Source organism: Leucobacter sp. 1207-22, from assembly GCF_052850455.1.
This window is the reverse complement of the sequence record NZ_VXCR01000008.1, coordinates 1-45,249: the sequence shown is the minus strand read 5'-3', so window position 1 is coordinate 45,249 and position 45,249 is coordinate 1. Positions and strand designations below refer to the sequence as shown.

Genomic DNA, 45,249 nt, shown 5'->3' with positions numbered 1-45,249 from the left:
ACATTGTGTGGGGTGTGCTCGCGTGTGTGGGTGTTAGGGGTTCCGTTGCGGGGGCCCCTTTTTTTGTACCCAAAACGCTTCAGGGATACCGTGCTCGGGATGGCTTCGGCTCATCGTCCAGGCCCTTCGAAAATATTTTGAAGATCATTTAATTAACACTTGTTCACGTATCTTTCGTGTGAAAGAATAAGACGAACATTGTGTGACCTGTGGGGACAGGCACACGAATCTCAGGAGTAGACATCTCTGCTTCGTATACGCGAGGCCGCGACTAGTTCGCGGTCTTTTTTCGTTTCTAGGGGGGAACGACGATGTCTGAGTACATCAAGCCGCGCATTCGTGCGCGCTTTTTCGTGCCATTGATAGCAAGCTTGCTTGCGACGCTGCTCGTATTTACGGGCTTTAATACGCCAGCATTTGCAGCGGAGGAATCAGCTGCTGCTGGTGCCACCGGCAAGGGATCGCTGACGCTCGTTGGCTTCTCGAGCACTTCCGGTTCCCATGACGGTGCACCCATCTTCGTTGAGGGTGCCACCTACAAGTTCTCGGTCGGCTATGACGAGGTTGATCCGGGCCAGGTCATGACCTTTGCCCCGCCCGCAGGTCTCTCGATCTCAAAGTCCTCGCTGGTCGTTCCGGCTGGCAACGAGGCAGTCAAGTCACTTGAGCTCCTTGATGACGGCAGCGTGCGCATCACGTTTGTTGACGAGATCGATCCCGAGTTCGCACAGGGAGTACTCGAGTTCGAATTCACCGTTGATGAGCGCCTCGACTCCGAGTTCAAAGATGTGAGCTGGATGCTCGATGGTAACCCGTCGGACCCGGTACGTATTGTCTTCCTCGAGGAAGACGACAACCCCGGCTTCGTTGCAGAAGGTCGCGACAAGCGAGCTGCGAATGGTAGCTGGAACCCACATGTCACGATCAGCTTTGCCGCAGACGACAAGAACCGTGAGCACGGCAAGGTCAGTGTCGGCAAAGACGCGTTGAACGACACGATGACTTACACCTACACGGTGAATAGCGTTGACGGTGGCGAAATCACGTTCACCGACACCCTCGACGACGCAAACTTCATGTTTGACGGAAAGCTCACTGTGGCTTCTGAAGTGCGTGACGAAAAGGGCCTCAACGCCAAGAAAACTGATGCCGTCAACGCAAAGACGATTTCCGGTCAGTCATTTACCCACACGTTCACCGCAGAAAAGAACTCGACTTACACTTTCTCCTACCAGGTGAAGATTGCTGGTGAAGCCGCACGTCTCGCTCTTGAGAAGAAGCTCCAAGCTGCTTACGACGAGGGTATTGACGGTGTTGACGGTGGCGCTTTTGCGTTCCCCGTGAAGAACACAGTCACCGAGGGCTCGAAGGAAACTGCATCTGCAACAGTTCAGGTACAGGGCTACCTGGACGGTATGGAGCGCCCCGGCTACGGCGAGGCTTTCCGAAAGACCGTTGACGTCGACAAGAAGAAGTTTGACGAGATTCTTGCTGCCGGCAGTGCCCTCCCTTCATCGATCCCGGTCACCTACACGATGACTGCAGATCTCACGAAGTTTGCTTCATTTGCGGGCACCGCAGTTTCACTTCAGCGGAACGTTGTGATGACTGACGAGCTCCCGGCTGAAGCAGAGTGGCTTGCAGCGGACCCTGAGTTCCTGACGCTCACGGTTGATGGCCAGGCCGCAAAGCTCACCCCTGTCGATCGCGCAACAGTGACGAACGAAGAGTTCAAGGCAGACAAGTACGCACTGCACTACATCCTTGATGGTCGCACCCTGATGGTGAACTTCGGCCAGGACGTCACCAAGAGCTACGCGCTCAAGGTGAAGGCACAGCTCAACGAGCTCACCGACCAGAAGTCGAGTGGATCGCTCTACGACGATACGTACACGATCCGCAACTGGGCTATGTACGAGCACAGCGTCCGCAAGGGGGATCAACCTCACTGGACCAACGCCGACACGAACATCACTGTTGACATCGACACCAGCGGTGGCGTGACTGACGACAAGATGTTCAAGAAGTCGACCAACGCGACTGAGATCAAGGCGAAGCCTGGTCACTCAATCAAGGTGAACTACGGCTTCGAGATTGGCAAGGACTTCAAGTCCACTGGCAAGGACCTCCCAATTGCGACGCAGTCGCGAATCGTTGACAAGATTGATCACTCGGTGTTTAACGTCACTGATGCAACGCTTCCTGCAATCAAGGAATCGATCAATGGCGTGTACGGTAGCGTCAAGCTGACTGGCGAGCACTTCGATCTCTCGATCGATGCCGATGGTAATCTCATCATCGCTCCCAACGCGGCATTTGCAACGGCAGTCAAGGATACGTACGCAGATACGACCTACCAGGACAAGTGGAGTGTCCACCTCGATCTCGTTACCCATGTCTTCGATGGCAAGGAAACGAAGTTCCTCAGTAACTCTGCAGATTACCTCGGCGAAGGCCAGGAGATCACCTTCAAGTCGAGCTGGGACGTGCAGAGCACCTCGTACGGTGATGAACTCTCATTGCGCAAGCAGGTGTTCAACGCTGAAACTGGCAACTACTCAAGCAATGTTCGTGCAGCGCTTGACGCTGACGGCAAGCTCGTCAACAACGAGTACATTTACCGAGTGACGCTGAACGCGCACGGCAAGTACAACAAGGTCTTCAAGGAGATTGTTGACACCCTGCCTGCAGGCGTTGAGTTTGTCGAGTTCTTGAACACGGATCACCAGGTTGCTGGCACTCCGACCTCGGTCAATCTGATTGACTCTGATCTCACTGCAAGCTACGAAGATGGCAAGGTGACGATCAAGACCGGTCCGATCAGCCAGAAGCAGACTCCGACGCTGCTCTTCAAGGTTAAGGTCAACGACTTCACTCCGAATGTCGCGATCAAGAACAAGATGGCTGGTTCGACCGCGACAATCACGCCGACGAACGGTTACCCGCTGAGCCTGTTCAAGCAGGACAGCGTCGACCCGGACAACGTGTTGAACGACGATGACGCACGCTTCTCGCTGCTTGCAGCAGATAAGAAGACGGTTGTGTTTGGCGACCTCCGTCTCGTTGACGGCGTGATCGAGTCCGCAGATGGCACTTCGGTGGTCGTCGATGCAATTGGCACGTACTGGCTCCGTGAGGATGTCGCCCCCAAGGGTTACATCTTGGCGAAGGACCTCGTTGAGGTGACTGTCGATGCTCAGGGCACTTCTGAAGCAGCAACGCTCTGGAACAAGCCCGCACTGCAGCTCGACCTGAAGAAGGTCGATGCGGATGACGCGTCGAAGACCATCTCTGACGATTACGCACGGTTCTCACTGTTCGGTGCGGATCCGAAGGACAGCTCGAAGAAGGTTCAGCTCTTCACCGACCTCAAGCTTGTTGATGGCAACATCGTCCAGGCAGACGGTTCACCCGCGACGGTAGACGCAGTCGGCACGTACTGGCTGCGCGAGGATGTTGCGCCAAAGGGGTACATCCTTGAGCGTCAGCTGCACGAGTTCGTTGTAGATGACATCTCGGTGTCACCGGTAGTCGAGTTTGCGAACAAGGCTGGCAAGACCTACGCCATTGGCGACTTTGTTTGGATTGACGCAAACAAGGACGGCAAGCAGGACGGCCCCGAGTCAGATCACCCTGAAGAGGTACTGCCGGGTGTCCGCGTAGATCTCTACCAGGACGGCGAGATCATCGCATCGACGGTGACCAACGAGAACGGTCTGTACATCTTCGACCAGCTCCCCGCTGGCGAGTATGAAGTGAAGTTCACGCTCACCGATGCTCAGAAGAAGACTTACGGGTTCACGAAGGAACGTGCAGCGGGTTCGACCCACGAGAACGATTCAAACGCGAATACCAAGACTGGTTTCTCGGGCAAGATCGTGCTTGATGACTCGAACACGTACCTGACCAAGGACTACCTCTTTGGCGATGTGCTCGCGAGCGAGGGTATCGACCCGACGTGGGATGCTGGCGTTATCGTCCTCGACGATGACAACACCTCAAAGCCGACCGATCCCGAGCCTTCGAAGCCGACCGATCCAGCTCACCCGGGCAACCCGATCGTGAACGCTCTCCCCAACACTGGCGGCACTTCGCCGTTGCTGTTCGCGGGTATTGCGGGTCTGCTGATCGCTGCGGGTGGCGCGCTGGCGTTCTGGCGCCGTCGCTCAGCGAAGTCCGCGATCTAGTTCATCGCTGAGACCAGTGACTGACTGATCTCGAGTTGCCGAGGGGCTCATGCGCACAGCATGGGTCCCTCGGCTTTTTCGCGCTATGACGCGGCTGATTGGTGAGCAGGGCGCGGATCCGCAGCCAAATGTCGGAGGGATATGAAACGATGAAAGCAATGAGCATCGAGAAAACTTGGGCAAAACATCCCGAAGTACGGGCACGGCGGCGACGTCGGCTCAAGATTGGTCTGGGTATCGGCGGTGGCGTGGTCGCGCTGCTGGTGGTGCTTGGCGTGATCTTTTGGCCTGCGCTGCAGGCGCGGTACGCTCCAGCTCCTCCTGCGGCGGCAACGCCAGCACCCAAACCGGTTCCGAAGCCTGAACCAAAGCCTGAGCCTGTACCTGAACCTGCGCCCAAGCCGACCTACGATGTTGACTCGCCGAGCTCCATCACGGTCGTGGTCAACAAACAGCGACCGATGAATCCGATTGACTGGGCACCCGATGACTTGGTGGTGCCAGAAGGCATTCCTTCTGTGTGGGGTCACCCGATCCGGGCCGAGGCTGCAACTGCGCTGCGAAGCATGTATGACGCATCGGTGGCAGCAGGTGTGCCGATCAAGATTACGAGCGGGTACCGCGACTATGAGCTGCAGAAAGAGATCTACGACGGTCTCGTCGCTGAGGGCGGCGTCGAATTTGCCGACCGAGATACCGCTCGTCCCGGTTTCTCTGAGCATCAGACCGGTCTCGTTGTAGACCTCGAGGGTGATGAAGGGTGTGCGCTTTCCGAGTGCTTCCGAGACACGGCAACCGGGGCGTGGCTTCGGGAGAACTCCTGGCAGTACGGCTACATCCTTCGATACAACGATGGTGAGCAGCCGACAGTTGGGTACACGTTTGAGCCATGGCACTTCCGCTACGTGGGCGTTGACGTCGCGACGGCGATGCACGAGCAGGGCGTAAAGAACCTTGAAGACTTCGTAGGCCTGCCTGCGGCTCCGACCAATCTCGACTAACGCTCGCTGCTGCTATGCAGAATGCCCCGCCTCTCACACTGTGAGGAGCGGGGCATTCTGCATAGCAGCGGGGTTACGAGACCGCGACGCCAAAGAGTAGGCCGATGAGGTAAGTCGCAAGCATCGTGGCGGATCCCATGAGCACATTGCGCAAGATCGCCGGACCTCGCGGTGCATCGCCGAGCTTGGCGCTGATCCACCCCGTCAAGAAGAGGCCGACGACGACGGCGACGGCAGTGGTGATGACCGGGTTGCCGAAGGGCAGCAACACCATGATGAGCGGAATCAGTCCGCCGACCGTAAAAGCGATAAATGAGGAGAACGCTGCGGCCCAGGGGCTGGTGAGTTCCTTGGGGTCAATGCCGAGTTCGACTTCTGCGTGCGCCGCAAGTGCGTCGTGCGCAGTGAGCTCTTCTGCGACCTGGCGTGCGAGCGCGGCGGAGAGCCCACGGCGACGGTACAGTCCAGTCAATTCGGCAAGCTCTGCGGCGGGCTGCTCTTTAAGTTCCTGCTTTTCACGCTCGATGAGCGCCTTCTCAGTGTCACGCTGCGTGCTGACTGAGACATACTCGCCGCCTGCCATTGAGAACGCACCAGCGACGAGAGCGGCCACGCCCGCGGTCATGATGGCTGCGGTGTTCCCCGGGGATGCCGCGGCCACGCCGATGACAACACCTGCGACGGAGACGATGCCATCGTTTCCGCCGAGCACACCAGCACGCAACCAGTTCAGTCGCTGCCCGATGCCTTCTTCTTTGTGCCGCTCATGCAAATGGTTGATGGCGGATTCGATGCTCTGCTCGTCGCTCATAGTGTCATCATCGTCCGAAACAAGCCGATGCACAAGCAAGGCAAGGCTGTCATTACCTCGATGTGATGGGCCCCGCATCCCTTGTCGCACAAGGTCACACCGTGCAGATTGATGCGTACGATCTGGCAGAATTGGTAGGTGGTAGTGAGCGCGATGCCGGCAGCGGCTTGGGTGACGTTGTTAGTGACGTTTGCAGCTGCGGTGGTCGTTCCTGGCCCCGATACCTTCCTCGTGCTTAAGCTCGGAGTGCGGAGCAGAACGGCCGCCCTCTGGGGCGCTGCCGGGATCATGACCGGAAATGCGGTCTGGACGACAGCGTCGGTCGCAGGGCTTGCGGCGATCGTGGTTGCCTTGCCTGGTCTGCTGCCGATTTTGCAACTCGTTGGTGCAGCTGTACTCGGCTGGATGGGTGTGCAGGGTGGGCGATCCGCGATCCGCGCCCTGCGCGAACGTCGTGACCGTACCGAGGTGCGTGATGTGGCGAGTGCGGATCAGTCGCAAGTCAGCGAATCTGCCACTGGCTGGTCGGCAAGGCGCCCGATGTGGCAGGGGTTTGTGACAAACATGTCGAACCCGAAGGCGCTGCTGTTCTTCACCGCCCTCTTTTCGCAGATACTGCCGGCGGAAGCGACGCTGTTTGACCGCACGCTTGTTGTGGTTGCGCTCACGGTTGTCGGACTGGCTTGGTTCGTCGCATTTGCGTTGCTCACATCATCGCGTGCGTTTCAGCGGTGGTTTGGACGCGCTACTCCGGTGATTGATTTGTGTGCGAGTGTCGTGTTCCTGCTTGTCGCGGTCGTAGTGGTTCTGGAGCTTGTGTTCGCTCTGCTGTAACGACCACACTTCTTGGCCTTGTATAACTGCCATCGTGAGAATCGCGAGAAGGGATCTTTGGTTGATGATCCCAAGCGGTCTTCTTCTTGAGCTGCGCGTGCATCGAGGATATAGCCGAACTCGCCGCGGTCATGAAACTGACGGGGAATGACAAGAATCTGCGCTGTCTTGGCGCCCGAGTTTGCCCAACCTTTGAGTCACCTCGTACCCGCGTCGAAGACAGGCGTGCAACGCGCTTTGAGGTGACATGTCGCGACTGGGGAGCACTTCCAGTCAGTTCGTTTGCGCCCCTTAGACGAGCCAAAATCCATGTTTAGCCTGACTTTGTCTGATGAGACAAAGGGGTACTCGGTGGCTTTACAGGGCGCTGGCTTTCGAAGGCAAACTGTGGTGTTTGCGGCTGTAGGTCTTGCCCTGATTCTTTTCTTGTTCTTGCCAATGCCGTTGACCGTGGTCGAGTCGGGGGCGTGCATGGACGGGCATCGGACTTTCTGTGAGCAAGTGCGGAGGCTCGAATGGGTTCCGCTGCACACGCTCGTTGTTCATTAAGAGAGATTGGCAATTCAAGAGAGTAGCTAGGCTCAACGCATTTCTTCTGGCCGGGGTATTGACCCTCGCTGGTACGCCCGCGTTCGCGTCGCTCGGCAACATCAGCAACGCGGGCTCGCGCGAGCCTAAGGCCAGGAAGTCCGATGTACCAAAGTCTCCCGCCACATCGCAAAATTGGCCTACCTGGTTTTGTAAAACAAAGTCCACCGGGTGAACCAGTGTCACGCTGGTGGCATGACTGAACACAAGAATCTTTCTGCAAAACTCGACGTCGCCACCTCGCTCAAGGGTGGTGTCATCATGGACGTTGTCGACGCCGAACAGGCTCGTATCGCTGCGGCCGCCGGCGCTGTTGCCGTGATGGCACTCGAACGCGTTCCTGCTGATATCCGCGCTGAGGGTGGCGTAGCTCGTATGAGCGATCCCGACCTCATCGCTGGCATCCAGGAGGCCGTCGATATTCCCGTCATGGCCAAGGCACGCATCGGCCACTTTGTTGAGGCTCAGGTGCTCGAGTCACTCGGCATCGACTTCATTGACGAGTCGGAGGTGCTTTCGCCCGCTGACTACGTGAACCACATCGACAAGCGCGGATTCGCGGCTCCCTTCGTCTGTGGCGCCACGAACCTGGGCGAGGCGCTTCGTCGCGTCACAGAAGGTGCTGCCATGATCCGCTCAAAGGGCGAGGCCGGGACCGGCGATGTTTCTGAGGCGACAAAGCACATTCGGACGATCAAGGCGGAAATCGCGGCACTGACCCGTCTGCAGGAAGACGAACTGTACGTCGTAGCGAAAGAGCTGCAGGCGCCGTACGAACTCGTCACCGAGGTAGCACGCACCGGCAAGCTGCCTGTGACGCTCTTCACTGCTGGCGGCGTCGCAACCCCTGCTGATGCTGCAATGATGATGCAGCTCGGCGCTGATGGTGTCTTCGTTGGGTCTGGCATCTTCAAGTCGGGCAACCCTGAGAAGCGCGCTGCGGCAATTGTTCGCGCGGTGGCGAATTACAACAATCCCGATGTGATCGCTGAGGTGTCGCGAGGTCTCGGCGAAGCCATGGTGGGTATCAACGTGGCGGATCTCCCGGCGCCACACCGTCTCGCTGAGCGCGGCTGGTAATTCTCTCGGCAGCTTGATCCGCCGATCAACTTACGAAGGTGTCGCACGAGTGTGCGGCACCTTCGCTGTTTCTGGACAAACATCTGCGCAAGAATCTTGCCGGTTTTGGGGGAATGCACCATGGCGAAAGTGCTTTGGAAACAGATAAGCAACAATTACAGATCAATCACGTTGAAAGTGACCAAAGACTCGGTAATGTTTCACCCGATACCGGCGATGCGGTTCTGACGCGAATTGTCAGCCCGACAGCGCCAATACTTGAATACGTTTGTAATAACGGAGGAATCGATGAAGATTCGTTTTGTAATTCCCGCCCTTGCTGCTGCGGCAGCGCTCGCTCTGACCGGTTGTGTGAACAACGCAGAGAAGGAGTCCGAAGGCACATCTGAAAAGGCAGGCCTCGAGATCCAGGCAGATGCTGCGGCAGTTGCGCTCCTTCCGGCTGACGTGAAGGAATCAGGCGTGCTCACGATCGGCACTGACGCCGAATACCCGCCCAACGAGTACAAGGATGCGAACGGCAAGCCCATCGGTTGGGGCGTCGAGCTCGCAGAGGCCGTCGCAGCAAAGCTCGGTCTGACCCCTGAATGGGAGATACTTCCCTTCGATAGCATCCTTCCTCGACTGGAGGAAGGCACCCTGAACATGGGGTCATCGTCCTTCACTGACAACGTCGAACGTCAGAAGGCAGTTGACTTCGTTGACTTCCTCGATGCGGGTAGCCAGTGGGCTGCTCAGCCCGGCAGCGACATCAACCCTGACGATGCATGTGGCCTGACCGTAGCCGTGCAGACCGGTACCGTTCAGCACACCGACGAGATGCCAGCACGCAATGAAGCATGCAAGGCTGCAGGTAAGCCTGAGATCACCGTGCTTCCTGCCGCTGCGCAGTCTGAGGTCACCAACGCGGTAGTCAATGGCAAGGCTGACGCCTTCTCGGCTGACTCGCCCGTCACCGGTGCGGCTGTTGCAAAGCTCTCGGGTGAACTTGAGCTCGTTGGCGACATCTTCGACGGTGCACCGTACGGCTTCGCAACTCAGAAGGGGAGCGACATGACCGCTGCGGTCAACGCGGCGCTGCAGTCACTCATCGATGACGGCTCGTACATGAAGATCCTCAGCGCAGCAGGCGTTGAAGCCGGTGCACTCGATGCCGCCGTTATTAATGGCGGCAAGGAGTAATCGGAACCCTTCGGGTACAGGAAAAGCTCAAAGCTATGTCTGAAACTCAGACTCACGCGGTGTCGAAGCCGATTGAAGCAGTTCGGCTTCGACACCCGGGCAGAATGGTCTTTGCGGTCGTTCTCCTCGCCTGCGTTGCGTTGTTCATCTATGACGCCGCGTTCAATCGTCCGGTGTATTCGTGGGACATCGTAGGTCAGTACCTCTTTGACCAGCGAGTGATCTCGGCGATCGGCTATACGCTACAACTCACGATCTACTCGATGATCATCGCAATCGTGCTGGGTATCACCCTCGCGGTCATGCGGTTGTCGGAGAACCCCGTCGTTCGTGCGGTCGCCTGGGTGTACTTGTGGATCTTCCGCGGTACTCCGGTGTACGTACAGCTCACCTTCTGGGGCCTGATCGCAACGATCTACAAGACGATCGATATTGGAATTCCCTTTACCGATCCGTGGATCTCGCTGGACACGAAGGACCTACTGAGCTTCTTCACGCTTGCCGTGATTGGTCTCGCGCTGAACGAGGCAGCCTACATGGCTGAGATTGTTCGTTCTGGCCTGCTTGCCGTGGAAAAGGGACAAGAAGAAGCTGCTGTTGCACTCGGCCTCGGCTGGTGGCACACAATGACCCGAGTGGTGTTGCCGCAGGCGATGCGTGTCATCATTCCTCCAACGGGCAACGAAGTGATCTCAATGCTGAAGACGACCTCGCTGGTTACAGCGGTGCCGTTCACGCTTGAGCTCTACACGCGAACGCGTGACATCGCTGCCGTCACATACAAGCCGGTACCGATGCTCATCGTCGGCTCGATCTGGTACCTCGTGATTACGTCTGTGCTCATGGTGGGGCAGTACTACCTTGAGAAGCACTTTGCGAAGGGCCTGGGGCAGCGTCCCGATGTGATGAAGCCGTCCCTCGCGACAGGTGTGCTTGAAGTGATGGGCGAGGCTCCTGAAGCGGCGCAGCGCGGAGTTGCAGAACAGCAACCACGCAGAGCCGCACGCGGAGGCACAGAAGAAGGAAACGGGGCAGCTCAGTGACCACGATGAACGATACCCCCATGGTGCGTGCCGAGGCCGTCTCAAAGTCATACGGCTCGAACCTTGTCTTGAAGTCGATCTCACTTGAGGTGAAGCGCGGTGAGGTCTTGTGCCTCGTCGGGCCGTCTGGCTCAGGAAAATCAACCTTCTTGCGCTGCATCAACCACCTGGAAACCGTGACCGCCGGTCGACTCGAAGTCGACGGTGAGGTGGTTGGCTACCGGGAAAAGGGCGACAAGCTCTATGAGATGCACCCGCGTGAGGCTGCGAAGCAGCGGCGTGACATCGGAATGGTGTTTCAGCGATTCAACCTGTTTCCGCATCTCACGGCGCTCGAGAACGTGATGCTCGCACCCGGTCTGCTTCGTAAGGGCGGATCGAAAGCGCAGCTCAAAGCTCGAGCGATGGAGCTGCTCGCGCGTGTGGGACTCGCTGAACGCTACGACTACTACCCGGCGCACCTGTCGGGTGGCCAGCAGCAGCGTGTGGCAATTGCACGTGCGCTCGCGATGGAGCCGAAGCTCATGCTGTTCGACGAGCCAACCTCGGCGCTTGACCCAGAACTCGTCGGCGAAGTGCTTGACGTCATGAAGGGTCTTGCTGAGAGCGGCATGACGATGGTCGTGGTCACGCACGAGATGGGCTTCGCCCGCGAGGTTGCAGACACCCTCGTCTTCATGGACGGCGGCGTCGTGGTTGAGTCTGGTGACCCAACTGAGGTGCTCACTAACCCGCAGCGCGAGCGTACGAAGGCCTTCCTCTCGAAGGTGCTGTAAGCCCGCGCCAGCGCCGCACGCTAACCGCGTGCGCCAACCCAGGGCGCCCCAACCCAGGGCGCACAACCGGGCATCCCAACCCCGCGAGATGGACACTTTCCGCCGAAACACCTTGTTTCATGCGCATGAAAGACCGTGTTTCGAGAGAAACACCCCATCTCGCGGGGTTGGCTGTTTTCTCGGGGTTGGCTGCTTTCGCGCGGAGCAGCGCGGGCTCTGGCAACTAGTCTTGATAGCGAAGCGAACGCCAGCGCAACACAGAAAGTAGGCCAGCATGTTTGTTGTCACCACCAACGAGGTTCCCGGGTACCGCGTCACCCAGGTCATGGGCGAGGTCATGGGCCTCACGGTACGCTCGGCGAACTTCGGTCAGAATTTCACGGCGGGCTTCCGCTCGCTGGGTGGCGGCGAGATGCCCGAGTACACCAAGGTGATCTACGAATCGCGCTGGGAGGTCATGAACCGCATGTGGGCAGAAGCCCAGGGCCGCGGCGCCAATGCCGTCATCGCCATGCGCTTCGACTCAGGCTCCATCGGCAACTTCACCGAGTTCTGCGCATACGGAACCGCGGTCGTCATCGAGCCGATCCCGGGATACCACGGCGGCACGCAGCAGCCAGGACAGCCGGCGGCACCCCAGGCTTAAGCTCCCAGGTCTAATCTCTCAGACCTAAGCTCCCAGGCGTAGGCTCGCGGGTCTCGGCTGAGAACCCAAGCCCAGCGTCACCGCAAACGAGGAGGGGCGCGGATCCAAAACCGGATCCGCGCCCCTCCTAGTGCGTGCGTACTTAGGCGTTGACGCCCAGGTCGCGCTTAATCTTGGTGGTTGAGACACCCTCGGTACGGTCGAGGTAGATGACCTCGCAGTAGTCCTTGAGGATCTCGAAGCGCGGGTCGCCTTCCCAGTCGCCACCCATGACAACTGCGTCGATCTCGTACTTCTTGACGTCGTTGATCTTCTGATCCCAATCGGTCTCAGGGATCACGAGGTCGACGTAGCGAACAGCTTCGAGCATGTTCTTGCGGGTCTCGAAGTCGTGGTAGGTCTTCTTGCCCTTGCCTGCGTTGAACTCTTCGGTCGACGCGGCAACGACGAGGTAGTCGCCGAGCTGACGAGCGCGGCGGAGCAAGCGGATGTGCCCCCAGTGCAAGAGGTCAAACGTGCCGTAGGTAAGAATTCGCTTCACAATATCTATCCTATGCGTGGCCGCTGAGTGACGGCAGAGTAAGCAGCGGAAGAATCCTGAAACTAGCTGATGAAGAACATCAGCACGCCAGCGATGGCAGAAGCTGCTGCAATGACGAGCGCGATCGAAATGAGCACGCGGTGCACCGTGTAGAACTTGGTCGGGCGGCCTGCTTCGTCGCGGGCGCGCGGATCGGCGGCAACGCGCTTCCAGAACTGTGGCCACACAACAAAGTTGTAGACGGCGTTTACGAGCAACAGAATTCCAGCGAGAATCGACACGTTGCCAGCGTATCCCGAGTTGCTGGGGGCGCGCTCGGGGGAGAGGCAGGTGGCCGCCTACGAATGCTGAGCGTCGCGCCGTCGAGAAGGGCCCTTTCTTGCATGAACCCCGCTTTCTTGCGCATGAAAGTGCCTGTTGTGTCGGAAAGGGGCTGTTTCGTGGGTTTGAGGGGGCCGCCTCAGGCAACGATGTGAAGTGGCGCGCAGTGCGCCTCACAAGCCGGGGAGCTCTCGAGCCGAAGCCCGCATGCCCCCAGAGTGCGCAGGGTGGGGCAAGGGAAGAATCCGCGCCCCGTAAGCGGCATATAGCCAGCAGTACACTTGGCGCATGAGTGACGCGCGAATTCTTGTCCGCAAGTGGGTCAAGCCCGAAGACCTCAATCAGCATGGCAGCCTGTTCGGCGGACGCCTGCTGCACTGGGTCGATGAAGAAGCCGCGATCATTGCGACGATGCAACTGGGCACGATCAATGTAGTCACCCGCTACGTTTCCGAGATCGCGTTCGTATCGACGGCGGCCCGCGGCGACCTGCTCGTGCTGGAGTACACGGTGAAAGCGTTCGGTCGTACCTCGCTCACTCTCAGCTGCCGGGTTGAGAACGCGGTCACTGGCCAGGAAGTATTGACGCTCGAGCGCATCGTGTTCGTCGCAGTCGATGCCGAGGGCAAGAGCTGGCCGCACGGTCAGACCGAGCCGACGGTTGCGACGGAGCGGCTCCGCCACAGCTGAGCGGCGGCATCGCTAGGCAGCGGCCGCCGAAAAACGGCGACCGGGGTCGGGCGAGAGCGCGGATCCGCGCCCACCGACCGACCCCGGTCGCAGCGTGAATGTGGCCTATGCGCCTGGCTGTGCCGGCTTCATGTCGTAGGTGTCGAAGGCGACGCGCGACGCGAGGCTGTCGTAGAGACGCTTGGCGGTTGCGTTGTCTTCCGAGGTGATCCACCGCACGAGGGCTGCGCCTTCGCGACGGGCGATCCGCGCCAACTCATCGAGGATCTGCGTTGCCGCGCCCTTGCCGCGCGCGGCGGGCGAGGTGAACAGGTCATCGAGAAACAGCGCCGTCACGCCATCAATCGGGCGTGCGAAGGTGCGGTAGTGACCGAGACCGACGAGTTCACCGTCGAGTTCGGCGACGAGTCCGCGAACTTCGTGTTCCGGATCTTCCAGCCAGCCCCACACCGTTTCGTAGACCTCGGGGTTGTGCTCCTTCTTGTAGAAGTCGCGGTAGCCGCGGTACAGCGCGGCCCAGCCGGCCTGGTCAGCCGCAGTGACCGGGCGAACAATAAGCTTCGATGCGTCTGTGGTCGTCATCGCGCTCACGCCAGCCGCTCGATCTCGACGAAGACGACGGTGGTGTCGGCGCTGCGGTTCTCAATGCGGTGCTCTGCGCCAGCTGCGCGCGTGTAGCTCTGACCTGAGACGAGGTTGGCGACGATCTCGGTACCGTCTGAGTTGAGCACGTGCATGGTGCCGGTCATCATCGGGACGACGACGTAATCGTAGTTGTGGGGGTGCATGGGGATCGCGCCGCCTGGCTCGATCACCCACTCGGTCGCGCGAAGCACCTCGGTTTCGAGCTGAACGGTGCCGGTTGAGCCTGATTGTTGCGTCATTGAACAGTCCTTCTGCGTTGAAAGTTTTGGGCTGTCGCCAGCGTATCCCGCCGGTCACGCGCGGGCGATAGGCGTTTTGGACGATTTTCGTGGTGATTTTGTCCATTTCGTCGCGCAGATTGCGTGACTGTGTGTGCGTTACCAATTTGTTCGCGATGGTTCTGCCACAAAATCGCTGAACTGGTACAGAATGGAAACAACTGCGAGCCCCATCCGCGAGGCCCGCACCGCAATCAAGAGGAGAAACCCTTGACTCAGAACCAGATTCCGTTTGCTGCGAAGGCAACCGACGCGACCCGCATCATGTTCGGCGTCGGCGGTCTGGTCGCGGCTGTGCTTGGTGTGCTTATCCTGATCTTCCCGGGTAAGTCGGCAAGCTTCACTGTTTCCGTCGTCGCTGCGATCGTCGCAGCCTACGCATTTGTTGCCGGCGTCGTGTACCTCGGTGGCGCGATCTTCAGCCGCACGCAGACTGGCTGGGCACGTACCGGCCACGTTCTGCTCGGCCTGCTCTACATCATCGGTGGCATCGTTATGGCGGTGAACCTCAACACCACCGGCGCAGTGCTCGCGCTCTTCCTGTCGATCACGGTCGGCGTGCTGTGGCTCATGGAAGGCATCGTCGCACTCACCATGCTGAGCAAGATCGAGGGCAAGAAGGTCTGGACGATCATCTACTCGATCATCAGCATCCTCGCTGGCCTCACCCTCATCATGTCGCCGCTGCTCGGTGCGATCACCCTCTGGTGGCTCATCGGCATCTCGATGCTCGTGCTCGGCATCATGCAGATCATCCGCGCCTTCACGATCAAGACTCCTGCTGACGCGCTGCAGGAGATCGTGCGCTAATCACGCGTCACAACGGCGAACGGGCCGGGCAAGGGAACATTCCCTGCCCGGCCCGTTCGCGTTGGTGCGTGGGGCGCGGATCGCCTACTTCATCGCCTCAAGCGATTCGGCCGTGATCTCCTCGTCGCTGTGCGCAAGGGTGATGTACTTGCGCAGCAGCACGAGCGATGCCGAAGACTTGTCGAACTCTGCTGCGACGAAGCGATCAGAGTGGATGAGGCCGAGCGCATCGCGCGCCGGGAGCACGGCGCCTTTGACTTCGCTGCGCTTGTGCTCTGGCGTGAGCGCGCGGAGCTCGGCGAGCGACGTGAAGAGCGGGAGAACGAGCTGGCCGCGCGTTGAGCGGATCGTGCGCACGCGAGGTCCGCGGCGCTTGCCACCGGTGCCACTCACGTCGGCGACGAGGTAGCCCTCACGGAACGAGTTCAGTAGCGCTGCAAGATGCACGTAGTCGGGGGCGGCGTGGAACGCGGTGAGTGCCTCACGGGCAGCGGTGTTCTCGTAGTCCTTATGCACCTCGGCCGGGATCTCGGGCTCCGCGGGAGCTGCGTCGGCCTCAGCGTCGGCCTCAGCGTCGGTGTCAGCGTTGGCCTCGGCCTCGGCGTCGGTTCCGGCTGAGTCGGCAGACATCGCCTCGGGTGTGGTCGACTGCTCCTCGACGGGGGTGTCGCCCTCGGGGTGAACGTCGGGCTGATCCTGGGGCTGATCCTGTGCTGCCATGCGTCTAGCCTACGCGCCTGGTGCTTCGACTACGCTCGGCGCGGTGGCGAGCTAGCGCGTTGAATCGTCTGCTTCATCGAGTCCGCGCGCAGCGAGTGCCTCGCCGGTGCGCTCCGCCTGTGCGACCGCGCGCAGGACGAACGGCACGAGCCGCGCGCGGGGGCTCCGTTCCAAGCCTCGTGCTTTGGCTGCGTCGCCAGTTTCACGTGCAACCTCGAGCATGGACGGAATCGCGCGCATCGCAAGCGAAAACGTCAGTGCGACGCGGTCGGGACGCACGCCAAAGATCCGCAGCGGGCCAAGTGCCCAGGTGAGCGTCTCGAGCATGTCGGCGGCGGCGGTGCTCGCTGTGAGGGCGCTCGCCGCAAGAATGAGGGCAAAGAGTCCGCCGACGACATCGAAGGCGTGCTGCCAGTCGCTCTGCCAGAGCTGGAACGCGAACAGCAACACCGCCACGATCGCGAACCCGCGTGCAACGCGCAGGAGTCCGCGACCGCGCAGGCCAGCAAGCAGTGCGAGGATGACGCCGAGTGCGAGAGCGATTGCCGTGGGGACGACACCCGAGGTCGCGATGACCGCGACGGAGAACCCTAAGAGCCCGAGTAGCTTTGCGCCGGGACGTAGGCGATGAAGGGGGCCATCGCCGGGAATATACGCCCCGAGTACCGCTGAGCTCACCCGGCCAACTCCTGGTAGCGCGTGATCGCTTCGGCAGGGGGACCGTCGAAGGCGATCCGCCCCTCGTGCACGACAAGCGTGCGCTCTGCGCGGGCAGCGAGCTCGAGATTGTGCGTGACGATGCAGGTCTGCTGGGGGAGCGTGCAGAGCAGATCGCCGATCATGCGAGTGTTGCGGAGGTCTAGGAGGGTGGTCGGCTCGTCCGCAACCAAGATGCCAGGGTTGGTTGAGAGGACCGACGCGAGTGCGACAAGCTGGCGTTGGCCGCCAGAGAGCTGGTGGACGCTGCGGTCTGCGAGATCCGCGAGCCCGAAACGGTCGAGAACGTCGTGCGCCGCAGCGAGGCGATCCGCCTTCTGCGGGTGCTCCCGACGCAGGGACAGCGCGATGTCTTCGATCACGGTTGGCATGATGAGCTGGGCTGCCGGATCAGTGAACGAGAAACCGACTGCGCTCCTGACCGCGGATCCCTTGCGTGCAGTATCAAGCCAGTCATCGCCTGATTGGTTGAGTACGAGAACGCGCCCGGTATCTGGAACGACCAGGCCGTTCATCATGCGCGCGAGCGTCGATTTGCCCGAGCCATTCAGGCCAATGATCGAGATGAGCGATTCTGAAAGCCGCAGGTTGACGGGTTCGAGGATGACTCCTGACCCGTCAGGCCTGCGGACTTCAGCGTTCTCGAAAACAATCACCGAATTAGGCTACCGGCTGGGGTTCAGGGGTCGTCGCGCCCGCGTTCTTCGCTTTGCGGCGGATCGGCAGGATCTGCGGGAACGCGCGGTGCACAGCGGTCGCGACGATCGCGACGAGGATGTTCTTGATCACATCGCCAGGCCAGAACACGAGGTCAGCCAAGAACGCCTGCTGGAGGGTGAGGTCGAGCACCTTCGACATGCCAAGGATGCCGAGTGGGTGAATGAACACAAAGCTGCTCGCGAGGCCCGCAATGAAAATGAGGGGAAGGCTCGCGGCAATCTTCGTGCGGGGGAGACGCTCGACAATGAAACCAGCAAGGAACGCGGTGAACGGGAACGCCACGAGGTAGCCAACTGAGGGACCGACGAAGACTGCGGGGCCAGCCGATCCGCCGGAGAAGACCGGGATGCCGATCGTGCCGAGTGCGAGGTACAGCAGAACGGCGAGGAAGCCGCGGCGTGCGCCAAGCACCGCACCCGCGAGGATGACGCCGAAGGTCTGCAGGGTGATGGGTACCGGGCCAACGTTCAACGCCGGAAGCAGTGCGCACGCGGCGATCACAGCGGCAAACGTCGCAATGAGCGCGATATCGGTGCCTGGCTTGCGGCGTCGTGCTGCCGCGCGCTTGGTCGGCTTGCTGGTGTCGTTATTGGCGGGTCCCTGCTCCGACTGTGGCAGTTCGGGGATCTGAGTGGCCTCTGCAGGCGTCATGGTCATTCCTTCGGTCTTGCAATGGTGATCGTAGGGGCGCTCGCCGTCACGATCAACCTGAACAGTGTTCTGGTGAACAGTGTTCAGGTTAGCCATAAGATGGTGCCATGCGCAACAGCCGTGCCGACGTCGTAGCCGCTGCGCTGCGCGTACTCGACGAGCACGGCCTCGAGAATTGCTCGATGCGCCGGGTCGCGTCTGAGATCGGGGTGCAGGTCAGCGCGCTCTATCACCACGTGCCAAATAAGCAGTCGCTGCTTGCCCTCATGGCAGACGAAATCGTCGCGGGAGTGCTGCATTCGGCGGCTGTGCGTGCGGCGGCGGAGAGCGATCCGCTCACCAAGGCGCGAGCCATCTGCCTTGCCCTGCGCGATGCTCTGCTGGCCGTGCGAGACGGTGCTGATGTCGTTGCGACCGCGAGCGCGTTCCACACCGGAACCATCGCCATCGAACAGCGCCTCGCCGAACTCGTTGGCCCCGACGGTGCGCGCACCCTGCTGCTCTTCTCGTTCGGGCACGCGCAGTCGACCCAGACCTATCTGCAGGCCGCGGAGTTTGGTGCGCTGATTGCTGGCGGTGCTGGTGTTGGTGCGGAAAGCGCCAGCGGTTCTGCTGTGCACGATGCCGACCCGGCTGGGTCCGATGGGCGCGGATCGGACCAGGGATCAGGCCGCGGATCCGTCGCCGAATCCTTCGCCCGCGGCATCGACATCATCCTCACCGGCATCGGCGCGGAGCGCTCTTAAGGGAAACTCGACCCTCGGGTAGATTTGCATTTGCGGTGCATCCGCTATGCTTCAAGCTCACTCTCGGTGCTTCGACAATTGGCGAAGCAACTTCGCGGCGGAGCGCATATGCAAAATAAGACCCGCGGTGTACGTCACCCGGTTACACGTGTTGTCCCAATGCTGCTCTGCGCAGCGGTACTCACCGGATGCGCGGCCCTGGACTCACGCGCTGCTCAGCCGCCCCAGAGCCAGACCACGACGAAGTCTGCTCCTGTCGAGAGCGTCGACTCGGCAGAATCTCAAGCTCTAGCCGAGTCGGATGCGTGCTCAACGCTGCCCAGAGTCGAGGTGAGTCGTGAAGCGGTCGAGGGCTATACGGTGGCCGAGCAATTCTTAACCAGCGAGGCCTATGGGGACCCCGTGGAGGGTTCGCCTGATGCCGAGTTCTCGCGGGAGGAAGAACTCTTCGGAGAGGATGGCGAGCTGTATGCGAAGATCACAGTTTCGACGCGCTTCTTTGGCCTTCCCGTAGACACTGGGACCCGAGAGTTCGCAACGAGCAATCCCGGTCTCAACGCTGCAGGTGCCCCAGCAACGTATGTGATTTCAGAAGGCGACGCTTTTGAAGCGATTGCCAAACGGTTCTGCCTACCGACGACCTATCTCAGTGAGTTGAACTGGAACCGGTCGTATTTCTCGCCCGGCGACGAGGTGCTGTTGCTGCCCGAGGCCTGATGACTGAGGCCTGAAGTCTGAAGCCTGAGGTTTGAGGCAGAATGCTCAGCGCCACCCTTGCCTTTGTCTAGAAATCGGCCGTCGTCAGCACGAATAATGCAAAAATCGTGCTGACGACGGCCGATTTGCAGACGTAGGCAAATCCCCGCCGCGATCTGCCCCGAAACCAGCCAGCTTCCGGGCCAAACATGCCACAGGCAAGGGCGGGCGTAAGGCCGCCCGAGGCAGCCCCAAACAGGATGGCAAGGCCACACAAAGCCTTAGGTGGAACGCCATCCAAATCTGCTCAGCGCAGCTCAAAATGCGCGAACGCGGCCAAAGCCAAAGCCAAGGCCAGGGCCCAAGCTCTCGCCCGAGCCCAAGCTCTCGCCCGAGCCCAAGCTCTCGCCCGAGCCCAAGCCCAAGCCCAACCCAGGCCTAGAACAGCGCGTTCACATCTTCCTGGCCGCGCATCGCCTCGTAGTCGAGCACGACGCAGCGAATGCCGCGATCCTCGGCGAGCGTGCGCGCCTGCGGCTTGATCTCCTGCGCAGCGAAGACGCCCTGCACGGGGCGAAGGTTCGGGTCGCGGTTCATGAGTTCGAGGTAGCGGGTGAGCTGTTCGACGCCGTCGATCTCGCCACGGCGCTTGATCTCAACGGCGACTGAAGCGCCATCGGCGTCGCGCGCGAGGATGTCGACCGGGCCGATCGCGGTCATGTACTCGCGGCGCACGAGGGTGTGGCCGTCGCCGAGCAGATCGATCTGGCTTGCGAGCAGTTCCTGCAGGTGTGCCTCGACGCCGTTCTTGATGAGGCCAGGATCCACGCCCAGGTCATGCGACGAGTCGTGAATCATCTCGTAGATGGAGACGATGAGCTTGTCTGCGGTCTTCTTGTGGGTGACCTGCCACTGCTCGACGACGCCGACCTCGCGTACGCCCTCGTCGAGTTCGAGGGTCTGCATTGAGCAGGGAGGGCTCATCCAGTTGAGTGGTTTGTAGGATCCGCCGTCTGAATGGACGAGGATACTGCCGTCACCCTTCAGCATCAGCACGCGCTTGGCGCGGGGGAGATGCGCGGACAGTCGTCCCGCATAGTCAACAGAACAATCAGCTACCACGATTCGCACCGAGCCAGTGTAACTGGTTATGCGCCGAGAACCATCCACCGATCGCTGCGTGCGCGCAAACCGAGCGTGGTTGCGCGGGCGAGCATGAGTACGACCATGAAGGCCGCGGTGATTCCGACAAGGGCCGCGGATCCCGCAGGCAAGAACACGGTCGCCGCCCACAGGAACGGCAGGTAGAAGGCGAGGTTCGCGAGACTCGTCCATGCGAGGTAGCGGGCGTCACCTGCTCCCATCAGCACCCCGTCGAGCACGAACACGAAACCGCTGAGCGGTAGCGCGACTGCGAGCGTGATGAGCGACGGTGGCAGGAGCTCGCGCACGGCGGGGTCGCTCGTGAAGAGTCCGCCGAGTACGGGGCTCACCGCGATGAGCAGCAGGCCAATGGCCACGCCACAGATCACTCCCCAGAAGAGTGTGCGTTTCACGATGAGTCGGGCTCGATCCGCGTTCCGTGAGCCGAGTGCGTCACCCACCATCGCCTGGGCAGCGATCGCGAGTGCGTCGAGGGCGAAGGCCGCTGTGGAGAAGATGGTGAACACAATTTGGTAGGCCGCGGTGGCCTCGGTGCCGTGCTGGGTCGCCGCGAATACGGTCGCGAGCAGCGCCGCACGCAAACCGAGCGTGCGGATGAACAGCCAGCCGCCACTGCGGCCAGCGTGGCCCAAGCCATCTCGTTTGGGTAGGAAGCCCGCGCCGTGCGTCCGTGCGTGATGTGAAATGACCGCCAAATAGCAGAGCACCATGCCCCACTGCGCGACGACCGTGCCCCACGCGCTGCCCGCGACGCCCAGGCCGAGTCCGTAAATGAACCACCAGTTGAGGAGTGCGTTCACGGCGAATCCGACGGTTGCGACGGCGAGGGGGGTCTTGGTGTCTTGGAGCCCGCGCAACAGGCCAGACGCGGCGAAGACGACGAGCATCGCGGGGATGCCCAAGCACGAGACCGAGAGGTAGATGCGCGCGTGCTCAGCGGTCTCGCCCGAGACGCCGAAGAGCGAGACCAGCTGGGGTGACATGATCCACATCGCGGCGCCGACGACCGCCCCGAGTGCGAACGCGAGCCAGAGTCCGTCGATTCCGGCCTGGACCGCGCCCTGCAGATCGCCCGCCCCGCGTCGCCTCGCGACGATCGGCGTCGTGGAGTAGGCGAGGAAGATCATGAGGCCAACCGCGGTCTGCAGAATCGCAGCTGCGACCGCGAGACCGGCGAGCGGAGATGCGCCGAGGTGTCCCACGAGCGCCGAATCCACGATGAGAAACAGTGGCTCCGCAATCAGCGCGCCAAGCGCCGGAATCGCAAGGTGCGCGATGCCGCGATCAATCGTGCGGCGGGACGGCAGGGGCGGAGGCGGTGTCTGAGACACAGCAGATGCGGACATGCTTTTAGGGTAGTCGCGAAGCGCGATCCGCCGCCCAATTGCGTCGCAGGGGGTGCGGATCGAGCCCAAACGCGCGACTATGGAAGGGAACCGAATCCAATCAGCGAGGATGTGGAGGAAAACACCATGAGTACCGATGAGAAGCGCGAGCATGCGGCACACGAGGGTCACAGCGAAGATCACGACTCCGACCCCGCACATACCCCCGGCGCTGGTTGGGGCGAAGAAGGCGGAGCATCGCATCTGGGGCCTGCGACAAACGTTCCGGCGCTCGATCCTGATGCATTTACCGATGACGAGGACGCCGACGCGTAGTTTCTGAGGCTGGGCCCACCCTCGGCGCAACGCTGTGGGTGGGCCCAGTGCTGAGCGCGCGCTGTGACGCGCTTGCGCCCTCGGCGATCATCCACCGCAATGTCGGTAGTGCTCTGTAGTCTGAATCGCATGAGCAACGCAGCAAACGGCCCCCTCGTATCCGGCATCGATCTCGCCGAGCTCGATGCTGCCGTCCGACCGCAGGACGACCTGTTCCGCCACGTCAACGGCAAGTGGATGGACCGCACCGAGATTCCAGCAGACAAGGCGCGATACGGCTCGTTCGCCGTGCTTGCCGAGAACGCTGAAGAAGCGGTGCGAGAGATCATCACTGGCACACCCGCACCTGCACCGGGTACGCCCGCAGCCACCGAGGCAGACAAGGTCGCAGCCCTCTACGCAAGTTTCATGGACACCGAGCGCATTGACGCGCTTGGGGCAGAGCCAATTCGTGCAGACATCGAGCGTGCGCTCGCCGTCGCATCGGTTGACGAACTCATCGAGGTCACCGCTCAGCTCGAGCGCGCTGGCGTCGGTGGTTTCTACGGCATGTTCATCGACAACGATCCTGGTGACCCCTCGCGCTACATCACCTTCGTGATGCAGGGCGGTATTGGTCTGCCTGACGAGTCGTACTTCCGCGAGGAGCAGTTCGCTGAGATCCGCGAGCAGTACCGCGCGCACATCTCGCGCATGCTCGGCCTTGCTGGTGTTGCAGACGCCGACCGCCTGGGCGGTCTTGCCTACGAGCTTGAGGCTCGCATTGCTGCATCGCACTGGGACAAGGTTGCGAGCCGCGACATCCAGAAGATGTACAACCTGCGTGATTTCGCTGGCCTGCAGGAGCTGACCCCCGGTCTCGACTGGACCGCGTACCTTGCTGCGATGGGCGCACCCGAAGCAGCATTTGCTGAGGTCGTTGCCGCGCAGCCTGAGGCCATCGCTGGTCTTGCTGAATTGCTCGCTGGCGCGCGCGACAACGCTGACGAGCTTGAGGCATGGCGAGCTTGGCTGGTCTGGCAGATTGTGCGCGGATCAGCGGCCCTCCTGTCGCAGGAGATCTCGCGTGCGAACTTCGATTTCTATGGCACCGCGCTCACCGGTGCTCCTGAGCAGCGCGAGCGCTGGCGCCGTGGCGTCTCGTTCGTCGAGGGTGCGATGGGCGAGGCTGTCGGCCGCATCTACGTCGAGCGTCACTTTGACGAGCGTGCGAAGGCTGCGATGGACGAGCTTGTGGCGCACCTCATCGAGGCTTACCGCGACTCGATCACTGATCTCGCGTGGATGAGCCCCGCAACTCGCGAGCGTGCACTCGAGAAGCTCGATAAGTTCACCCCGAAGATCGGTTACCCCGTGAAGTGGCGTGACTACTCGGCGCTGGTGGTCGATTCGGGTGACCTCATCGGCAACTCGCGGCATATCTCTGAGCAGGAGTTCGTGCGCGAGCTTGGCAAGATCGGCAAGCCGATTGACCGCGACGAGTGGTTCATGACCCCGCAGACGGTCAACGCTTACTACAACCCGGGCTTCAACGAGATCGTGTTCCCTGCTGCGATTCTGCAGCCCCCGTTCTTTGACGTCACGTGGGATGCGGCGACGAACTTCGGTGCAATTGGTGCAGTGATCGGCCATGAGATCGGTCACGGCTTCGACGACCAGGGTTCGCGCTACGACGGTGACGGCAAGCTCACCGATTGGTGGACCGAAGACGACCGTGCGGCCTTCGAAAAGCTCACCGGCGCACTTATCGGTCAGTACAACGAGCTTTCGCCCGAGGGCGCTGACGGCCAGAAGGTCAACGGCGAGCTCACCATTGGTGAAAACATTGGCGACCTTTCGGGGCTTGAGATCGCGTGGAAGGCGTACCTGCGCTCGCTCGGCGGCGCAGAGTCACCGGTCATTGACGGACTCACCGGCGCTGAGCGCTTCTTCCTCTCGTGGTCGACCGCTTGGCAGCAGAAGTCACGCCCCGAAGAGACTGTGCGCCTGCTGACGATTGATCCGCATTCGCCGAACGAGTTCCGCTGCAACCAGATTGTCGCGAACCTTGAGGCGTTCCACGAGGCATACTCGACGAAGCCAGGCGACAAGCTGTGGCTTGATCCCGAAGAGCGCGTCAGCATCTGGTAATTCTTCGTCTGGTCTCGTTCGCTCACAGAACGAGTGAGGCGGCAGGCGTGGCAGTGACCCGGGCACTTGATTGTGCCCGGGCCACTGGTGTTTGGTTCTCGTCTGGCCGAACTTCCGAAGCATCTGCCGGTCGTGAACTTCTTGTAATTACAAGAAGTTCACGACTAGTTCGCGTTCGAGCCGACGTACGCGATGAGCGCAGCGCGTACAAACTCCGCGCCTTTCGTGCCGCCGTAGTTGGCGGCGAAGCGGTCATCGGCGACGTACATCTCGGCGAGGCCGAGCACGTACCCGCGAAGGTCGCCTTCAGGGTCAGCCGCCGGGGTACCTGGCACGCTGCGGAGCCATGCAACGTGACGGGCCGCCAACGCCTGGCCGGATTGGCCGGTGGGATCTTCATCACGTTCGGCTGCTGCCGTCCAGTCGCGTGAGAGTTCAGCGACTGCGGCTTTCCATTCGTGCTGGTCGCGCTTCGAGAGTGACCGCCACCACGCATCGCTTTGCTGATAGGCGGCAGCGCCCCAGCGCTGCTCGACCTCCTCCCTATGGGCGGTGTGATCAAAGCCTTCGAAAATGTTTTCTGCCATGAGATTCAACTCCTGAATGTCTGGTTTTCGTGAAGAAGACTCCTGCTGTTGTGCGTTCGCCGCCGTTCGACGGAGAGCTGCGATCGTGCGTTGCACTGAACCAATCTGCGCTGCGACTCGTTCGTGCTCACGTTCGAGCAGTGCGAGGTGAGACGTGAGAATGTCTATCTCTGCCAGGCGGTGATCCTGAGCTGGCTCTGAGGCTGCACTCGTTTTTGCGGTGTCAGCACTCTGCGACTCCTGCGCTGCGAGCACCTCGGCAATGGCTTCGAGTCCGAGCCCAAGCTCCTTGAGGAGCAGGATCCGCTGCAATCGCAACAACGCACTGTCGTCGTAGAAGCGGTACCCGTTTGCACCGATGCGACTCGGTGCGAGCAAACCAATAGCGTCATAGTGCCGCAGCGTGCGCGAAGTGGTTCCGGCCGCGCGTGCGATCTGCTGGATGGAGTGCTCCATGGTGTTGCCTGACTCTTTCGCTGTCTTCTGGTGAACGGTTGCTCACCACAGTTCACGTTAAAACTTGACGTAACGTCAAGGTCAAGTCTGAATTCAGGGAGTTTTCTGATGCGCAGCTCGCTGGCGCCTTTGCTTGGTCTTGAAAAAGCTCCTTCCTCTGAAAGAAAACAGGTGAAATCGTCCTAACGACGGCCGATCTCCAGACGAAGGGAGGGCGAGCGGGGCAAAAAATCAGCGGAGAGGTTGAGCGTGAGGACGGCCGCGGTTGAAGTTCACCACGCGGCCAAGGAAACCAGTGGGCAACTGCAATGTGGGCAAGGTTGGGGTGCTGGCCCAACCGCGGCAGCCTGATCAAGGTGGAGCCCGGCTGGAGCTGCACGGACTTGGTGCTGACGCGGGTGGCCTCCGGCCACCCTTGCCTGTGGCTAGTTGCCTCGTGCCGTCAGTATGGTTTCGGCCTTCAATAGAGGGGTTCTCAGCACAAGGCGCATACTGAGGGCCGAATGCATATTGGCGAGAAGTAACAGCTGGGGCGTAGGGGTCGGGAGAGCGAGCGGGCCAAAACGCAGCACAGAGCGGTTGCCCCGACACAAACCCGCACCATTGCACACTCGCGCACCCCGCAGGCTGGGCAATCCATGCGTGCGCGAGCGGTCAGAACCCGGCAAGATGGTGTGATCGCCGTGTGAGTGGATCCGCGGCAGCGAGGAGATAACGATGTCGGCGTTGATCGTGGGCTATGCCCGTACCCCGTTTACGAAGTTCACAGGTCAGCTCGCGGCGCAGCCTGCCACGGCACTTGGCGCACACGCGACCGCGGCTGCGCTTGAGCGCGCGGGTATCGCTCCAGACCAGGTGGATCAGCTTGTTGCGGGCCAGGTGCTTCAGGCCGGAGCTGGTCAGAACCCAGCACGCCAGACCGCAATCGCGGCGGGCATCCCGATGAACGTCCCAGCCATCACGATCAACGCAGTCTGCCTGTCGGGAACCGAGGCTGTGTCGCAGGCGGTCCGCCTCATCAAGGCAGGCGAAGCTGACATCGTTGTGGCGGTTGGGCAGGAGTCGATGTCGCTCGCACCCCACACCATCGCACTGCGCGCGGGTGTGAAGTTCGGCCCAGGCACCCTCGTCGACACCGCCGAGCATGACGGCCTCACTGACGCATTCAGCAAGACTGCGATGGGTGCGCTGACCGAGTCGGGTAACGCGGATCGCGACCTCAAGCGTGACGAGCAGGACGCTATCGCCGCCCGTTCGCACCAGCTCGCAGCGGCATCAGAAGGCTTCCTTGCTGGCGAGATCGCACCCTTCACGGTGAAGTCACGTCGCGGAGACCAGGTTGTCACAACCGACGACGGCATTCGCGCGACCACCACGACCGAATCGCTCGCTGGCCTGCGCCCGGCGTTCGCAGCAGACGGCACGATCACTGCGGGCAACGCGTCACAGATCACCGATGGCGCAGCCGCGCTCGTGATCGTGAGTGAGGCGGCGGCTGAGCGCCTCGCGCTAACTCCGATCGCTCGCGTCGAGGCGACCGCGTTCGTCGCTGGACCCGACACGCACTTGCATTCGCAGCCTGCGCAGGCGATCCGCGCCGCGCTTGCGAAGACCGATGCGACCGCGACCGATCTTGCAGCGGTTGAGATCAATGAGGCATTCGCTGCGGTGTCGGTGCAGTCGGTGCGCGATCTTGGCATCGACGCCGACATCGTCAACCGTCACGGTGGAGCGATCGCACTTGGCCATCCGATCGGCGCGTCAGGGGCGCGGATCGTTGGAACGCTTGCACGTCAGCTCGCCGAACTTGGCTCCGGTTCGCTGGGTGCCGCGGGTATCTGCGGCGGTGGCGGCCAGGGCAGCGCGGTTATTCTGCGCGCGGTCTAGGCGCACAAGCGCGAGCGAGAACACAAACGCAAACACTGCAAAGGGGGCGGGCATCTGGAATCCCAGACGCCCGCCCCCTTTGTGCGCCTAGAACCCTACGCCCGCAACTCGCTCGCGCGCCCGAACACCATTCGCTCACGCATGAGCGAGACGCCAGCCGCGGTCTGCGTGAGAGTTGCGACGAGCACAACGACGAGCGGGAGCCACCAATTGCCACCCACCTGGTAGAGCCAGCCGAAGAGCACCGGTGCGATGCCCGCGATGAGGTAGCCGAGCGACTGTGACATGCCTGATGTGGCCGCCGCGACATTGGCGGTTCCTGAGCGCTGCACGACCATGGTGAGGGCGACGCTGAGTGATGATCCTGTCATGAATCCGCTCACCGCGAGCAGTGGAACGAACACGCTGGGTGCCCCGATGAACCCGAGCGCGCAGAGCGCCATGATGAAGGGCAGCAAGGGCGGGTAGATCTTCCGCATCTTTCCGCGCCAGATGAACGGTGTGACGAACGAGCCGATCATTCCGCTCATGTGGTAGACCATGATGTGCGCGCCTGCGGCGATCGCTGTCGTCCCGCGCGACATATCGACTGATACGAGCCAGGTCGCCCAGGTATAGAACGTGGCCGACTGGCATCCCATGTAGATCGCGATGGTCCACGCGACTCGGTCGGTCCAGACGCGCAGTCCAAGCTTTGACTCTGGGGCGGCGGATCGGGCGGCAGCTGCGTCGGCGGATCCGGGATCCGAGCCCGCCCCAACGTCTGCGCGTGCACGCTCGCTCTTGGTGCGAACGCGCGAGGCGAACACCCACAGGATGAGCGCGGGGAACGCCAGCAGGCCCGTCGCAAGGAGCGCGATGCGCCACCCGAGCGGTTCGCCCGAGGCGGGTGTGAAGTGGGAAATCGGTGCGACGATGCCGGCTCCGATTGCCGCGGCACCACTGAGGAGAGCAGAGTAGATGCCCATCATGAGTGGAACGCGAGGCCCGAAGTCGCGTTTGATCGTTGCGGGGAGCAAGACATTGCCGACGGCGAGGGAGGCACCGAGGAGGACGGTTCCGGCCCAGATGTTGATGGGGGAGCCGGGAATCACGCGCCAGACGTTTGCGAGTGTCAGCGCGAGCAGCGCCCAGCTCACCGCGCGGTCGATGCCGACCTTAGCGGCGAACGACTGTGCGAGCGGCGAGAAAGCAGCCCAACTGAAGAGGGGGATCGACGCGAGCAGGCCCAGTACCGCTGGGCTGCCGCCTTCGGTCTCGGCAATCTCGTCGAGCAACGGACCGACGCCTGTGATGGTCATGCGAAGGTTGAGCGCGACGAGGCAGACTGCGGCGATGAGCAGGATCCAGGTGGCGCGGCTGTGAGTCGGAGTTTGGGCCGCGTTTGTCATAGACGGCCACTCTATCCCGAACGCGAAAGGTGGAACGAGAACTAGCAAGCGCACGAACACGGCGCAGAGCTGCACGGCACATTCAGGGTTGCGCACAGCGCGAAGTGGGAGTTAGCTCAGAGTGAACAGAGGGCAAATGATGTGCTCCGATCTGGCATTTTTCCAAACCTTTCGATAAACTTGAGTCAATCAAGCTCAAGTTTGAGCACGCGCGTCGATGTGACCGCGATCCGCCCGCAGACCCACGACAGCATTGAAGGAGCGACATGCAGGCAAATTGGACCCCGGCCCAGGGTGAAGAAGGACAGAGCGCCCTCGAACAGTTCGGTGTGAATCTGACGGAGGTCGCGCGCTCGGGCAAGCTCGACCCGGTGATCGGTCGAGACGCTGAGATTCGTCGCGTGAGCCAGGTGCTTACTCGACGAACAAAGAACAACCCCGTACTCATCGGTGAGCCCGGCGTCGGCAAGACTGCCGTGGTCGAAGGTCTCGCGCAGCGCATCGTCGCCGGTGACGTTGCTGAGTCTTTGAAAGACAAAGAGCTCATCAGCCTCGACATCTCGGCACTCATCGCCGGTGCGAAGTACCGCGGTGAATTTGAAGAGCGCATGAAGGCAGTGCTGCAGGAGATCAAAGAGTCTGACGGCAAGATCATCACCTTCATTGATGAGCTGCACACGCTCATGGGTGCTGGTGGAGGTGAGTCTTCGGTCGCGGCATCACAGATGCTGAAGCCGATGCTTGCCCGCGGCGAACTGCGCCTCATTGGCGCAACGACGCTTGACGAGTACCGCGAGTACATCGAGAAGGATGCCGCGCTCGAGCGCCGCTTCCAGCAGGTGTACGTCGGTGAGCCAGCCGTTGAAGACACCATTGCGATTCTGCGCGGCCTGAAGGAACGTTACGAAGCGCACCACAAGGTGACGATTGCTGACTCCGCACTTGTTGCTGCGGCTTCGCTGTCTGACCGGTACATCACCTCGCGTCAGCTGCCTGATAAGGCGATCGACCTGATCGATGAGGCCGCATCACGCCTGCGTATGGAGATTGACTCGGCCCCGATGGAAATCGATGAGCTGCGTCGCGCGGTTGATCGGTTGAAGCTCGAAGAACTCGCGCTCAAGAAGGAGAAGGACGACGCTTCCAAGGAGCGTCTCGCAAAGCTGCGCGCTGACCTCGCAGTCAAGGAGACCGAACTTGGTGGCCTTGAAGCTCGGTGGGAACGCGAGCGTGCCTCGCTGAACCGCGTGGGTGAGCTGCGTGAGAAGCTCGACCGCATGCGCATGGACGCCGAGCGTGCTCAGCGCGAGGGCAACCTGGAGCGTGCGTCGAAGCTGTTGTACGGCGAGATTCCGGTCATCGAGAAGCAGCTGGCTGAAGCAGAGCAGGCCGAGGCTGCCGACACCGTTGACGGTGAACCGCGCATGGTGAATGACCAGGTCACCGACGAAGACATTGCGAACGTCGTTGCCGCATGGACGGGCATTCCTGTTGGCCGCCTCATGCAGGGTGAGACAGAGAAACTGCTCGCGCTCGAATCCGAGCTGGGCAAGCGTCTCATCGGCCAAAGCGATGCGGTCACCGCGGTGGCAGATGCGGTGCGTCGTACCCGCGCTGGTATTGCTGACCCGAACCGGCCGACTGGTTCGTTCCTCTTCCTCGGCCCAACCGGTGTTGGTAAGACAGAGCTCGCGAAGGCGCTCGCAGAGTTCCTCTTCGACGACGAGCACGCCATGGTGCGTATCGACATGAGCGAGTACGGCGAGAAGCATTCGGTCTCGCGTCTTGTCGGTGCCCCTCCAGGGTATGTCGGGTACGAGCAGGGTGGTCAGCTTACCGAGGCAGTCCGCCGTCGCCCGTACTCGGTCGTGCTGCTCGACGAGGTTGAGAAGGCTCACCCCGAGGTCTTCGATGTTCTCCTGCAGGTGCTTGATGATGGTCGTTTGACCGACGGTCAGGGGCGCACGGTTGACTTCCGTAACGTGATCCTGATCCTCACATCGAACCTGGGAAGCCAGTACCTCGTAGACCCTGATTTGCAGTGGAGCGAGAAGGAGAGCGCCGTTCGCGAGACCGTGCGCCGCGCCTTCAAGCCCGAGTTCATCAACCGCCTCGACGAGATGGTCATCTTCCACCCGCTGTCGCGCGAAGATCTCGCGCAGATTGTTGGGCTGTCGGTCGACCGTCTTCAGGCACGGTTGGCGGATCGACGCCTCACTGTTGGCGTCACCCCTGCTGCACGGCAGTGGTTGGCGGATCGCGGATACGACCCCGTCTACGGTGCACGTCCGCTGCGTCGCCTCATGCAGACCGAGATCGACGACCGCCTTGCGCGGGCGATCCTCTCGGGCACCGTGCGTGATGGTGATGCGGTCCGCATGGACGTTGCTGCTGATGGCAACAGCCTCGAACTCACCAATGAGGGAGCGCCGACCGTCGGGTCGAGCTTCGGCGAGGAGTACTAGCCAACCGGCAACCCGTGTGAGCGGGAAAGACACAGCACCCAGGGGTGGCGTAAAGCTCGCCCCTGGGTGTGCCATTTACGGCGTAGGGAGGCCGCCAAATGACACAGGTTCCGTATCTCGTGCAGTCTGACGGCACCTTCGTTGGTGTGCAACCGACTGCAGGAGCAACCGGTTGGATGTGGGGGAGCCAGCCGCCCACCGATGCAGAAGTTGAGCGCCGTGACTCAATGATTCGGGAAGGCACGTTGAGGGTGCTGCGGTTCACCCCTGCGCACGGAAACGTTTGGCCGCTGTGGGAAAACGGAGTCGGTCCGGTTGAGCCCTTTGAATTCGGGCTGAGCACCACGCTTACGCAAGAACTCAGACCTTGGTGCAAGCGTTGGCAGGTAGTAGCGGATGCTCAGATCAATGAAACGGAGAAACTTGGCGAGACACCGCTTCTTGATGACGAATGGTTTGAGATGGGCGAAGGACTCTGCAGACGTCTTGCTGCCGAAGTCTGGGACGGTGCCGCCGTCATGCCTGGATTTCGGAGCTATTGGTCAGAGATCTAGCGCTGAACGTGTGACTGTGCCTGAACGTACCTGTCGCTCACCCCAACTGAGTACCCAGCATGAAGCGGGACTCACCCTGAGAGAATAGAAGGGTGAGTCCCGCTTCTGATGTGTACCGTGCCGAGCGACTGATCGCTCGGTTTAATCGTTCAACGAACCGTTTGATCGCAGGCACCCGCATCGGTGTCATGCGTGAGACAACTGCGCCTGGCATGACCGCGACGCTGCAGCAGATGCTCGCAAACATGGGGGCGCGCGTGACGGTGCTTGAGCAGGGAGTGCCGGTTCCTCACGATGTTGAAGTCGTGTTTGCAGCCGATGCGTCAGCGTTGCCCACAGGCAGCACAGCAATCACAGCCGACGAGGCAGCCCCGATCTGCATCGCAGAGGGTGCAGCCCCCGTCGGCCCGGCAGCCACCGCAACAGCGGGGGATTCGCTCGCGAAGCGCGGTGCCGCGCGGATCGAGTGGTCGCACAAGTACATGCCGATCACACGGGAGCTTGCAGAAGAGTTTGCAGCGAGCGGGGATCTGCGCGGCGTACGCATTGGTGTCGTGCTCGTGCTTGAGCCGAAGACCGCTGTGCTCGTACTTGAGCTTGCGCGGGCCGGTGCCGATGTGCGCGTCTTCGCGCCAGCAAACGAGGTCGACCCCGAAGCGGCAGCGGCGCTGCGTGCCCGCGGCATCGTTGTGCTCGCAAGCGACGACGCTGACGCCGAACACGAGGCAGAACAGGCGCGCGATCTCATTCGCTGGAAGCCGCAGCTCCTCATCGACGACGGCGCCCACCTCATTCGTCTCGCTCACCTCATGCCAGAGGCCCGTGCATCACTGCGCGGAGCGGCTGAAGAAACGACGAGCGGTGTGCGTCCGCTTCGCCACATGCACGCAGACGGCAAGCTCGAGATCCCTGTCGTCCCGGTGAATGACTCCGCGGTCAAGACACTCTTCGACAACCTGCATGGCACCGGGCAGACGTGTGTCTTCGCAATCGTCGATGAGCTTGAGACGCTCCGCGAGATCCGCCGAATGCCGGTACCCCAGACTGCAGAGTCAACCTGGCTCGTGCTTGGGTACGGCCCGGTCGGCGCTGGCGTTGCCCGGCACGCGCGTGCGCTGGGCGCAAAGGTCGTCATCGCAGAGCTCGATACCGTTCGCGCACTCACCGCAGAGGCCGACGGATACGATGTCGCGCTCGCCGCAGATGCGGCCGCGATTGCAGATGTCATCGTTTCGGCGTCGGGTGTCCCTGGCACGGTCGACCTCCCACTCGCTCGTCATGCTCGCCCGGGCACCGTCTTCGCGGTGGCGGGCGGCGTCGACGCCGAGGTCGACTTCGAAGACCGGCCGATGCATGATCTAACGCCCCAGATCAGCACGATCGATGTTGGCGTTGCAGGCGCCGCGCACGAGGTCATCATCTTGGCCCATGGATACGGCGTGAACTACACGGCGAGCGGTGGCAACCCCATCGAAATCATGGACCTCTCGTTCGCAGCGCAGCTTGCCGCGCTGCGCCAGCTTCTCGACATGGGCGCGCTCGGCGATGCTCGGCTCGCGCCAGGCATCTTCCCGCTTTCTGGCGACCAAGAACAGCGCATTGCCCGTCTCGCGCTCGCAACGCACGGCAGCACGGTCGACACGAAGAACGCCGCCCAGGAGCACGCGGCTGCCGACTGGCGCAATCAGCGCTACCAAGCGCAGACCGTCCAGAGCGATGGGGGCGCGGATCGCGCAGCATCAGCCCAGCAGGCCGGCAAGCCAGCTCAGGCGGTTGAGACCCCGACGGTGACCGTGTACAGCGCAGACCTGGTGATTCCAGTGACCGGTCCGCGCATTGTGAACGGCGCTGTCGCGGTGCGCGGAGACCGCATCATGCACGTGGGCGATCGCGGCTGGGTCGTGCAGTCACTGCGCGAGAACGGCATCGACTTTGCCGAGGAACACTGGGCCGGAGTACTCACTCCCGGTCTCGTGAACGGCCACACCCATCTGCAGTACACGGGCATGGCTGAGGTTGCAAAGCGCACCTACAACGGTTTTGATGACTGGTCTGTCGCGTTTGATACGGTCTATGAGGGCCGCACGCATGACTGGGGCGCAGCGGCAGCTCGCGGCGCGAAGCTCGCGTTCGCAAGCGGCACGACCGCAGCTGCCGATGTCGTGACCGACACCGCAGCGGCCTCTGCACTGCACGACGCTGGCATGCACGGCATCGCGTACTGGGAGGTCATGGGTTGGAGCAACGACGAGTGGCAGCAGACCGGCCGTGACCAAACTGCGCTCCAGCTCGACACGATGCCAGCGACCCCCGGTGTTGGCGTCTCTCCCCACGCACCCTATTCGCTTGAAGTGCAGCCGCTGCTTGATGTTCCAGACCTCGTGCGCGGCCGTGGCATGCGCCTGCACATTCACCTCGCCGAAGCGCACATGGAACTCGAACACCAGTCGAACCATGATGAGTGGGCCGAGATGGGCGCTGAAAGTTTCCGCGCGCTGCGTCACCGCGGCGTCGGTGTGAGCTCGACCCAGTTCGTTGACCACCTGGGTGTGCTCGGACCTGACTGCCATATCGCACATGGCGTCTACATGACCGATCGTGACCGCTCGCTCTTGCGCGCACGAGGCACGTCGGTCGCGCTGTGCCCACGCTCGAATGAGGTCATTGGCCTCGACATGCCTCCCGTCGCGGCGTACCTGCGTGAGGGCAACCTCATCTGCGTCGGCACGGACTCGCTGTCTTCGTCGCCGTCGCTTGATCTACTCGCTGACGTTGCACTGCTGTACAAGATCGCGCGCGAGCAGGGCTACGGAGATCGCGACCTGCACCAGCGGCTGTTCAACGCGGTCACGCTCGGTGGCGCGACTGCCCTCGGGCTCGGTGTTGGCCCGCAGCGGATCGGCCAGCTCGCCGTCGGCGCCCTCGCAGATCTCGCGTTCTTCGACATTGACGCCGCTGATCCTGACGCAGCTCTCGCCGAACTCGTGGAAGCTGGCGCTGGTTCCTGTCGCCGCACGATCGTCGCCGGAGTCGAGCGGTTCCGCGCCTAAGTCCCCGCGGGCAGGTCATGCCCACACAGTATTTGCGGCCCGTGCCAAGGGATCCGCGCCCAGAAAACCAGACCACGAGAAAGAGTGCAGCACATGACTGATGCAGCGTACGACCCCATTGCAGCCCTCGGCCTTGAGCCTCACCCAGAGGGTGGCTACTACCGCCGCATGTACACGGCGACCGACGCAATCGATACTGCAGGAGGCCTGCGCCCAGCTGTGACGCTGATTCACTTCTGGCTGCCTGCGGGTGAACGCTCGGAATGGCACGTCGTAAGTTCCGATGAGATGTGGCTGTGGCACGGACCAGGCACGCTCGAACTGCAGTTCGGCGGAACGGGGGAACACCCGGTCGACGGTGAAAAGGTGCTGCTCGGAGCCCCGGGAACTCCGGGTGCTCAGCAGCAGGTACTCGTGCCAGCAGGGGTCTGGCAGCGCACCAATCCCGGTGCAGAAAATGTGCTCGTGAGCTGCATGGTTACGCCAGGTTTCGACTTTGCGGACTGGCGTCTCGAGACCGAGTAGAATTGACGATTAGCGCGCATATCCGCAGCTGCGCGCCAGAACCTTTGGAGACACCAGTGAACCGCAAGTTCCTTCGTCGCTCGTCCGCTGTCGCGGGCGCGCTCGCAGCACTGCTCGCACTCTCATCGTGTGCATCGGCCGAGACCGCACCCGAGACCACCAACGGTCTCGAGACCGTCACCCCGGGCAAGCTCACCATTGCCACCGGCAACCCGGCATACTCGCCGTGGGTTGAGAACGATGACCCCGAGTCAGGCGAAGGCCTTGAAGCAGCAGTTGCATACGCTGTCGCTGACGAGCTGGGCTTCGCGAAGGAAGATGTGGTGTGGATCCGCACCCCCTTCGACACCGCGATTGCACCGGGCCCGAAGGACTTCGACTTTAACCTGCAGCAGTACTCGGCAACGCCTGAGCGCGAGAACGCGGTTGACTTCTCGACTCCGTACTACGAGACTACACAGGCTGTGGTGACGACCGAAGGCTCGAAGGCTGACGGCGCTACCGCACTCGCAGACCTCAAGCCACTGAAGATCGGTGTTGCCGCAGGTTCGACCTCGATCAACACCGTGAAGAACGAGCTCGGCACCGACCCCCAGATCTTCAACAGCAACGAAGATGCCGTCCAGGCACTCGTTGTTGGCAACATTGACGCGCTCGTCACCGACCTGCCCACCGCGTTCTACAACGCGTACGCAGTGCTCGATAACGGCAAGCTCGTTGGCCAGATCGACACCGACGAAGCAGGCGACCAGTTCGCACTGCTGCTTGCGAAGGATTCACCGTTGACCGCTCCGGTCAGCAAGGCTGTTGACACCTTGCGCGACAACGGCACGCTCGATGAGCTGGCACAGAAGTGGATCGCCGACAACGGTGGCGTTCCCGTACTGAAGTAAGGCGAATACTTCTGTGACAGCAGTAACGCCTAGCGTTCACGACGCCCGACCCGAACCCAGCGCGGTAGAGGTCGGGCGTCGTGCGTACCGTCGTAAGCAGAGCACGAAGTCACTCGCGATCAGCCTCGTCAGCACGCTCGTGTTTGCCGCGGTCGTGTGGATCGTGCTCGTCAATAGCCCCGGTTGGGAAGACGTCAAGAAGTCTTTCTTCGACTGGGATGTCGCGGTCAGTTCAGCTCCAGAGATCCTGAAGGGTCTGTGGCTGAACATTCAGGTGCTGTTCTTCACCTCGATCCTCGTTGCGATCTTCGGCTCGCTGCTCGCCGTTGCACGTACGCTCAAGGGAGCCGTGTTCACCCCGATCCGTTTGGGTGCGGCGTTGTACACCGATTTCTTCCGCGGTATTCCCGTGCTGCTCGTGCTCTACTTGGTCGGCTTCGGTCTGCCTGGTCTCGGGTTCGTTGGCAAGATGCCGATGCAGTTCTGGGGTGCGATTGCTCTCACTCTGACGTACTCGTCGTACGTTGCTGAGGTGCTGCGTGCTGGAATTGAAGCGGTGCACCCGTCGCAGCGCATGGCCGCACGGTCGCTCGGTCTGAGCCACTCGAAGACGCTGCGTCTTGTGGTCATGCCGCAGGCCGTCCGCAAGGTTACGCCAGCGCTCATGAACGACTTCGTGTCGATGCAGAAAGACGTCGGCCTGATCTCGGTGCTCGGCGCAGTTGATGCGATCCGCGCCGCCCAGATTGAAGTCGCAGGTATCTACAACTTCACGCCATACGTCGTCGCCGGTATCTTCTTCGTGCTGCTGTCGTGGCCGATGATCCGCGTCACTGACTGGTACACCGCACGCGCACAGCGCCGCGAGCAGATTGGTGGTCAGGTATGAGTGCCGACAACACGGCAACGCCCGTACTCAGCGTTCGAGGCGTGCAGAAGTGGTTCGGCGAGACCCCGGTCTTGCGTGGCATCGATCTCGACGTCAAGGCCCACGAGGTCGTCGTGCTCATCGGCGCGAGTGGCTCTGGCAAGTCGACCCTGCTGAAGACCATCAACCTGCTTGAGCGAGTTGATGACGGTCAGATCTTCCTCGGTGACGAAGACATTACCGATCCTCGCGTCGACGTTGATAGCGTGCGCGCACGGGTTGGCGTCGTCTTCCAGCACTACAACCTGTTCCCGCACCTCTCAGTGCTCGACAACGTCACCCTCGCAAGCCGCAAGGTGTTCGGCGTCTCGAAGCGCGACGCAGAGCAGCGCGGTATGGAACTCCTTGAGCGCATCGGTCTCGGTGCGAAGGCGAAGGAATACCCTGATCGACTCTCTGGTGGTCAGCAGCAGCGTGTGGCGATCGTGCGTGCGCTCGCGACTGATCCGCGCCTGCTCTTGCTCGATGAGATTACGAGTGCGCTTGACCCACAGCTCGTGGGCGAGGTGCTCGATCTCGTCGGCGAACTGAAGCAGTCGGGCTCGACCATTGTCATGGCGACCCACGAGATGTCGTTTGCGCGCAAGGTCGCAGACCGCGTGGTGTTCCTCTCGAAGGGACGCCTGATCGAATCGGGTACCCCCGAGCAGATCTTCGATAATCCGCAGCACCCCGAGACGAAGGAATTCCTCTCGCGAGTTGCCGGGCTGTAATTCGTTCGCAGCCTTGTGAGCGCCCCGCATGCCAACCGGTGTGTGGGGCGCTTTCATATGTGACAGGCCTGCTGCGGCCCGAACGATCCCTGCGATAGCCTGGAATGATGATCGGACGCAGCGCTGCCCCTCAGGCGGGACGTATTACCCCGGGGTTGATGCTCGTTCTCGGATACATCTCGATGGCCGGTTCGCTGTCAACCGATCTGTACCTGCCAGCGTTCCCGAGCATCACTGACGCGTTCGGCGTAGGCGCTTCTGGCGCACAATTGACCCTGACCGCGTTCTTGGTCGGTGGCGCCTGCGGTCAGCTCATCATCGGGTCGATCTCGGATGCGCTCGGACGCCGGTTTACGCTACTCGTTGGGCTTGCGATCTTTGCGCTGTGCGGGGTCACGGTGGTCTTCAGCTTGTCGATTCAGATGTTCATCGCGGTGCGGTTCTTGCAAGGGCTTGCCGGTGCGGCAGGAACGGTGCTTGCGCGCGCGGTCATCTCTGACATCTCAGATCCGCGAAGCACAGCGAAGGCGTACAGCGTTCTGTTCGTGATCATTTCGTTCGGACCAGCGCTCGGCAACCCGATCGGTGCGTGGCTGACGCAGCTTGGCGGATGGCGTGCCCCAATGATCTGCCTCAGCCTGCTCTCAGTTGGCATGTTTGTTGCGGCGGCACTGCGGATCCCCGAGAGCCTCCCGCTCGACAAGCGCCAGCCGTTCGACGCGCGGGTGCTCGCGGGCAACATCGGCAGACTCGTGCGCAGGCCAGAGTTCATGGGCTTTGCGCTCGCATTCGGGCTCGGATACGCCGCGATGATGGTCTACATCAGCGCCTCGTCGTTCATCGCGCAGGGCATCTATGAGCTTTCGCCTGTGCAGTACTCGCTGATCTTCTCGTTTGGCTCGGTCACCTTCATGGTTGGTGCGCTGTTCAACGGGCGACTGGCTGGGCGGATCGGCCCCCACCGTTCACTCCGCGTCGGGCAATGCGTGCAAATGCTCATGATCACCACTGGTGCCTCGCTCGCACTGCTCGGCACCTTCCCATTGCCCGCATACGTTGCAATCATCGCGACCTTCACCTTCGCGACCGGCATGATCATGCCAGGCGCCTCGGCGCTCGCTGTTGGCCAGGCAGCTGGCATGGTTGGCGCGGGATCGTCAATCGTTGGCTTCGGTCAGTTTCTTTTTGGGGCGCTTGGCACCCCGCTCGGCAGCGTGTTTGGCACCGAGAGTGCGGCCCCGACCTTCCTCACGATGCTCGTGCTGTCTGTCGGGTCGTTCGTGATGGGCGGGATCGCGATCAGACGGCTCCCGAAGTTCATTGCGGAGTCGCGCTAGCTCGCCTGACCCACGAATGCCGCCAGCAGCGCATCAACGTCGGCCTCGGTCGTGTCGAAGGCGCACATGAGGCGGTAAAGATCCGGAGCGCCGCCTGGCCAGCCGCCAAACGCGAATGCTTGCTGGCCGCGCGCTGCCATCTCGGCGGGAAGATGCGCGAACACGGTGTTGGATTCCACTGCGTGCGCGATCCGCGCCCCTGGGATCGCAGCGAGGCCGTCAGCGAGGCGCACGGCCATTGCGTTTGCATGCGATGCGGATCGTCGCCACAGATCACCCTCGTACAGCGCAAGCAGCTGCGCCGAGACGAATCGCATCTTTGAGCCAAGCTGCAAGTTGATCTTGCGGAGGTGGGGGAGGCCGGGCGCGGATCCGGGTCGCAGCACGACGACAGCCTCGGCCCCGAGGAGGCCGTTCTTCGTGCCACCGAGGCTGAGGATATCGACACCAGCGTCGGTCGTCAGCTCTGCGAGTGATGTGCCCAGGAACGCCGCCGCATTGCCCAGGCGTGAACCGTCGAGGTGCAGCAGCATGTTGTGCTTGTGCGCGAAGTCAGCGAGCGCGCGGATCTCGGCGGCGGTGTAGACCGTGCCAAACTCTGTCGACTGCGAGATCGAAATGACCGAGGGCTCTGCGCGGTGAGGGCTGCCGAATCCCCACGCCTCACGAGCGGCCAGCTCAGGAGTGAGCTTGCCGTCGGGCGTATCGACGGTGAGAAGCTTCAGCCCGCCCGTCTTCTCAGGCGCGCCCGTTTCATCGGTCGAAATGTGCGCGGTACGGGCGCAGATGATCGCACCCCAACGCGGTGATGCGGCCTGGAGCGAGAGCACATTTGCGCCGGTGCCGTTGAGCACCGGGAACGCCACGGCATCGGCTCCGAAGAGCTGCTGTGCGAGGCCCTGGAAGCGTGCTGTCCACTCATCGCCACCGTAAGCGGGCTGATGGCCAACGTTTGCCTCGGCAATCGCGGTGAGAACTTCGGGATGGATGCCTGCCCAGTTATCGGACGCGAAAGAATGAGTGCTCATTGCTTCAGCGTACGCCTCTTGGGCGCGGCCGCGCGCGGCCTTCGCGACTTAAGCGAGCGGGTGCTTGGGCATCTCGCCCTCGCCCGGGTAATACTCTTCGTCTTCGGTGCGCTTGTCACGTGAATCGGTGAACGCAAATCCGATTGCGATGCCAGCGATCGTGAAGGCGATGATGCCGAGTGGGTTGCACAGCGCAATCGACATGCCAATCGACAGACCGCCACCAGATGCGGGGCTCACGATCGAGACGAGCTCGCCAGCGACCTCGTTCGGCACAGTGAGGCCAAACCCGATCGCGCTCACCCACGACAGAATCAGTGCGACGATCGTGCTGCGGCTCGTCCGCTTGCCCTTTGCCTCAGTGACGCGCAGGCGCTGCACAAACCACAGCTGCAGTGCTGCGTATGTGAGGCCGATGCAGGGAAGGTACCACCACGTCAGCGGGCCACCGATGCCGAACGCCCAGTGGCTCAGCGACATCCAGGCCGCCAAGACCAGACCGATCGTGGTCACGACTGCATTCTTCACGGTGTGGGCTCCTTTGAGGTGGGGCTGCGATGTTTCGTCTCCTTAGATCGTAGGCGATCGGGGCGCATGATCGGTCGCTGCGGGGCGCGGATCGGAGCCGCCGCGAAACCGAGCAAGACTCCTCGGGGAGATGGGCCCCGCTGGGTCTCTGAAAGTGGCCGATCGACACGCCCGCATGTCACCCTAGATCCCAGTGATAGAGCCAAACTCGCGCAGTTTGTGGCGCTCGATTTGCAAGGCCTCAAAATCTCTTGGTACTGTATAACGGTTGTCGCAGAGACAACGACGCCCCGATAGCTCAGTGGTAGAGCACTTCCATGGTAAGGAAGGGGTCGCCAGTTCAATCCTGGCTCGGGGCTCTGACTCTTTTGGTCTTCGGGCCAAGTATGGCTGAGTAGCTCAGCTGGTTAGAGCGCACGACTCATAATCGTGAGGTCGCGGGATCGAGTCCCGCCTCAGCTACGAAGAGTCGCACAAAACCCCCGCTTATGGCGGGGGTTTTGTTGTAGATGGAGAATGCTGATGGAAGTTCCGGCAGCGCTGATACGCGTGTGCTGATGTTGCTCTATCGGTCTCCCTAGTCCGATTCTGGCCGACAGCCAGCGCCGTCACGGTTGTGCCGTGCGTGGCTCAAATGGCTGGTGGAATCCAGTGTTTGTACATTTCTTGCACACGCTTGCTTGGTGCTCGCCTGCCGGTTCAGGGTCAGCTACAGAACTGAAAAGCTCTGTTCGGTCTATATGTTCAGAGAGAACGGAACCGGTCTTGTTGCGATTCCATTAACTTGTAGCGAGATGGTGTGCTCGCCTGCGTAGTACGTTCGGGTCTGCTGCAAGAATTGGTGACATTCGACATGGCTAGTTTCGGCTGGCCTGGAAGGATGAACCTATGCCTCCTCGTTACCCGAAAGAGTTCCGTGATGACGTCATCCGGATCGCGATAAATCGCGGCCCGGAAGTGACACTCGCGCAGATCGCGAAGGACTTCGGAATCCACGTTGGAACGCTCGATAAATGGCTTCGAGAGGAACGCGTCGAACAGGGCCAGAACCCTGGCGTGACCCGGCCTGAGAATGCTGAGCTGCGTGAGCTTCGTAAACGGAACAAGCTCCTTGAGTAAGAAGTGGAAGTGCTTCGTCGTGCGGCCGCGTATCTCTCGCAGGCGCACCTGCCGGGACAGGCTCTCCCCGCTCGTGAAAGAGCTCGCCGGTGACGCGGTCCCTGTCGTGGTGTCGTGCCGGGTATTGAAGCTTTCCCGCTAGCCTTACTACCGCTGGCTCCGCAACCCAGTGCCTGAGCGTGACCTTACGCAGGCGTATCGCGCGAACGCGCTCTACGACGCCCACCTTGAAGACCCCGAGTTCGGGTACCGGTTCCTCGCAGACGAAGCGAAGAGCCTCGGCGAGCAGATGGCTAACAGAACTGCGTGGCGGCTTTGTCGTGATCAGCAGTGGTGGTCAGCGTTTGGGAAGAAGAAAACACGAGGGAAGAGCAGAAAGCCCGGCCCGCCCGTGCGTGACCACCTGGTGCAGCGCGAGTTCGTGGCCGCTACCCCGAACGAGTTATGGCTTTCGGACATCACCGAGCATTGGACGGGTGAAGGCAAGCTCTACCTGTGCGCGGTGAAAGACGTGTAGTCGAACCGTATCGTGGGCTACTCCATCGACGCGCAAATGACCTCCTCGCTTGCGGTGACCGCGTTGAACAACGCCGTGCTTCGCCGCGGTGGCGTCGCAGGGTGTGTGCTGCACACGGATCGTGGGTCCCAGTTTCGAAGCCGGAAACTACAGCGCGCGCTCACCTGTCACAGGATGGCCGGCTCGATGGGGCGTGTGGGTGCTGCGGGCGATAACGCGGCAATGGAGTCGTTCTTTAGTCTGCTCCAGAAAAACGTCCTGAACCGAAAGACCTGAACGACTCGGGACAAGCTCCGGTCAGCAATCGTGGCATGGATCGAGCGCACCTATCATCGACGCCGCAGACAGGCCCGGTTGGGGCGCTTGACGCCGATCGAATACGAGACCATCATGAACAAACAGGTCGCACTCGCTGCCTAACCAAACTGTCACCTACACGTGCATCAGACCCTAGCCATCCTGGGACGACATTGAGTGTGCTTGCGCAGAGAGCGCACGGGTTCGCTCCTGCAGACGGATCCAAGTACGGTCGCGGATAAAGATAGAATCGATAGCTATCATTGTCAGCGAGAACCAGGGCAGACCCATCAGAATGGCGATACCGATGTGGAAGCTCAGAATCGCGAGGAGTCCGATTATTCGGGTTGGACGGCTCAATAGCATAAACACGAATGCGGCCTGAATGATGATAGACCCCCAGCTGGCAATCGTGACAGCAGGTCCCCAGTGGGTGGCTAGATCAGAGAGCACCGGCCATGTGCCGAATCGTTCGGTCTGTAGCGGGTTATATACCGCGTAACCGCCAGACCAGGGGCTGCCACCGGCTTTGTATAGCGCACCCGAAGCATAGACGAAGCAGACCTGTGCGGTGAGTGCAACGAGACCTAGATTATGCAGAAGATTGCCGATCTGCCTTGCCGGCGCCGAATCATCAACTGCAGGTCTGCGGTTACGTCTTCTAGCGTCCAAGGACCATCGAGCTGATGTATCCATAAAGAGCATGATCAGCATAGCGATTCGGAACATGTTGTCGCCCTGGTCACCGAGCATGTCGTTAGCTTCGATGAAAGACACCCACATGACGAAAAAGACCGGTAGTAGAACTTTTGATCGCCACCCCAAGACGACCAGGACAGCAAGCATGATGAGAACTACGTATAGCAGCGAATAAGCGATGTCGTTGGTGATCGCGCGATGAAAGATGCTGAACAGCCAGATCTTCGGGAATTCACTCTTAGCTTCGATAACTTCGCCATTCCAGACCGACCCAGACCCAAAGCTGTAAAGCCTCGTTGAATAGTTCGATAGAAGTAAGCCAAGTGCTGCGCTTCCCAAAAGAATCCGTGTCACCGAAATGCCATAGAGCGCCTTTCGAGAGTCAAGAAGCCAGGTCTCGATGAAGTTAATACTGGTGATCAACACACTCATAAAAGCGTTCTTCAAATGAGCGGTGAGTAACTTGAGGAAATTCAGAGCAGAGCGTATGCGCAAGCCTTCTGAGGGGGGCACAGGGTTAGTCATTGTTGAGCCCCTTCTGGGTGAATTTTCTTGTACTGACGCTGAAAGACATCGGCGAACGCCTTAGAGCTTTGCCCATCTCGTACGACAGTGCCACGCCACCCAACATCAACGTTCTGTACTGGTGGACGTTGTGCTTCAGGATCTAGACGTTTATCAAAAGGAACAATATTTTGCCGGGTGACATGATACTGCACGCGCAGAACGCTTTCTTCGCCCCACATCGCGTATGCAACTTGGGTTGCATACGCGAGAGCTTGTTGCTCTTTAGCTATGAAAGTGTCAACAACCTCTGGATCTCCGTATGACTTCATCTTCTCTTGAAGACGTTGGTTCCAGTCATCGGCGAAATAGTTGAGCCCCGCTATGACCTTGTGGTCAGCTGTGAGACTGTCAAAGGCGGTCTTGAGTTGGCTTGCTACTTCGTTACTGCCAATACCTGCACGTGGCGGAAACAGGTTGTACTGGATCATAGACAGTTCGACCTCGGTAGCATCGACCCATTCAGTGGTCTTTTCTGCTCCTTCGTTGTCGACGAGTGCTCGTACTTGGATTCGGTAGTCGCCATTGATGGGTTCTGGGGCGAATACGCTCCAGGATTGGCCGAACATGGGAAGCATGTAGCTACTGAGCGCGTTGCCAGGAGCCAGCTCTCGTATCGGTGCCGGAGGTGCGATCCAGAGAAAAGATGCAAATACATGCCAAGCGACAAAGAGTACAGCTGCGGTCATTGATCCCCGCACCATCAATGACCTGCGTTTAAGACGGGGTGAACTCATGGAACCTCTTTCATTGCAACACAACAGTGTGCTGTCTAAGCATCCAGCTTAGACAGCACACTGAAAGTGGTAAACAGAGTCCGTTGGCCGCGGTGCTAGAGTCTAGAACTTCGGCACCGCAGCCAACAAGGCCTCACCTATTAAACAGAAGGAGTTTCTGCTTGCCTTTTTACGCGTGCTGCTATGACTAGACCTGTACCAGCGACTAGCAGCAGAGCAATCCCCGCTAACACGGGCCAGTGGAGATTGTCACCGGTGGTTGCGAGACCGCCTGGTTTAGCGCCAACATTACCGCTAGCCGATCCGCTTGCGTTTGTACTCGCGGAGGCCTTCGAA

Annotated in this window: 41 protein-coding genes, 2 tRNA genes and 1 pseudogene; 26 read left to right on the top strand and 18 right to left on the bottom strand. The window is 61.1% G+C overall.

What is annotated here, in order from left to right; all coding sequences use genetic code 11:
- Positions 1-311 precede the first annotated feature (311 nt).
- A complete protein-coding gene (locus FW756_RS11700; RefSeq protein ID WP_446430334.1) occupies positions 312-4,187 on the top strand; it encodes an SdrD B-like domain-containing protein in 3,876 nt (1,291 codons plus the stop codon).
- A gap of 158 nt (positions 4,188-4,345) precedes the next feature.
- A complete protein-coding gene (locus FW756_RS11695) occupies positions 4,346-5,188 on the top strand; it encodes a M15 family metallopeptidase (RefSeq protein ID WP_446430333.1) in 843 nt (280 codons plus the stop codon).
- A gap of 73 nt (positions 5,189-5,261) precedes the next feature.
- Here the strand turns inward: FW756_RS11695 and FW756_RS11690 are convergent, their stop codons facing one another.
- Positions 5,262-5,999, bottom strand: a complete 738-nt coding sequence (locus tag FW756_RS11690; RefSeq protein ID WP_446430332.1) for a VIT1/CCC1 transporter family protein — start codon at positions 5,997-5,999, stop codon at positions 5,262-5,264.
- Between the two features lie 153 nt (positions 6,000-6,152).
- Between FW756_RS11690 and FW756_RS11685 the strand changes: the two genes are divergently transcribed.
- From FW756_RS11685 to FW756_RS11660, 6 genes are all read left to right on the top strand, one after another.
- Positions 6,153-6,833, top strand: a complete 681-nt coding sequence (locus FW756_RS11685; RefSeq protein WP_446430336.1) for a LysE family translocator — start codon at positions 6,153-6,155, stop codon at positions 6,831-6,833.
- Between the two features lie 783 nt (positions 6,834-7,616).
- Positions 7,617-8,501, top strand: a complete 885-nt coding sequence (gene pdxS, locus FW756_RS11680; RefSeq protein WP_446430331.1) for a pyridoxal 5'-phosphate synthase lyase subunit PdxS — start codon at positions 7,617-7,619, stop codon at positions 8,499-8,501.
- Positions 8,502-8,789: 288 nt separating this feature from the next.
- Entirely contained in the window at positions 8,790-9,683 is an 894-nt protein-coding gene (locus FW756_RS11675; RefSeq protein ID WP_446430330.1) for an ABC transporter substrate-binding protein, read from the top strand.
- 35 nt (positions 9,684-9,718) lie between these two features.
- Complete coding sequence (locus FW756_RS11670; protein ID WP_446430329.1) at positions 9,719-10,726, top strand: amino acid ABC transporter permease; 1,008 nt, start codon at positions 9,719-9,721, stop codon at positions 10,724-10,726.
- A gap of 5 nt (positions 10,727-10,731) precedes the next feature.
- Positions 10,732-11,502 carry an amino acid ABC transporter ATP-binding protein gene (locus FW756_RS11665; RefSeq protein ID WP_446430335.1) on the top strand — a complete coding sequence of 257 codons (771 nt, stop codon included), beginning with the start codon at positions 10,732-10,734 and terminating at the stop codon, positions 11,500-11,502.
- Positions 11,503-11,776: 274 nt separating this feature from the next.
- Positions 11,777-12,148 (top strand): YbjQ family protein, encoded by a 372-nt coding sequence (locus FW756_RS11660; RefSeq protein WP_446430328.1) that lies wholly within the window; start codon positions 11,777-11,779, stop codon positions 12,146-12,148.
- Between the two features lie 142 nt (positions 12,149-12,290).
- On the opposite strand, the gene tagD is transcribed toward FW756_RS11660, so the two are convergent.
- Entirely contained in the window at positions 12,291-12,689 is a 399-nt protein-coding gene (tagD, locus tag FW756_RS11655) for a glycerol-3-phosphate cytidylyltransferase (protein ID WP_446430327.1), read from the bottom strand.
- Between the two features lie 62 nt (positions 12,690-12,751).
- Entirely contained in the window at positions 12,752-12,970 is a 219-nt protein-coding gene (locus tag FW756_RS11650; RefSeq protein WP_446430326.1) for an SCO4848 family membrane protein, read from the bottom strand.
- 328 nt (positions 12,971-13,298) lie between these two features.
- Here FW756_RS11650 and FW756_RS11645 point away from each other — a divergent pair, with 328 nt between their 5' ends.
- On the top strand, positions 13,299-13,700 hold the full coding sequence (locus FW756_RS11645; RefSeq protein ID WP_446430325.1) for an acyl-CoA thioesterase: 402 nt from the start codon (positions 13,299-13,301) through the stop codon (positions 13,698-13,700).
- A 105-nt stretch (positions 13,701-13,805) separates the two neighbouring features.
- Here FW756_RS11645 and FW756_RS11640 read toward each other — a convergent pair whose 3' ends face one another.
- Positions 13,806-14,282 carry an N-acetyltransferase family protein gene (locus FW756_RS11640; RefSeq protein WP_446430324.1) on the bottom strand — a complete coding sequence of 159 codons (477 nt, stop codon included), beginning with the start codon at positions 14,280-14,282 and terminating at the stop codon, positions 13,806-13,808.
- Between the two features lie 5 nt (positions 14,283-14,287).
- The gene (locus FW756_RS11635) at positions 14,288-14,584 is read right to left on the bottom strand and encodes a cupin (protein WP_446430323.1); all 297 of its coding nucleotides are present in this window, start codon (positions 14,582-14,584) and stop codon (positions 14,288-14,290) included.
- A gap of 249 nt (positions 14,585-14,833) precedes the next feature.
- Here FW756_RS11635 and FW756_RS11630 point away from each other — a divergent pair, with 249 nt between their 5' ends.
- Positions 14,834-15,433 carry an HdeD family acid-resistance protein gene (locus FW756_RS11630; RefSeq protein ID WP_446430322.1) on the top strand — a complete coding sequence of 200 codons (600 nt, stop codon included), beginning with the start codon at positions 14,834-14,836 and terminating at the stop codon, positions 15,431-15,433.
- Positions 15,434-15,517: 84 nt separating this feature from the next.
- On the opposite strand, the gene FW756_RS11625 is transcribed toward FW756_RS11630, so the two are convergent.
- The 4 genes from FW756_RS11625 to FW756_RS11610 are packed head-to-tail and all read right to left on the bottom strand — an operon-like array spanning position 15,518 to position 18,337.
- Positions 15,518-16,153, bottom strand: coding sequence for an SseB family protein (locus FW756_RS11625; protein ID WP_446430321.1), 636 nt, complete (start codon positions 16,151-16,153; stop codon positions 15,518-15,520).
- 51 nt (positions 16,154-16,204) lie between these two features.
- Complete coding sequence (locus tag FW756_RS11620) at positions 16,205-16,831, bottom strand: energy-coupling factor transporter transmembrane component T family protein (RefSeq protein ID WP_446430320.1); 627 nt, start codon at positions 16,829-16,831, stop codon at positions 16,205-16,207.
- The gene (locus FW756_RS11615; RefSeq protein WP_446430319.1) at positions 16,828-17,526 is read right to left on the bottom strand and encodes an energy-coupling factor ABC transporter ATP-binding protein; all 699 of its coding nucleotides are present in this window, start codon (positions 17,524-17,526) and stop codon (positions 16,828-16,830) included. Before FW756_RS11615 ends, FW756_RS11620 begins: the two co-directional genes overlap by 4 nt.
- Before the next feature lie 4 nt (positions 17,527-17,530).
- Complete coding sequence (locus tag FW756_RS11610) at positions 17,531-18,337, bottom strand: biotin transporter BioY (protein WP_446430318.1); 807 nt, start codon at positions 18,335-18,337, stop codon at positions 17,531-17,533.
- A gap of 11 nt (positions 18,338-18,348) precedes the next feature.
- Here FW756_RS11610 and FW756_RS11605 point away from each other — a divergent pair, with 11 nt between their 5' ends.
- The gene (locus FW756_RS11605) at positions 18,349-18,987 is read left to right on the top strand and encodes a TetR/AcrR family transcriptional regulator (RefSeq protein ID WP_446430317.1); all 639 of its coding nucleotides are present in this window, start codon (positions 18,349-18,351) and stop codon (positions 18,985-18,987) included.
- Positions 18,988-19,095: 108 nt separating this feature from the next.
- Positions 19,096-19,704 carry a hypothetical protein gene (locus FW756_RS11600; protein WP_446430316.1) on the top strand — a complete coding sequence of 203 codons (609 nt, stop codon included), beginning with the start codon at positions 19,096-19,098 and terminating at the stop codon, positions 19,702-19,704.
- 417 nt (positions 19,705-20,121) lie between these two features.
- Here the strand turns inward: FW756_RS11600 and nucS are convergent, their stop codons facing one another.
- The gene (gene nucS, locus FW756_RS11595) at positions 20,122-20,814 is read right to left on the bottom strand and encodes an endonuclease NucS (protein WP_446430315.1); all 693 of its coding nucleotides are present in this window, start codon (positions 20,812-20,814) and stop codon (positions 20,122-20,124) included.
- 17 nt (positions 20,815-20,831) lie between these two features.
- A complete protein-coding gene (locus tag FW756_RS11590; protein ID WP_446430314.1) occupies positions 20,832-22,193 on the bottom strand; it encodes an MATE family efflux transporter in 1,362 nt (453 codons plus the stop codon).
- Between the two features lie 126 nt (positions 22,194-22,319).
- On the opposite strand from FW756_RS11590, the gene FW756_RS11585 reads away from it, so the two are divergent.
- The gene (locus FW756_RS11585) at positions 22,320-22,508 is read left to right on the top strand and encodes a hypothetical protein (protein ID WP_446430313.1); all 189 of its coding nucleotides are present in this window, start codon (positions 22,320-22,322) and stop codon (positions 22,506-22,508) included.
- A 129-nt stretch (positions 22,509-22,637) separates the two neighbouring features.
- On the top strand, positions 22,638-24,638 hold the full coding sequence (locus tag FW756_RS11580; protein ID WP_446430312.1) for a M13 family metallopeptidase: 2,001 nt from the start codon (positions 22,638-22,640) through the stop codon (positions 24,636-24,638).
- Between the two features lie 164 nt (positions 24,639-24,802).
- On the opposite strand, the gene FW756_RS11575 is transcribed toward FW756_RS11580, so the two are convergent.
- Entirely contained in the window at positions 24,803-25,681 is an 879-nt protein-coding gene (locus FW756_RS11575; RefSeq protein ID WP_446430311.1) for a MerR family transcriptional regulator, read from the bottom strand.
- A gap of 717 nt (positions 25,682-26,398) precedes the next feature.
- Here FW756_RS11575 and FW756_RS11570 point away from each other — a divergent pair.
- Positions 26,399-27,568 (top strand): acetyl-CoA C-acyltransferase, encoded by a 1,170-nt coding sequence (locus FW756_RS11570; RefSeq protein ID WP_446430310.1) that lies wholly within the window; start codon positions 26,399-26,401, stop codon positions 27,566-27,568.
- 95 nt (positions 27,569-27,663) lie between these two features.
- On the opposite strand, the gene FW756_RS11565 is transcribed toward FW756_RS11570, so the two are convergent.
- Complete coding sequence (locus FW756_RS11565; RefSeq protein WP_446430309.1) at positions 27,664-28,959, bottom strand: MFS transporter; 1,296 nt, start codon at positions 28,957-28,959, stop codon at positions 27,664-27,666.
- 266 nt (positions 28,960-29,225) lie between these two features.
- Between FW756_RS11565 and FW756_RS11560 the strand changes: the two genes are divergently transcribed.
- From FW756_RS11560 to FW756_RS11525, 8 genes are all read left to right on the top strand, one after another.
- A complete protein-coding gene (locus FW756_RS11560; protein ID WP_446430308.1) occupies positions 29,226-31,424 on the top strand; it encodes an ATP-dependent Clp protease ATP-binding subunit in 2,199 nt (732 codons plus the stop codon).
- A gap of 98 nt (positions 31,425-31,522) precedes the next feature.
- Positions 31,523-31,978 carry a hypothetical protein gene (locus tag FW756_RS11555; RefSeq protein ID WP_446430307.1) on the top strand — a complete coding sequence of 152 codons (456 nt, stop codon included), beginning with the start codon at positions 31,523-31,525 and terminating at the stop codon, positions 31,976-31,978.
- A 92-nt stretch (positions 31,979-32,070) separates the two neighbouring features.
- Positions 32,071-35,028 (top strand): adenosylhomocysteinase, encoded by a 2,958-nt coding sequence (locus FW756_RS11550; RefSeq protein WP_446430306.1) that lies wholly within the window; start codon positions 32,071-32,073, stop codon positions 35,026-35,028.
- A 93-nt stretch (positions 35,029-35,121) separates the two neighbouring features.
- A complete protein-coding gene (locus FW756_RS11545; RefSeq protein WP_446430305.1) occupies positions 35,122-35,553 on the top strand; it encodes a cupin domain-containing protein in 432 nt (143 codons plus the stop codon).
- Positions 35,554-35,609: 56 nt separating this feature from the next.
- Positions 35,610-36,446 (top strand): ABC transporter substrate-binding protein, encoded by an 837-nt coding sequence (locus FW756_RS11540; protein ID WP_446430304.1) that lies wholly within the window; start codon positions 35,610-35,612, stop codon positions 36,444-36,446.
- 13 nt (positions 36,447-36,459) lie between these two features.
- Positions 36,460-37,335 carry an amino acid ABC transporter permease gene (locus FW756_RS11535; RefSeq protein WP_446430303.1) on the top strand — a complete coding sequence of 292 codons (876 nt, stop codon included), beginning with the start codon at positions 36,460-36,462 and terminating at the stop codon, positions 37,333-37,335.
- Complete coding sequence (locus FW756_RS11530; protein WP_446430302.1) at positions 37,332-38,087, top strand: amino acid ABC transporter ATP-binding protein; 756 nt, start codon at positions 37,332-37,334, stop codon at positions 38,085-38,087. The genes FW756_RS11535 and FW756_RS11530 overlap by 4 nt, the downstream gene beginning before the upstream one ends.
- A gap of 107 nt (positions 38,088-38,194) precedes the next feature.
- The gene (locus tag FW756_RS11525; protein WP_446430301.1) at positions 38,195-39,424 is read left to right on the top strand and encodes a multidrug effflux MFS transporter; all 1,230 of its coding nucleotides are present in this window, start codon (positions 38,195-38,197) and stop codon (positions 39,422-39,424) included.
- Here the strand turns inward: FW756_RS11525 and FW756_RS11520 are convergent.
- Positions 39,421-40,452 carry a threonine aldolase family protein gene (locus tag FW756_RS11520; RefSeq protein WP_446430300.1) on the bottom strand — a complete coding sequence of 344 codons (1,032 nt, stop codon included), beginning with the start codon at positions 40,450-40,452 and terminating at the stop codon, positions 39,421-39,423. The two genes, FW756_RS11525 and FW756_RS11520, sit on opposite strands and share 4 nt — an antisense overlap.
- 48 nt (positions 40,453-40,500) lie before the next feature.
- Positions 40,501-40,980 carry a hypothetical protein gene (locus FW756_RS11515; RefSeq protein ID WP_446430299.1) on the bottom strand — a complete coding sequence of 160 codons (480 nt, stop codon included), beginning with the start codon at positions 40,978-40,980 and terminating at the stop codon, positions 40,501-40,503.
- A gap of 287 nt (positions 40,981-41,267) precedes the next feature.
- Between FW756_RS11515 and FW756_RS11510 the strand changes: the two genes are divergently transcribed.
- The 3 genes and pseudogenes from FW756_RS11510 (at position 41,268) to FW756_RS11500 (ending at position 43,036) form a co-directional block, all read left to right on the top strand.
- A tRNA-Thr gene (locus FW756_RS11510) sits at positions 41,268-41,339 on the top strand.
- A 29-nt stretch (positions 41,340-41,368) separates the two neighbouring features.
- Positions 41,369-41,442, top strand: a tRNA-Met gene (locus FW756_RS11505).
- A gap of 426 nt (positions 41,443-41,868) precedes the next feature.
- Positions 41,869-43,036, top strand: a pseudogene (locus FW756_RS11500) (IS3 family transposase).
- Between the two features lie 30 nt (positions 43,037-43,066).
- Here the strand turns inward: FW756_RS11500 and FW756_RS11495 are convergent.
- The 3 genes from FW756_RS11495 to FW756_RS11485 all read right to left on the bottom strand — a co-directional run.
- Positions 43,067-44,137: an HTTM domain-containing protein gene (locus FW756_RS11495; RefSeq protein ID WP_446430298.1), complete on the bottom strand. Its 1,071-nt coding sequence runs from the start codon at positions 44,135-44,137 to the stop codon at positions 43,067-43,069.
- On the bottom strand, positions 44,134-44,865 hold the full coding sequence (locus FW756_RS11490; protein WP_446430297.1) for a DUF5819 family protein: 732 nt from the start codon (positions 44,863-44,865) through the stop codon (positions 44,134-44,136). The genes FW756_RS11495 and FW756_RS11490 overlap by 4 nt, the downstream gene beginning before the upstream one ends.
- A 188-nt stretch (positions 44,866-45,053) precedes the next feature.
- Positions 45,054-45,249, bottom strand: a 196-nt coding sequence (locus FW756_RS11485) for an LPXTG cell wall anchor domain-containing protein (RefSeq protein WP_446430296.1), incomplete at its 5' end; no start/stop codon positions are given.

Bases quoted from the DNA above. Each gene is read 5' to 3' on its own strand.
- FW756_RS11700 (WP_446430334.1), top strand. From the start codon at position 312: ATGTCTGAGTACATCAAGCCGCGCATTCGTGCGCGCTTTTTCGTGCCA.
- FW756_RS11695 (WP_446430333.1), top strand. From the start codon at position 4,346: ATGAGCATCGAGAAAACTTGGGCAAAACATCCCGAAGTACGGGCACGG.
- FW756_RS11690 (WP_446430332.1), bottom strand. From the start codon at position 5,999: ATGAGCGACGAGCAGAGCATCGAATCCGCCATCAACCATTTGCATGAG.
- FW756_RS11685 (WP_446430336.1), top strand. From the start codon at position 6,153: ATGCCGGCAGCGGCTTGGGTGACGTTGTTAGTGACGTTTGCAGCTGCG.
- pdxS (WP_446430331.1), top strand. From the start codon at position 7,617: ATGACTGAACACAAGAATCTTTCTGCAAAACTCGACGTCGCCACCTCG.
- FW756_RS11675 (WP_446430330.1), top strand. From the start codon at position 8,790: ATGAAGATTCGTTTTGTAATTCCCGCCCTTGCTGCTGCGGCAGCGCTC.
- FW756_RS11670 (WP_446430329.1), top strand. From the start codon at position 9,719: ATGTCTGAAACTCAGACTCACGCGGTGTCGAAGCCGATTGAAGCAGTT.
- FW756_RS11665 (WP_446430335.1), top strand. From the start codon at position 10,732: ATGAACGATACCCCCATGGTGCGTGCCGAGGCCGTCTCAAAGTCATAC.
- FW756_RS11660 (WP_446430328.1), top strand. From the start codon at position 11,777: ATGTTTGTTGTCACCACCAACGAGGTTCCCGGGTACCGCGTCACCCAG.
- FW756_RS11645 (WP_446430325.1), top strand. From the start codon at position 13,299: ATGAGTGACGCGCGAATTCTTGTCCGCAAGTGGGTCAAGCCCGAAGAC.
- FW756_RS11640 (WP_446430324.1), bottom strand. From the start codon at position 14,282: ATGACGACCACAGACGCATCGAAGCTTATTGTTCGCCCGGTCACTGCG.
- FW756_RS11635 (WP_446430323.1), bottom strand. From the start codon at position 14,584: ATGACGCAACAATCAGGCTCAACCGGCACCGTTCAGCTCGAAACCGAG.
- FW756_RS11625 (WP_446430321.1), bottom strand. From the start codon at position 16,153: ATGGCAGCACAGGATCAGCCCCAGGATCAGCCCGACGTTCACCCCGAG.
- FW756_RS11610 (WP_446430318.1), bottom strand. From the start codon at position 18,337: ATGGCTAACCTGAACACTGTTCACCAGAACACTGTTCAGGTTGATCGT.
- FW756_RS11605 (WP_446430317.1), top strand. From the start codon at position 18,349: ATGCGCAACAGCCGTGCCGACGTCGTAGCCGCTGCGCTGCGCGTACTC.
- FW756_RS11600 (WP_446430316.1), top strand. From the start codon at position 19,096: ATGCAAAATAAGACCCGCGGTGTACGTCACCCGGTTACACGTGTTGTC.
- FW756_RS11590 (WP_446430314.1), bottom strand. From the start codon at position 22,193: ATGTCCGCATCTGCTGTGTCTCAGACACCGCCTCCGCCCCTGCCGTCC.
- FW756_RS11585 (WP_446430313.1), top strand. From the start codon at position 22,320: ATGAGTACCGATGAGAAGCGCGAGCATGCGGCACACGAGGGTCACAGC.
- FW756_RS11580 (WP_446430312.1), top strand. From the start codon at position 22,638: ATGAGCAACGCAGCAAACGGCCCCCTCGTATCCGGCATCGATCTCGCC.
- FW756_RS11575 (WP_446430311.1), bottom strand. From the start codon at position 25,681: ATGGAGCACTCCATCCAGCAGATCGCACGCGCGGCCGGAACCACTTCG.
- FW756_RS11570 (WP_446430310.1), top strand. From the start codon at position 26,399: ATGTCGGCGTTGATCGTGGGCTATGCCCGTACCCCGTTTACGAAGTTC.
- FW756_RS11565 (WP_446430309.1), bottom strand. From the start codon at position 28,959: ATGACAAACGCGGCCCAAACTCCGACTCACAGCCGCGCCACCTGGATC.
- FW756_RS11560 (WP_446430308.1), top strand. From the start codon at position 29,226: ATGCAGGCAAATTGGACCCCGGCCCAGGGTGAAGAAGGACAGAGCGCC.
- FW756_RS11555 (WP_446430307.1), top strand. From the start codon at position 31,523: ATGACACAGGTTCCGTATCTCGTGCAGTCTGACGGCACCTTCGTTGGT.
- FW756_RS11545 (WP_446430305.1), top strand. From the start codon at position 35,122: ATGACTGATGCAGCGTACGACCCCATTGCAGCCCTCGGCCTTGAGCCT.
- FW756_RS11530 (WP_446430302.1), top strand. From the start codon at position 37,332: ATGAGTGCCGACAACACGGCAACGCCCGTACTCAGCGTTCGAGGCGTG.
- FW756_RS11525 (WP_446430301.1), top strand. From the start codon at position 38,195: ATGATCGGACGCAGCGCTGCCCCTCAGGCGGGACGTATTACCCCGGGG.
- FW756_RS11520 (WP_446430300.1), bottom strand. From the start codon at position 40,452: ATGAGCACTCATTCTTTCGCGTCCGATAACTGGGCAGGCATCCATCCC.
- FW756_RS11495 (WP_446430298.1), bottom strand. From the start codon at position 44,137: ATGACTAACCCTGTGCCCCCCTCAGAAGGCTTGCGCATACGCTCTGCT.
- FW756_RS11490 (WP_446430297.1), bottom strand. From the start codon at position 44,865: ATGACCGCAGCTGTACTCTTTGTCGCTTGGCATGTATTTGCATCTTTT.